Origin of the sequence: Thiomonas sp. 13-64-67, from assembly GCF_002282795.1 — a bacterium.
GTDB classification, from domain to species: Bacteria; Pseudomonadota; Gammaproteobacteria; order Burkholderiales; family Burkholderiaceae_C; genus Thiomonas; species Thiomonas arsenitoxydans.
Map to the genome: position 1 here is coordinate 113,013 of NZ_NCKP01000001.1, position 56,180 is coordinate 169,192.

Sequence of the window (56,180 nt, forward strand, 5' to 3'; positions counted from 1 at the left end):
TGCCAGGCCGGGTGAAACTCGATCTGGTCGCGGCGAAAGCCCCTGGTATCGAAAGCGCGCAGAACCGGCGCGTTCTGGTTGGCCAGTCGCCCCTGCTCGTAGCTGGCGGCGGCGCCAAGCTCCGCGCCCTGGCGCGTGAGTTGCTCCTCCGCCCAGCCGCCGCCAGCACGGGCGAGCGCCTCGCGCAGCGCGGGATCGGCGGTGAACAGGTTGTAATCCTGCAAGGGCGGGGCTTGATTGGTCACATCATGGGTGGGCCAGGTCATGGGTGTCTCCGGTTCAGTTTCGTCTGCTCTGCATTGCAGCACCGACCCTCAGTGGCGTGCAAGGAACAGCCCGTTACCATGCTCGGCTATCCGCCAGGCTCCAGCCTTGCACAGAACACGCTTGCCCCATGTCGCAATCCACACAAGACTTTTCCGATTCAGACACCGGCCCCGGCCGCGGCCTGACCTGGCTGCTGTTTGCCGCCCTCGTCGTTCTTTGGCTGGGCACGCTGGGCTGGCGCGATCTGGTTCCGACGGACGAAGGCCGCTACGCCGAAATTCCGCGGGAAATGGTGGTGACGGGCGACTGGGTCACGCCCCGGCTCGACGGTTTCAAATACTTCGAAAAACCGCCGCTGCAATACTGGGCGACTGCGATGACTTATGAAGTGTTCGGCTTCGGCGAATGGCAGGCGCGTCTGTGGACAGGGCTCACCGGCCTGCTCACGGTGCTGTTCACCGGCTGGGCCGGAACACGGCTGTTCAACCGGCGCACCGGGGTGTTTGCCGCAGGCGTGCTGGCGAGCATGTTTTACTGGAACGCGATGAGCCACATCAACACGCTGGACATGGGCACCGCAGCCACCATGTCCGCGAGTTTGATGGCCTTTCTGCTGGCGCAGCGGCCAGGCGCCAGTCGCGCCCAGACCCGTTGGTGGATGTGGGCCACCTGGGCCTTCATGGCGCTTGCCGTGCTGTCCAAGGGACTGATCGGCATTCTGCTGCCCGGCGCCGCGCTGGTGCTCTACACCCTGATTTACCGCGACTGGAAGCTGTGGACGCGGCTATATATCGTCAGCGGTCTGCTCATTTTTCTGGCTATTGCCGCGCCCTGGTTCGTCTGGGTGCAAGCGCGTAATCCCGAGTTTTTCGACTACTTTTTCATCTATCAGCAGTTCACCCGATTTCTCACCAGCGAACTCAAACGTCCCGGTCCGTGGTGGTACTTCTTTCCCATCCTGATCCTGGGCGTGCTGCCCTGGCTGGGCAGTCTTGTTCCCGCCCTCTGGCGCGGCGCGGCGCGGCCCGCGCAGCGCGGTGCGGCATTTGGCAGCGCACAGGGGCGCACCCTGCATGCACAAGGCATGCTGGTGATTTGGGCGGTGTTCATTTTTGTGTTTTTCAGCATCTCCAAATCGAAGCTGCCGTCTTACATCCTGCCCATCTTCCCGGCCATCGCACTATTGATCGGCGACTATCTCGACCGGGCGCGGCCCAGAGTGCTGCGCTGGCAGTTTGCTCTGCTGGCGCTGCTCGGGCTGGCGGCGGTGATCGGCTTCACGCAGTTGCACCGATTGGGCAACGCCACCACGCCCGGCGCGCTGTATCAGCAGTTCGGCTGGTGGCTCGAAGGCACCGCAGCGGCGGCGCTGATCAGCGGGCTTGTGGCTTGGCGCTGGGAGGCGCAGGGCCGGCGCACTGCGGCCGTGCTGCTGGTCAGCGTGGCGATGACGCTGGGGTTCTCGCTGGGCATTCAGCAGTTCCAGATTCTGGGCCGCACCGCATCGACCAAGGATGTGGTCCACGCCATCCGGCCCTGGATTCTGCCGGGTCAGCCGTTCTACGCCGTCGGCACTTATGACCAGACCTTGCCCTTTTACCTCGACCGCACCGTCACCTTGGTCGAGTATCAGGGCGAGCTGCATTTCGGCATTACGCAGCAGCCCGGTCTGTGGGTGCCGACCTACGCCGATTTCGCCCGGCGCTGGAACGAGGACAAGCAGCCTCTGGCGCTGATGTCGCCGTCCACCCTGCCCGCGCTGCAGGCGCTGCATATGCCGATGACGGTGATCTACCGCACTTCCCGCTTCGTCGTCATCGCCAAACCGGGGCAAGACTACGGCGCGGCCGCCCAAGCGGCAGCGGCGCGGCTGCCCGCAGACTGGAACGCAGGGCCGTCGCTGGTTTCCCCGCAAGCTGAAGCCGGAGCCCAGCAATGAGCACGGTCGCCTTTGGCCTGGTGCTCACCGGCGTGCTGCTCAACGCGGCGGCGCAGTTGCTCATCAAATCTGGGGCCGAAACCGTGGGGCGCTTCAGCTTCACCGCGAGCAATATCTGGCACGCCGGGCTGCACTTCGCCCTGCAATGGCAGATTCTGCTGGGGTTGACGTTCTACGCGGTCTCCGTCGTAGTGTGGATCCTGGCGCTCACCCGGGTGCAGGTCTCCATCGCCTATCCCATGCTGTCGCTCGGCTATGTGGTGACCGCCTTTGCCGCGTGGTGGCTGTTCGGCGAAGCGCTCACCGCGCAGAAACTCGTCGGCATTGCCGTCATCATCGTGGGCGTCATCATCGTCGCCCGAGCCTGAATTCAACTGTATGAATCCGCAAGACATTCTTCCCTTCACCCGCCCGGACATCGACGAAGACACCATTGCCGGTGTCGTCGAAGTGCTGCGTTCGGGGTGGATCACCACCGGCCCCTGGTGCGCTCGCTTCGAGCAGGCACTGTCCGATTACTTCGGCGGACGCCCGGTGCTCGCCTATTCCTCCGGCACCGTCACCATGGAGATCGCGCTCAGGCTGCTGGGCGTCGGCCCGGGCGATGAAGTCATCACCACGCCGCTGTCCTGGGTGGCGACGAGCAATGTGGTCCTGGCGGTGGGCGCCACGCCGGTTTTTGTCGACATCGATCCCGCCACCCGCAATATCGACGCCAACCGCATCGAAGCGGCCATCACGGCGCGCACCCGGGCGATCCTGCCCGTTCACCTCGCCGGCTTGCCCGCCGACCTGGATGCGATCTATGCCATCGCCGCCCGCCACGGTCTACGCGTCATCGAAGACGCAGCGCAGGCCATCGGCAGTCTGTGGAAACACCAGCGCATCGGCAGCTTTGGCGACTTTGCCTCGTTCAGCTTCCATCCGAACAAGAACATCACCTCCATCGAGGGCGGCTGTCTGGTGCTTCCGGCCGACGCCGACGTCGATCTGGCCCGCCGCCTGCGCCTGCAAGGTGTGCAGCGCAGCGGCCTGGACGGCATGGACGTCGATGTAGTGGGCGGCAAGTCCAATCTCACCGATGTGGCCGCGCGCGTGGGCTGGGGGCAGTTACAGCACATCGAACGCTTCAACGCCCGCCGCCGAGATCTGGCGCAGCGCTATTTCGCCGCCTTCGATGCGCTGGGCGTCGAGGCCAGGGGCGTGCAACTGCCGCCGCGTGATTTCATTCAGAGCAACTGGCATATGTTCCAGATCGTGCCGCCGCCGCAAGTGCAACGCGCCGCCCTGATGCAGGCGCTCAAAGACCGCGGCATCACCACCGGCGTGCACTATCCGCCCATCCACCTGTTCAGCCTATACCGCGAGCGCGGCTTCAAACCCGGCGACTTTCCACACGCCGAAACCGTGGGCGCTTCCATTCTCACCTTGCCGCTTTTTCCTGGGATGCAAGACAGCGATGTGACCCGGGTAACTGACGCCCTCGACGCCGTGCTGCGACAATTCGGCCTATGACTCTGCATGCTCACCCCGCCGTTTCGGTGGTCGTTCCCGTCTACAACGAAGAGGCCGGACTCGCCGCGCTGTTCGCCCGCCTCTACCCCGCTCTCGATGCGCTGAACGAGCCCTACGAAATTCTGTTCGTCAACGACGGCAGCCGCGACCGCTCGGCCGCGCTGCTGGCCGCGCAGCAACGTCTGCGCCCGGATGTCACTCGAGTGGTGCTGTTCAACGGCAACTACGGTCAGCACATGGCCATCCTCGCGGGCTTCGAGCACACCCGCGCGCCTATCGTCGTCACCCTCGACGCCGACCTGCAGAACCCGCCCGAAGAGATCGGCAAACTCGTCGCCAAAATGCGCGAGGGCTACGACTATGTCGGCACCATTCGCCGCATGCGCCAGGACAGCCGGTTTCGCCGCTATGCCAGCCGCGCGATGAACTGGACGCGCGAAAAAATCACCAGCGTGCGCATGACCGACCAGGGCTGCATGTTGCGCGCCTATGGCCGCGACGTGGTCGATACCGTCAACCGTTGCACCGAGTCCAACACCTTCGTGCCTGCGCTGGCCTACACCTTCGCGCTCAAACCCACCGAAATCGAAGTGGCGCACGAAGAGCGGCAGGCTGGAGACTCCAAGTATTCGCTGTTCAAGCTCATCCGCCTGAACTTCGATCTGGTCACCGGGTTTTCTCTGGTGCCGCTGCAGCTCATGTCTTACTCGGGCATTTTGCTGGCGCTCGCTTCCGGCGCGCTGTTTCTCTACCTCATGGTGCAGCGCTTCGTTGAAGGTTCGCAGGTACAGGGGGTATTCACCCTGTTCGCCATTACCTTCTTCCTGCTCGGCGTGGTGCTGTTCAGCATCGGCCTGCTGGGGGAATACATCGGCCGCATTTATGAGCAGGTGCGCGGACGTCCGCGTTATCTGGTGCAGGCCGTGTTGCAGGATCTGCCCCCCGAGCCCGGCGTGTTCGTGCCGCATATCGCGCAGGCGGCCAACGCCGCGCAACAAACCCCCGCCCCGCTGCCGTGAACGCCGTCGTCTTCGCCTATCACAACGTCGGCGTGCGCTGCCTCAAAACGCTGCTCGCGCGGGGTGTGCAGGTGCAACTGGTCGTCACCCACCCGGACAGCCCGACCGAAACCCTGTGGTTCGATCGCGTGGCCGACGTGGCGGCAGAAGCCGGCATTCCCGTGGTCTATGTGGACGACGTAGTTGACGCGGCGCTGATCGACCGGGTCGCGGCGCTTTCGCCCGACTATCTGTTTTCCTTCTACTTCCGCCGCATGCTACCCGCGCGGTTGCTGGCCGCAGCAAAAATCGCCGCGCTCAATATGCACGGCTCGCTGCTGCCCAAATACCGCGGCCGGGTTCCGGTGAACTGGGCCGTGCTGCACGGCGAAACCGAGACCGGCGCCACGCTGCATCTGATGGAAGCCAAGCCGGATGCGGGCGACATCGTCGCGCAGCAGGCCGTACCCATCCTGCCTGACGACACCGCCAAGGAGGTGTTCGACAAGCTCACCGTGGCCGCCGAAATCGCGCTGTGGAACGTCCTGCCGCAGTTGATGCGCGGGGAAGTGCCGCGTCGCCGCAACGATCTGTCCGTCGGCAGTTATTTTGGCGGTCGCAAGCCCGAAGACGGTCGCATCGACTGGAACCAGTCAGCGCAATCGGTTTACAACCTCGTCCGCGCCGTGGCCCCGCCCTACCCCGGCGCATTTTTCGATCACCTGGGCCGGCGTTTCATCGTGGCGCGCGCCCGCATCGCATCACCATCACTGCGTGCGCGAATCGCCGACAAAAGTGCGGTCGGCCTGCATATCGCAGAGGGGCAACTCCTGGCCCGAACCGGCGATGGCGGTGCACTCCACATCGTCGAACTATGGGATGCCGACCAACCTGGCTTTCCCCTGAACGATCTACAAATTTCGGAACTCGCAACACAGCAATCATGAAAAAAGTCCTCATCCTCGGCGTCAACGGTTTCATCGGTCATCATCTCTCCATGCGCATCCTCGCCACCACCGACTGGCAGGTGTACGGCATGGACATGAACGCCGACCGCGTGGAAGACCTCACCGCCAACAAGCGCTTCAAGTTTTTCGAAGGCGACATCACCATCAACAAGGAGTGGATCGAATACCACGTGCGCAAATGCGACGTGATCCTGCCCTTGGTGGCCATCGCCACGCCGGCGACTTATGTGAAGGCGCCGCTGCGGGTGTTCGAGCTCGACTTCGAGGCCAATCTGCCCATCGTGCGCGCTGCGGTGAAACACAAGAAGCATCTGGTGTTCCCGTCCACCTCCGAGGTGTACGGCATGAGCGGAGATGCCGAATTCGATCCCGAGAACTCGCCGCTGGTCTACGGCCCGATCAACAAACCGCGCTGGATCTACGCCTGCTCCAAGCAGTTGATGGATCGCGTCATCGCCGGTTACGGCCAGCAGGACGGCCTGAACTACACCCTGTTCCGCCCGTTCAACTGGATTGGCGCCGGACTGGACAATATTTTTTCGGCGAAGGAAGGCAGCTCCCGCGTCGTCACCCAGTTCTTGGGCCACATCGTGCGCGGCGAAACCATCAGCCTGGTCGATGGCGGTCACCAGAAACGCGCCTTTACCGACATTGACGACGGCATCGACGCGCTGATGAAAATCATCGAAAACAAGAACGGTGTGGCCAGCGGTCAGATCTACAACATCGGCAATCCTGCCAACAATCATTCGGTGCGCGAACTCGCCGACATGATGCTGCGCCTGGCTGCCGACATGCCCGAATACGCCGAATCGGCCAAAAACGTGAAGGTGGTGGAAACCAGCTCGGGCGCGTATTACGGCGCGGGTTATCAGGACGTGCAGAACCGCGTGCCCAAAATCACCAACACCATGCGCGACCTCGACTGGGCGCCCGAGGCCGACATGCAGACCGCACTGCGCAAGATTTTCGACGCCTATCGCGGCCAAATCGCCCAGGCGCGGGCGTTGATGGAAGAAACGGGCGATTGACTCAGCGCCCCGCTACACGCGCTGCAGTGATGGCCCTGCGATTACCCCTACAATACCAATTGACGGGCCGCCTCGCATCGCGGCGCGGTGAACTTGGTCAGGTCGGGAACGGAGCAGCCACAGCCGTTTACCGTGAGTGCCGGGGGAACGGCTCGTCACCCCAACACCCTTGCCTGCCCGCTGCGTCTGATGCGCGCTTGTTCATCGGCAACCCAAAGGCTTTTTGTCGCAGCGCTGATTCCGTAACCACCACACGCGTTCAGCGCCACAGCGGCAACTTGTGTCAAAATCCCCATCAAATCTTTCTATCGAGGTGACCATGGCTAGCGAACTGATCAAACACACCAATGACGCTGATTTCGAGCAAGACGTGCTGAAGTCCGGCGTTCCCGTTCTCGTGGACTTCTGGGCCGAGTGGTGCGGGCCTTGCCGCATGATTGCGCCCACGCTCGACGAGATGGCCAGCGAATACCAGGGCAAGCTCGCCATCATGAAGGTCAATGTGGACGAGAACCGCAGCATCCCCGCCAAGTTCGGCATTCGTGGCATTCCCACCCTGCTGCTGTTCAAGAACGGCGAACTGGCTGGCAACAAAGTGGGCGCCGCCTCCAAGTCCCAATTGACGGCTTTCGTCGACGCCCATCTATAATTTTTTATCGCGCGGTGCAGTTCGCAATCCTCAAGCATCGCACCGCGCAACACTCAGGTTGAACCGCCGCGCCAGGCAATTCAATCGCCGTGACACCCCGCCGTGCACCCTTGGCACGGCCCACATTCCCTCACGATTCTTTTAGCTGCTTGCGCGTGCTGCTCTGATGCACGCACCGTCTGACGACGGATATTGCGCAGCCTCCCCTTCCCGAGTTTTTCATCATGCATCTGTCCGAACTCAAAGCGACGCACGTCTCCAAGCTGCTTGAAATGGCGCAGTCGTTCGAGATTGAAAACGCCAGCCGCCTGCGCAAGCAGGAACTGATGTTTGCCATCCTCAAAAAGCACGCCCGCACTGGCGAGCAGGTGTTCGGCGACGGCTGCCTTGAAGTTCTGCCGGACGGCTTCGGCTTTCTGCGGGCGCCCGAGTCGAGCTATATGGCGTCACCCGACGACATCTACATCTCGCCCAGCCAGATCCGCCGCTTCAATCTGCACACTGGCGACTCCATCGAGGGTGAGGTGCGTGTGCCCAAGGATGGCGAGCGTTACTTCGCCTTAGTGAAGGTCGACCGCGTCAACGGCGTGACCCCGGAGGAGAACAAGAACAAGATCATGTTCGAGAACCTCACGCCGCTGTTCCCCACGGAGCACATGCGTCTGGAGCGCGACATCAAGGGGGAAGAGAACATCATCGGCCGTGTGATCGACATCGTGGCCCCGATCGGCAAGGGGCAGCGCGGTCTGCTGGTCGCCCCGCCCAAAAGCGGCAAGACCGTGATGCTGCAGGCGCTTGCGCATGCCATCACCAACAATCATCCTGAAGTGGTGCTCATCGTGCTGTTGATCGACGAGCGCCCGGAAGAAGTGACTGAAATGCAGCGCTCGGTGCGGGGAGAAGTGGTCAGTTCCACTTTCGACGAGCCCGCCGTGCGGCACGTGCAGGTCGCCGAAATGGTGATCGAAAAGGCCAAGCGTCTGGTGGAACTGAAAAAAGATGTGGTCATTCTGCTCGACTCCATCACTCGCTTGGCGCGGGCTTACAACACCGTCATTCCAACCTCCGGCAAGATTTTGACCGGCGGGGTCGATGCCAACGCCCTGCAACGCCCCAAGCGCTTTTTTGGCGCGGCACGCAATATCGAAGAGGGTGGATCGCTGACCATCATCGGCACCGCGCTGGTCGATACCGGCAGCCGCATGGACGAAGTGATCTACGAAGAATTCAAGGGCACCGGCAATATGGAAATCCATCTGGATCGCCGTCTGTCGGAGAAGCGCGTTTATCCCGCCATGCTCATCAACCGCTCGGGCACACGCCGCGAGGAACTGCTGCTCAAGCCCGAAATCCTGCAAAAAGCCTGGATTCTGCGCAAGCTGCTCTATCCCATGGACGAGATTCAGGCGATGGAATTTCTGCTCGACAAGATGAAGCAGACCAAGAACAACGCCGAATTCTTCGATCTGATGCGCCGAGGCGGTTGATCGCCCGAAAAATCTGCGACAATGTTGCGTTTTGCCAAGTACCGACAGTTTGCAACAGCCGTATGCAGCGCTCGTTTGCAACAAGCCCAGGCGTCGGCGGCTAGCGTTTGATCGTCAAGATCGTTACCCAAGGAACCCCCATGAAATCAGGAATCCACCCCCAGTACCGCGAAGTCTGCTTCCTCGACCTGTCCACTGGTTCGCAGATTCTTATCTCGTCCACCGCGCAGACCCGCGAAACCATCAAGCTCGACGACGGCCGTGAGGTTCCCCTGTACAAGGTGGAAACCAGCGCCGAATCCCATCCGTTCTATACCGGCCAACAAAAGAGCATCGATACGCTGGGCGGCCGCGTCGAGAAGTTCCGCCAGAAGTTCGCCAAGGCCGCGGGCAAGGCCTGAGGCGCATCGCGCGCCTTTCGCGCCACGGGGTTGTACACAGCAACCCCTGAGTTTCACCGCACAACGGGCAGCCTGGCTGCCCGTTGTTGTTTCCCACGCATCCGCCCTTCTCATCCGCCACCGCACTCGCCATGAGTTCGCCGTTTTCTCACGGACAGACCCGCAGACCGCCGGTGCGCCCCTCGCTGCAGCCCGGTGCGGTGGGCAAACTGTCGCGGCCGCTGCTTCTGCTTCTGTGTGCGGCCTACCTTCTTCCGGGATTCATCGGTCGCGATCCCTGGCGCACGGATGGCCTGAGTTTTGCGGTGATGTGGCAGATGGCGCAGGGTCTCACGTCCTGGTTTCATCCCACGCTTTACGGGCAGGCGGTCAGTGGCGGCTGGCTGGCCCACTGGCTGGGGGCGGGATCGATACAACTCCTGGGTTCCTGGCTGGGACCGGTGCTCGCGTCGCGGCTGCCGTTCATGCTGGCATTAGCGGCGAGCATGAGCCTGACGTGGTACGCCGCCTTTCACTTCGCCCGCCACGACGACGCCCAACCGGTGCGGCCCGCGTTTGGTCCGCCCATCACTCCCAACGACTATGCCCGCGCCATTGCCGATGGGGTGCTGCTGACCTTGCTGGCCACGCTGGGCCTGTTGGGGCGCGGTCACGAAGCCTCGACCCAGGTCGTGCAACTCGCCGCGGTGAGCGGCGTTTTGCTGGGGATATCACTGCTGCCGCGAAAACCCTGGAAATCGGCCAGTCTGATCGCCACGGGCTTGCTGTGTCTGGCGCTGACGGCGGCGGGATGGTTTGCCCTGCTGCTGAGTTTTACGCTCGGTCTCGTGCTGTGGGGCAGTCTGCGCCGCGCCAACTGGGCACTCATGCTGGCGTTGGCGGTCGGTGTGTTGTCAGCGCTGTGGGCCGAATCGCAGATGGGGTGGATGCTGCGAGGCAAATGGCCTGATCTGGATACTCTGGCCAACTTCTTTCGCATCGGGCTGTGGTTCACCTGGCCGGCCTGGCCGCTGGCCGCATGGGGTTTGTGGCGCTGGCGTGAGTCCCTGATGGCCTGGCATCTGCGGCCCGCCTGGGCTCTTGCAGCCCTGGCCTTGCTGAGCGCACTGGCGCTGGGCAACAACGACAAGGTTTTTCTGTTGGCCCTGCCGCCCCTAGCCATTCTGTCGGGATTCGCGCTGCCGGTGTTGCGCCGCGCGGGCCTGGCAGCGATCGACTGGTTTGCCGTGCTGTTCTACAGCCTGCTGGCCTTGGTGGTCTGGGTCATGTGGCTGGCCATGTTTATCGGCTGGCCGGCCAAGCCGGCCGCCAATATTGCACGGCTGGCGCCGGGCTTTCAATTCAGTCTCGACCCCGTCGCCCTGGCGATCTCGCTGTTCGCCACTCTGGCCTGGGGTGCGGTGGTTGTTTGGCGTACCGGCCGCCACCGTCACCCCTTGTGGAAGGGCATGGTGTTGTCGGCCAGCGGCGTGACCCTCGCCTGGGTGCTGGTGGGCAGCTTGTGGATGCCGGTTCTGAACTATGCGAGCACCTACCGCAACGTGGGGCGCGAGGTCGCGCATGCGGTGCAGAGCGCCAGCGCGCTATCGATGCAGGTCGGCTCGCCCTGCCTGCAGCCTGTGGCCATCGATCTGACCACGCAGGCGCTGATCGGCTACTGGAGCCGACTCGATTTCTCCGCCTCGCGCACGGCGCAATGCACCTATGCGCTAGGCGCCCGCGCGCCGCTGCCTGCGTCGCAGTGGCGTCCGATCTGGCGCGGCGGCCGTCCGGGGGATCGCGGCGGCACGCTCTATCTGTACCAACGTCTCGCGCCTTCACGCCCCTGAGCCGTTTCCCATGCGTCCTCTGCGCAACCTGTTGCGACTGGCGGTGAGTGTGCTCATTGGCCAGCTTGCCGTCATCGGCTTCGGTGTGGCCGATACGGTGATGCTGGGGCACTTCGCCTCCACGGCCAGTCTGGCCACTCTGTCCATCGGGCAGGCAATTTACATCACCTTATTCGTCTCGCTCTCCGGAGTCACCCAATCCCTCTTGCCCACGCTCGGGCGCGGATTCGGAGCGGGTCAGCCCGACGCGGTGGGGGCCAGTTTCCGCCAGGGACTCTGGCTGGCCGGAGGTCTTTGCGCTCTGGGCATCGCGGTGCTGCTCTGGCCGCAGCCACTGCTGGCGTTGACCGGGCAGGCGCGCGATGCGACGGTTGATCGCTATCTGGCGATTCTCGCCCTCGGCCTACCGGCGGCTCTCGCCTTTCGGGTGCACGCCGCGCTCAGCCAAGCCATTTCGCGCCCCTTGCTCACCGCCGCGCTGCAGATCGGGGGCCTGGGCGTCAAGCTGTTGCTCAATGCCGTGTTTCTACTGCCCGGGCAATTTGGCCTGCATGGCATGACGCCGCTGGGCGCGCAGGGCTGCGCCGCCGCCACCGTGCTGACTCAATATGGGCTGCTTGCCGTGGCGCTGCTGCAGCACCGCTACAGCGCCGCGCTGCGCCCCTATGCCGCCCTCTCGCGCTGGGAGTGGCCAAACTGGAAGGCGCAAGCCCATCTGCTGCGTCTGGGCGGGCCGATCGGCTTGAGCCTGCTGGTCGAAGTGTCGGCCTTCACCTTCATGGCGCTGTTCATCGCACGGCTGGGAGACACCGTGCTGGCGGCCCACCAGATCACCGCCAACTTCGCCACCGTGCTCTATATGTTGCCGCTGTCCATTTCCATCGCTACGGGCTCGGTAGTGGCCCAGCATCTGGGCGCCGGCCATACCCGGGCCGCGCGGCACACGGCCTGGAGCGGCGTGGGGGCTGCTGCGTTGCTCTCCGTCATCATCGGTCTGGTCGTCTGGCTGGAACGCGGGCGCATCATCGGCTGGTACACCTCCGACCCGCAGGTGCAGGCCGTGGCTTATCACCTTTTCCTGTTCATCGCGCTCTATCAGGTGTTCGACGCGGTGCAGTCCACCAGCGCCTTCATCCTGCGCTCATATCACATCGCTCTGCTGCCCAGTATGTTGTACGCGCTGTCGCTATGGGGCGTCGGCCTGGGGGGCGGCTATCTGCTGGGATTCAACACGCTAGGTATCACCCCGCCCGCGCTGCAAGGCGCCGCCGGATTCTGGATGGGCAACACCACGGGATTGGCGATCGCGGCAAGCTGCTTTGCCGTGCTGTTGTGGCGCGCTGCTCGCAGGGCTCCAGGGTAGTTTTTCGGCACACAAAAAAACGCCGCGGACTTCGCAGTCGCGCGGCGCCTTGGTCAGACTGAAAGGGCCGGAGCCGGCATCAATCTTTGTTGTGCAGGCCCTTGGTCCAGGCTTCCATGGCTTCGTTGGCAGGAGCCATCGGCGCTTCGAGGAAGGTGACTACAAACTTGTCGCCCATATCGGCAATGCCGATGGAACGGGGACGCACCGCCAGCACCATGGGGTTGGGCAGCGCGATGCCGAAGCAGAAAATCACTTCGGCTGCGGCTTTGATCTCCGGCGCAATGGTGCCGCCGATGTTGGTGGTGTGTTCGAAATGGTCGAACACGGCGATGAATTTCACCTTGGGGTTGGCCGCGATCTTTTCCTTGAAATACGCCACCACTTCATCGACCGTGGTGTAACGCGTTTCGGATTTGGAAACTTCGGCAACGTAAACGGGATATTTTTCCTGCAGCAGGGTTTGTTTCATGGGAACTCCGGGATGGCGCGCAGACAGGTCAGCGCTGAGGTGAATGAACAACCGAGTAATTTACTCGGATAGAAACGTTCGCATATCAGCATGGATCAAATTTCGCGGCGGGCGCGCATGAGAAAACGTAGGGCCGTCCCAAGTTTTCTCCGCCTCGCGGCTTGCAAGCCGCTCTGATTCGGCTCCGTCCAAGCTGCCTCAGGGCAGCTTGGAGCCGCGGGCCTCATCCCCCTCGGGGGGCCTGGCGCGAAAGCGGCAGGTCTGGGGGCTCTCAAACCGATTGCAAAGACTCCAGCTGTTCGCCCAGTTCGAGCCAGCGCTCTTCCAGCGCGCCAATGCACTCGACCAGGGCGTGATGCCGCCGCCCCTGCTCCACCCGTTCGGCGGCTGGCGTATCCGGGTGCGCCAGCGCGGCCTCGATAGCGGTGCGCTCGGCTTCGAGCTGACGCAGCTCTTGTTCGACCCGAGTGAACTCGGCCTTGACCGGCTTGAGCTGTTGCGCGCGCTGCTGCCGCTGCTCGGCCTGCTGGCGGCGCGCTTCTTTGCGGTCGGCGGCGGGCAAGGGTTCGTCTGCGGCGGTGCCGGGCGGCTTCGGCTTGTCTTGCGCCGCGCTTTGCCGCTGCGCGGTGCGCGAGAGCGCCCATTGCTGATAGTCGTCGAGACTGCCGTCGAAATCTCGAACCTGACCGTCGGCCACCAGCCAGAAAGCGTCGCAGGTGGCGCGCAGCAAGGCCCGGTCGTGCGACACCAGCAGCACGGTGCCCGCGAAGTCCTGCAAGGCCATGGCGAGCGCTTCGCGGGTGGGGAGATCGAGGTGGTTGGTCGGCTCGTCGAGCAGCAGCAGATTGGGTTTGCGCCAGATCACCAGGGCCAGCGCCAGCCGCGCTTTTTCGCCGCCGGAAAAGCTGCCGCAGGCGCGGGTCATCATGTCGCCGTCGAACTGATAGCGTCCGAGCCAGTTGCGCCATTCCTGCTCCGTGGTGTTGGGGGCGATGTCGCGCGCCAGATGCTGCATGTGCTGCAGCGGCGACTCATCCAGCCGCAGCACATCCACTTCCTGCTGCGCGAAGTAGCCGATCACCAACCCTTTGCCTTCTCGGCGGTGCCCGGCCCGCAGTGGCAACACCCCGGCCAGCGTTTTCACCAGCGTGGACTTGCCCTGCCCGTTCGCCCCCAGAATGCCGATGCGCAGCCCACCGGTGATGTCGCGCGCCACCGAGCGCAACACCGGCGGATCGCCGTAGCCGCAATCGGCCTCGCTCAAGGTGAGCAACTGCTGCGGCAGGCTCAGCGGCTCCAGCAGTTCAATGCGCAGCGCCCCGCTCAGATAGACCGGCGCCAGCCGCTCCATGCGCTCGAGCGCTTTCATGCGGCTCTGCGCCTGCCGCGCCTTGGTCGCTTTGGCGCGGAAGCGTTCGACAAAGCGCGTCAGCCGCGCGATGTCTTGCTGCTGGCGGGCAAACGCCGCTTGCTGCTGCATGAGTTTTTCGGCGCGCTGCTCTTCGAACAGGGTGTAATTGCCGCCGTAGCGGGTGAGCTTGCCGCCGTCGAGATGCACGGTGACGCGGCACACCGCGTCGAGAAATTCGCGGTCGTGCGAAATGACCAGCAGCAGACCGGGATAGCGCGCCAGCCATTGCTCCAGCCAGACCAGGGCGTCCAGGTCGAGGTGATTGGTCGGCTCGTCGAGCAGCAGGCAGTCGCTGGGCGCGAACAGCGCCTGCGCCAAGGCCAGCCGCATACGCCAACCGCCGGAGAACTGCATCACCGGCTTGCGCAACTCGGCCATGCTGAACCCCAGGCCGAGCAGCAAGGCTTCGGCGCGGGCGCGGGCAGTGTAGCCGTCGGCCAGTTCAAACGCATGCTGCGCTTCGGCCAGGGCATGACCCGAGGCTTCGTCATGTTCGGGCGCGGCCATGGCGGCCTGCAGCGCCTGCTGCGCGGCTTGCAGGGCCACATCGCCTTGCAGCACGAAATCGGTCGCGGTGCCGTCGGAGTCGGGAACGTCTTGCGCCACCGTGGCCAGGCGCCAGTTCGCCGGCTTTTCCAGCTTGCCCGCATCTTCATGCAGGCCGCCGAGCAGCAAGGCGAACAAAGACGTTTTCCCCGCGCCGTTCACCCCCACCAGGCCGACCTTGTCGCCGGGGTGCAGGGTCAGGCTGGCGTGATCGAGCACCACCTGAATGCCGCGGCGCAAGACGATGTCGGTGAGCCGGATCATGCTCCCGCTCCGGGCGCGAAGGCGAGTCGCAAATCGTCCGCCGTCAGCACGCAGACGCCTTCGGCATGCAGTTCGGTCTCCAGCCAGATCGCGGGCAAATGCGGGAATGCAGCTTCGAAGGCGGCACGCTCGTTGCCGACTTCGAGCACCACGATGCCCCGCGCTGAAAGGTGCGCGGGCGCGTCGCGCAGAAAACGCCGGACCAGATCCATGCCGTCCGCACCGCCCGCCAGTGCCATCTCCGGCTCATGGCGATATTCCTCGGGCAGGGCCCGCATGCTGGCGGCCGGCACATACGGCGGGTTGCACAGCACCAAGTCGTAGGGCTGCGACTCGCGGTTGATCTCGGCTACAGCCAGCGCGTCGGCAGAAAGATCGACGGCGTCCACCTGCGCATCGTTCCAGACGAGCGCGGCCAGAATGGCCAGGCAACCAGAGCCGGTGCACATATCGAGCACGCGGTGAGGCGGTTCAGTCAGCCAGGGATCGAGCGCGCCTTCATCGAGCAATTCGGCAATGAAAGATCGCGGCACGATGACGCGCGGATCGACCACGAAACGCAAGCCCACCAGCCACGCCTCGCCCAGCAGATAGGCCAGGGGCTGTCGGGTGGCGATGCGTTGCGCCGTCACCGTCTCGATCTGAAGCGCCTGCTGCGCGGTCAGGGATTGATGGGCGTAAGTAGCAAAATCACCGGCCTCGCTCGCAGGCAAGCCCGCGGCGTGCAGCACCAGCCAGGCGGCCTCGTCTTCTGCGCTGGCGCAGCCATGTCCGTAGTCGAGATCAGCGGCTTGCAGCGCCTGAGCCGCAAGCGCCCAGGCGGCGCCCAAGGTACGAGCGGCTGAAATCGCCCCGGTTCGTTGCTCCGGCGGCGTCATGCCACCAAGGCCTCGAGGGTGCGGCGATAGATATTTTTGAGCGGGTCGATGGCGTCTACTTCGACCCATTCGTCGATCTTGTGAATGCTGGCATTCACCGGCCCGAACTCGACGACTTGCGGGCAGATCTTGGCGATGAAGCGGCCGTCGGAGGTGCCCCCGGTGGTGGACAGCTCGGCCGCGATGCCGGTCTCGGCATGAATGGCCGATTGCAGCGCGGCGGAGAGCGCGCCGGGCGCCGTCAGGAAGGGTTCGCCGCCCAGCGTCCAGTCGAGCGTGTAGTTCAGCGCGTGGCGGTCGAGGGTGGCGTGGACGCGCTGCTTGAGCTGATCGGGCGTGGACTCGGTGGAAAAACGAAAGTTGAAATCCACCACCAGTTCGCCCGGAATGACATTGGTCGCCCCGGTACCCGCATGAATATTGGACATCTGCCAGGAAGTCGGCGGGAAGTAGGCGTTGCCTGCATCCCAGGTGAGAGCCGCCAGCTCGGCCAGGGCGGGCGCGGCGAGATGAATGGGGTTTTTCGCCAGATGCGGATAGGCGATATGCCCCTGCACGCCACGCACCGTGAGCCGACCGGAGAGCGAACCGCGCCGCCCGTTCTTGATCACGTCGCCCAGCTTCGCGGTGGAGGTGGGCTCGCCCACGATACACCAGTCCAGACGCTGGCCGCGCGCCGCCAGCAGCTCGCACACCTTGACCGTGCCATCGCGCGCCGGGCCTTCCTCGTCGCTGGTGAGCAAAAAGGCGATCGCATGGCTCGGTTGGGGATGCGCCGCCAGAAACTCCTCCACCGCCACCACCATGGCGGCCAGCGAGGTTTTCATGTCTGCGGCTCCGCGGCCATACAGCTTGCCATCGCGCACCGTCGGGGTGAACGGCGGACTTTGCCACTGATCCAGCGGCCCGGTGGGCACGACGTCGGTATGACCGGCAAACACGAGCACGGCGGCATCCGCCTTGGAACCCGGGCGCAGCGCCCAAAGATTGGTCACGCGAAAGTCGGGCGGGCCGCTTTCCACCGTTTCGCAGACAAAGCCCAGCGCTTGCAAACGGTCGCGCAGCACCTGCTGACAACCTTCGTCTTGCGGAGTGATGGAATGGCGGGAAATCAGGTCATGGACCAGGGATTGAGTGGGAGACATGCGGCAAATGGGGAGCGCCCGGCCTCGCCTTCAGCGCGGCGAGTCCAGGTCGAGGGTGATTTCAGTGAATGAGGGCGTATCGTCCTCGATTGCCTCGGCGGGCGCCGCCTGCTTGCGCAGCGTCGAGTCGTTTTCCAGACGCCAGAGCAGATTGGTCGGCGAATCGGCGTAGGTCAGCGCTTCTTCGCGGCTGACCACGCCGTCGATCACCATGGCGGCCAGCGCCTGCTCGAAGGTCTGCGAGCCTTCGGCCATGGACTTTTCCAACGCTTCCTTGACACCGGAAAAGTCGCCCTTCTCGATCAACTCGCGAACGAGCTGGGTGTTGAGCATGATTTCCACAGCGGGCGTCAGCCCTCCGGCGGTCGCCCGCAGGAGCCGTTGCGACACAATGCCCCGCAGGCCCGAGGCCATGTCGTTGAACAACGCGGCGCGCTGATCCATGGGATAGAAGCCCACAATGCGATTGAGCGCCTGATAGCTGTTGTTGGCGTGCAGTGTGGCCAGGCAGAGATGGCCCGAGAGCGAGTACTGCAGGGCGGCACTCATCGTGGCCTGATCGCGGATTTCGCCAATCATGATGCAGTCGGGCGCCTGCCGCAGCGCGTTTTTCAGGCCCACCGCCAAAGACTCGGTGTCGATGCCCACTTCGCGCTGATTGACAATCGACTTGCGATTGGAGAACAGATATTCGATGGGCTCTTCAAGGGTGAGAATGTGCCCGGTTTTGTTGGCATTGCGATAGTCGATCATCGCGGCCAGCGTGGTGCTCTTGCCCGCGCCGGTCGAGCCCACCATGAGCAGCAGGCCGTGCTTTTCCATCACCAGATCGGCCAGCACGCCGGGCAGATTCAGCGACTCCAGCGCCGGAATTTCTCCGGGGATGTAGCGCACCACCATCGCCACGCTGCCGCGCTGGCGGAACGCGCTGATGCGAAAGCTCCCCAGCCCCGGCCGCGGCAACCCCAAGTTGAGTTCGCCGGTGCGGGTGACCTCCGCGGCCCGCTCGTGACCCACGGCTTCAGCCAGTAGCCGGAAAGGTTCCTCCGGTGTGAGAACCTGCCGGTTCACTGCCACCGCATGACCATTGATGCGGATGAGGATGGGGGCATGCGGACTGATGTAGATGTCGGAGGCTTTCTTCTCCGCCATCAGCTTGAACAAGCGCTCCATTGCCGACATACACCCCCCTAGTTGTTTGAAACTGCAGATTCGCGCAGGCTGCGCTCAGGTCCGCAGCAGTTCGTTGATGCTGGTCTTGGAGCGCGTCTGCGCATCCACCCGTTTGACGATCACGGCGCAGTACAAGCTGTATTTGCCATCGCTGCTAGGCAGGTTGCCGCTGACCACCACTGAACCCTCGGGAATGCGGCCATAGCTCACTTCGCCAGTGGCGCGGTCGTAAATCTTGGTCGATTTACCGATGTAAACGCCCATCGAAATGACACAGTTGTCTTCGACGATCACACCCTCCACCACCTCCGAGCGCGCGCCGATGAAGCAGTTGTCGCCGATGATGGTCGGGTTGGCCTGAATGGGTTCGAGCACGCCGCCGATGCCCACGCCGCCGGACAGATGCACGTTCTTACCGATCTGCGCACACGAGCCCACGGTGGCCCAGGTATCGACCATCGTACCCTCGTCCACATAAGCGCCGATGTTCACATACGACGGCATGAGCACCACATTGGGCGCGATGTAAGAGCCATGCCGGGCCACGGCCGGCGGCACCACGCGCACCCCGGTGGCGCGCATCTGCGCTTCGTCGAGGTTGTGAAACTTGGTCTGCACCTTGTCGAAAAAGTGCAGATCGCCAGCCTGCATGGCCACGTTGTCGTGCAGACGGAAGCTCAGCAGCACAGCCTTTTTCAGCCACTGGTGCGTCACCCACTCGCCGCCCACGCGCTCGGCCACCCGCAGTTTGCCCACGTTGAGTTGGTCGATCACATGGCTGACCGCCTCGCGCAGTTCCGCCGGGGCATTGGCCGGGCTGTATTCGGTGCGGTTTTCCCAGGCCTGGTCGATAAGGGTCTGCAGTTGTTGCGTCATGGTGAAGGTCTTTGTGAGTGGATCGGTTCAGAACAATAAGCGGCAATACGGCGGGCGGCTTCGACGCATTCTTCCAGCGGGGCCACCAGCGCCATACGAATACGACCGCGCCCCGGATTGACGCCGCCCTGCTCCCGCGCCAGATAGCTGCCCGGCAAAACGGTGACATTGTATTTTTCGAGCAGCCCGCGGGAAAACTGCGCGTCATCGCCCGGCGTAGCCGCCCAGAGGTAGAACCCGGCATCGGGCAATTGCACGTCGAGTACCGGCCGCAAAATCGGCAGCACGGCGGCGAATTTTTCGCGATACAGCGCGCGGTTGTGCTCGACATGCGTTTCATCGTTCCAGGCCGCGGCACTTGCGGCCTGCACAGCCGGCCCCATCGCGCTGCCGTGGTAGGTGCGATAGCGGGTGAAGGCTGCAATCAGCCTGGCATCGCCCGCGACAAAGCCGGAGCGAAGCCCGGGCACGTTCGAGCGCTTGGAAAGCGAGGTGAAGAACAGCAGATTGCGAAAGTCCGTCCGCCCGAGTTGCCATGCGGCTTCCAGTCCGCCTATCGGAGGCTGCGCACCGAACCAGATTTCTGAATAGCACTCGTCGCTGGCAATGACAAAACCGTGCCGGTCGGACAACTCGAACAGCAACTTCCACTCCTCCAGGGGCATGACCGCGCCTGTGGGATTGCCCGGCGAGCAAACGTAGAGCAGCTGGGTGCGCTGCCACACCGCCTCGGGCACTGCCGCCCAATCGACCGCGAAATTGCGCTGCGCATCCACCGCGGCGAAATACGGCTGCGCGCCAGCAAGCAACGCAGCACCTTCATAAATTTGATAGAACGGATTGGGACAAACCACCGTGGCCCCGGCCCGGCTCGCGTCCACCACAGTCTGCGCGATGGCGAACAGCGCCTCCCGCGATCCGTTGATCGGCAGCACCTGCGTCTGCCCGTTCAGCGGCACACCGTAGCGCCGACTCGCCCATAGCGCGCACGCCTCCCGCAGTTCCACCGTGCCGGCCGTACTCGGATAGACCGCCAGGCCATCGAGATGGGCGGCCAGGGCGTCGCGAATAAAGGTCGGGGTGGGATGCTTGGGTTCGCCTATGCCCAGGCTGATAGCAGACCACTGCGCGGGCGCCGTCACCCCCTGGTGGAGCGCGCGCAGTTTTTCAAACGGATAAGGCTGAAGCAGGTCGAGGCGAGGGTTCACGGCAAGCGCTGGGGCGGGATGGCGAAAGGCGCTGCCATTCTACGGAGCGCTGCGCAGGCGCAAACCGGGCGGTGTCACAGAAATTTTCAGTCTGGCGAGCGGATCCGCTGTCATCACGGCACCTGGAACGGCGTTACAGAGGCTAAGACCCCGTTTTCGACCGAAACCCACCCGCCAGAACTGGCCCACTATGCTATGGATCATGCTTACGCCCTCTCCCCAGCGCTCGTGATCGACACCTCGCAACACGATTCGGTCGCGCTCAACCGCTTTTGCGCCGAGGTGCGCGTGCGCGCCACGCGCATGGCGCTGATCGAATTGCGCGACGCCGCCCTGGCTGCCGATGTGGTGCAGGACAGCCTGCTCAAACTGGTGAGCAACTACAAGCTGCGACCGGCGGAGGAATGGGCGCCGCTGTTCTACAGCATTCTGCGCAACCGCATCACCGACATGCACCGTCGGCGCAAGGTGGAGAAGATTTTCGATTTTTTCTTCTCCAGCGACGAAGAAGAGGATCAACCGCCCAGCTGGGAGCAGATTGCCGACACCGCCCTCGGTCCGGAGCAGGAAGTCGCCAACGGCCAGCTTGCCGGACGTATTGCCGATGCCATTTCCGCCCTGAGCCCGCGGCAGCGCGAGGCGTTTCTGCTGCGCGAAATGGAAGGTTTGTCCATCGTGGACACGGCGGCGGCGATGAAAGTCAGTGAAGGCAGCGTCAAAACGCACCACATGCGCGCGCTCACCCGCTTGAGGGAATTGCTTGAATCCGACCATCCCGCTAAAGTTTGAACTGCCTGAATCAGGTGACATCATGACGACCCGCAACCATCTCACTTCCGCTCAGATCGACCACTATCGCAGTGGTCTGGCGTCGGCTGAACAGGCGGCGCATATCGAAGCTCATCTGAAAAATTGTCCGCAGTGCCAGCAAGAGTTGCAGTTCGGCCAACAGCTGAGCCAACTTCTGGCGCCCCTGCCCCAGCTTGCCGCACGCTTGCCGCGCCGATCTTCTCCCACCGTGCGCTGGCCCCGGGTGTTTGCCGCAGGCATGGCCACCGCTTCGCTGGCTTTGGCGGTGTTCATCAGCGTGCCGCACCTCGCAGGCAGCAACGGGGCTTATCCGGGTGGATTTGACTCCCAGTCACTCAGCCCGCAGGTGGCTGACGCGGTTCAGAACATCGAGTTCTATCAGTGGCTTTCCAATCACCCGCAAATGCTGCAACAGGGGCTGCAAAATGGCAATCCGGCTTGAGCGCCATTCGACCCAATCGCGCGCCCAATTTCGCGCCCAACTGCGTAAGGCAAGACTCACCGCGGCGGCCATCGCCATCTCTGCGTTTGGAGTGATGGTGATGGCACCGACGGCCTCTGCAAATCAGCGCGATGGCCAAGGCGCATACCAGCAGTGGGAGCGCATGCCGCCACAGCAGCGCGAGCGCATTCTGCAGGAGCAAGAGCGCTTCAAGCGCCTTCCGCCCAGCGAGCAGGAGCGGCTGCGGCGCGAGTACCAGCAGCGGCGCCAATAAAGCGAGCTTGAATAACCCGCCGTCCTTGAACCACCCTGAGCTATTCGCTGCGGTGAGTCAGACTCAGTGTTGGGCGTGCGGGAAAAACAGAAAGACTTCCTGCCCGTCGCGCAGCACATGCGTGCGAACCCCGTGGGGCAAGGTCAGTTTGGTGCGCACATGACCAAACGGCAACCCAGTCAGAACGGGCACGCCATGCGGTTTGAGCTGCGCACGCAGCCAGTCCACCGCGGCGTTCAAGTCGTAGCCGGCATCGTGGGCACTGAGTTTGTAGGCTGTGAACTGCCCGAGCAACACCGCCTTCTGGCGCTGGGCCACACCGGCATGCAGCAGCTGGCTGAACATGCGCTCGACGCTATAGGGATGTTCGTTCACATCCTCCAGAAACAACACCCCTTTGGCGCGAGGGAGGTACGGCGTGCCGATCAGGCTGGTCACCATGGCCAGATTGCCGCCCCAAAGCACGCCCTCGACGTCAAGACCGCGCGGCGCATCGTCGCAGGCAAAACCCACCGCTTCCAGGATACCGTCGGCCGCATCCAAAAAGCTGTCTACCGTGATGTCATCGGGCTTCTTGTCGCCAAAGTCGTAAGAGGCCATCGGCCCGCTGAACGTGACCGCGCCCGTTTTTGCGAGCAAGGCCAGTTGCAGGGCGGTGAAGTCGCTGTGCCCGACCCACATCTGCTTGCGCCCTTTGATGGCTTCCGCCAGCAGCTCATAGTCGATGGCCTGCAGCAGACGGCTCAGACCATAACCCCCGCGGGTCATCATCACCACATCGGCCTTGCTGCGCGCCGCATCGTGGAGCGCGCGCAGACGCTGCGCATCGGTCCCGGCAAAGCGCTGTACCCGCGCCAGGACTTGCGCACCGGCCTGTACGCGAAAGCCCAACGCTTGCAGATGGGCCTTGGCCACCTCCAGTCGCGGCGGCTCCTGCACGGCGCCCGCGGGTGAGACAAGGCGCAGCAAACCGCGTCGGGGCTTCAGGTCGGGGACGGATTCGATATCTGGCATGAACAAGGCCGCAAAGGGTTGAGGATGAGAAAAGACGAGAAATCAGGAAAGAGGCGGCTCGATATCCAGCTCGGTCACCTCGATGCCCGAGAGGCAGGCGTCGTGCACAACGTCATTCACTCCCCCCTCCGGCCGCTTTTGCTCCTTTCGACGAGCCCGAAAAAAATCCTGGAGCAGTGTGCTGCAAGACTCTTGCTCGATCTCGGGCGTGATGTCGCAATGGTGGTTCAGACGGGGCTCGGCAAACAGATCCACCACACTGCCGGCCGCTCCCGTCTTGAGGTCTCGCGCGCCAAACACCACGCGGGCAAAGCGTGCATGCAATAAAGCCATGGCGCACATCGCACAGGGCTCCAGCGTGACATACAGCGTGCACTCTGGCAAACGGTAGTTGCCCAGCAGATGGGCCGCTTGCCGAAGCGCCACGATTTCTGCGTGAGCCGTGGGGTCGTGGTCGCCGATCGGCCGGTTGTAGCCTGTGGCAATGACCTTGCCGTCCTTCACGATCACGGCGCCCACCGGCACTTCGCCCAGCAGCCAGGCATTCTGCGCCTGGTCGAGCGCCAGACGCATGAACGCGCGGTCAGCCTCAAGATCGGGGGCAAACGTCGGCGTCATAGGCTTTACTCGGGCACGCTGGCTGGCCGCGCTTTCAGCGCCTTGTCGAGCGATTGCTTGAATTGCTTGAGCGCGGCCGACGCCGGCTGCCCTTCGTCACCACGCGCACCCGCAGCAGACGGGGACGTCGCCACCCCGACCTGTCCGGTGAGTTGGGTGCGCACCAGCCAGACGATGATCAGCAGCGTCAGCAGCAAACCGATGAGTCCGAACAGCAGGCGCATCTGGCTTCACTCCCACTCGATGGTCGCTGGCGGCTTGGAACTCACGTCGTAGGTCACGCGGTTGATGCCGCGCACCTCGTTGATGATGCGGCTGGACACTTTTTTGAGCAGCGCATAGGGCAGCTCGGCCCAGTCGGCGGTCATGAAATCGCTGGTCTGCACCGCGCGCAGCGCGACCACATAGTCGTAGGTGCGGCCATCACCCATCACGCCCACGCTCTTGACCGGCAGGAACACGGTGAAAGCCTGGCTGGTCAGCTCGTACCAGCTCTTGCCGGAATCCGGGTCGAGGGTCGAACGCAACTCTTCGATGAAAATGGCGTCGGCCCGGCGCAGCAGGTCGGCGTACTCCTTTTTCACTTCGCCCAGAATGCGCACGCCCAGCCCCGGGCCCGGGAAGGGGTGGCGGTAGACCATGTCGGGCGGCAGGCCCAGCGCCACGCCCAACTCGCGCACTTCATCTTTGAACAGTTCGCGCAGGGGCTCCAGCAGTTTCAGGCCGAGTTGCTCGGGCAGGCCGCCCACGTTGTGATGGCTCTTGATGGTGACGGCCTTTTTGCTTTTGGCGCCGCCCGACTCGATCACGTCGGGGTAGATGGTGCCCTGCGCCAGCCACTTCGCGCCCTTGGCGCCGTCGCCTTTGAGCTTGGCCGCCTCAGCCTTGAACACATCGACGAACAGCCCGCCGATGATCTTTCGTTTTTTCTCGGGATCGGTCACGCCCGCCAACTGGCCCAGGAACAGCTCGCTGGCGTCCACACGAATCACCTTGGCGTGCAGCTTGCCCGCGAACATGTCCATCACTAGGTCGCCCTCGTTCAGGCGCAGCAAGCCGTGATCGACGAACACGCAGGTGAGCTGGTCGCCGATGGCGCGGTGAATCAGCGCCGCCGCCACCGAAGAATCGACTCCGCCCGACAGACCGAGGATGACCTCCTCATCACCGACCTGATCGCGAATGCTCTGCACCGCCTCAACGATGTAATCGCCCATGACCCAGTCGCCACGGCAGCCGCAGATCTCTCGCACAAAACGTGTGAGCATGGCCCTGCCCTGCACGGTGTGGGTGACTTCGGGGTGAAACTGCACGGCGTAGTAACCGCGCGCCTCGTCGGCCATGCCCGCGATGGCGCAACTCGGCGTGGACGCCATGAGCTTGAACCCCGGGGGCATATCGGTCACCTTGTCGCCGTGGCTCATCCACACTTTGAGCATGCCGTGGCCTTCGGCCGTGCTGAAATCTTCAATGCCGTCGAACAGCCGGGTGTGGCCGCGGGCGCGCACTTCGGCATAACCAAACTCGCGGTGGTCGCTCCATTCCACCTTGCCGCCCAGTTGCGCCGCCATGGTCTGCATGCCATAGCAAATCCCCAGCACGGGCACGCCCAAATCCCACACGGCTTGAGGCGCGCGCAGTTCGTGGTCTTCGTAAGTGCTGCCGTGGCTACCCGAGAGAATGATGCCCTTGGGCGCGAACTCGCGCACGAAAGCATCGCTCACATCGCAAGGGTGAATTTCGCAGTACACCTGCGCCTCGCGCACGCGGCGGGCGATGAGTTGCGTGACCTGGGAGCCGAAGTCGAGGATGAGAATTTTGTCGTGCATGAAAGCAAGCGTCGGCGCGAAGCCGACGATGGGGATGGGAGTTCAGTCGACGTGATAGTTGGGCGCTTCCTGCGTGATCTGCACGTCGTGGACATGGCTTTCACGCATGCCCGCCGCGGTGATCTGCACAAACTCGGCCTGCCCGCGCATCGCCTCGATCGTGTCGCAGCCGCAATAGCCCATGGACGAACGCACGCCACCGACCAGTTGGTAGATGATGGCGATCAGCGGCCCTTTGTGCGGCACGCGCCCTTCGATGCCCTCGGGCACGAATTTTTCGTTGCCCGAAGCCGAAGTCGTCTCGGCGCCATCCTGAAAATAACGATCCGCCGAGCCCGCCTTCATCGCCCCGATGGAGCCCATGCCCCGGTAGGCCTTGTACGCGCGACCCTGATAAAGAATGGCCTCGCCCGGCGCCTCTTCGGTGCCTGCGAACATGCTGCCCATCATGACGGTGTACGCGCCCGCGGCGATCGCCTTGGCGATATCACCCGAGTAGCGGATGCCGCCATCTGCAATCAAGGGCACACCGCTGCCCTCGAGCGCCTTGGCGACATCGGAAATGGCGGTGATCTGCGGCACGCCCACTCCGGCGATGATGCGTGTGGTGCAGATCGAGCCCGGCCCGATGCCGACCTTCACCCCATCCGCCCCAGCCTCGACCAAGGCGAGCGCCGCAGCGCCCGTGGCGATATTGCCGCCTATGACCTCGATCTGCGGGAAATTGCGTTTCACCCAGCGCACCCGGTCGAGAACGCCTTGGCTGTGTCCGTGCGCGGTATCGACCACGATCACATCGACCCCAGCGTTGGCCAGCGCCTCCACGCGCTCTTCGGTGCCCTCGCCCACACCCACCGCAGCGCCCACGCGTAGCTTGCCTTGCGGGTCACGGGCAGCATTCGGGCGTTCGGTCGCCTTTTGAATGTCCTTGACGGTCATCAGCCCGCGCAATTCGAATTCGGCGTTGACCACCAATACCCGCTCCAGCCGGTGCTGGTGCATCAGCGCCTTGGCCTGCTCCAGCGGCGCGCCTTCAGGAACGGTCACCAAGCGCTCGCGCGGCGTCATGACATCGCGCACCGGGGTATCGAGACGGGTCTCGAACCGCAGGTCGCGGTTGGTCACGATGCCCACCACCTTGCCGTTTTCGATCACCGGAAACCCGGAAATGCCATGCTGGCGCGACAGCTGCATCACGTCGCGCACTTTGACGATGGGCGAGATGGTGATCGGATCGCGCAGCACGCCCGACTCAAAACGCTTCACCCGCGCCACTTCGGTGGCTTGCGCCTTGGCGGTGAAATTTTTGTGAATGATGCCGATGCCGCCCTCCTGCGCCATGGCAATCGCCAAGCGCGACTCCGTCACCGTGTCCATCGCGGCGGACACCAGAGGAATGTTGAGGGAAATATTGCGAGTCAGGCGAGTCGCAAGGCTGGTGTCTCTGGGTAACACCTGGGAATATGCGGGGACCAACAACACATCGTCGAAAGTCAGCGCTTTTCCTACAAGACGCATACATGCCTCCGTGCAAAAGGAAATTATAGGGGTGCGCGTTACCGCGACGCTCGGGGCCGCAGTGAATCGACCGATAGGCCGCACAACCGCGCTAAGCTAGCAGCCTGTTTTGACCACGGCGACTTTGGGACTCCTTATGCGCACTCTCGCACCTGCTCCGCTATTTCGCGTTTTCAGCAGCGCACTGTTTCTGGCCATGGCCCTGATGGGGATGACGTCTGCCCACGCCGCGCAGTGGAAATGGCGCGATGCCAGCGGCGTGGTGCATTACAGCGACCAGCCGCCCCCGGCCAACATTTCCGCCAGCAACATTCTGCAGCGCCCTGCCGCGAACGCCGCCGTTCCAGCCGCCGCAAGTCACTCGGCATCGCAGCCCCAGGCCAGCAACGAGTTGGAAAAGAAAATCGCGGAACAGAAAAAGGCCGAGCAAGCCGCGCAGGAACAGGCCAAACTACAGCAGCAACAGGCCCAGGCGCTTGTGAACCAGCAGAACTGCCTGCAGGCGCAAAAGCAACTCCAGGTGCTCGATAGCGGTCAACGCATGGTGCAAATCGACGCCCAAGGCCAGCGCGTCATCATGGACGATGCGCAACGTGCCGCAGAACGCGCCAAGATCGCCGCTCTCATTTCGCAGTATTGCCGCTGAGTTGCCCATGGGCTGCTGCCCATGAGCTGGCAGCGACCTCCGACTCAGATTTTCCAGCGCTCGGCCAGACGAGTCGGACGTAGCACGTCGTACTCTTCAAAGGGCTGGTGTATCCAGGGGCTCGTGGGCAGCATGTCCACGTAGTACTCGGGCAGATAGGTCGAAATGCCCTTGACCCAGATGACGGCGCTGCGCAGATCGGTAATTTTTCCGGCGCTGCGCAAATGGTTTTCAACGGCTTTCAAGGTCTCGCCCGAATCGGCCAGATCATCAACGAGTAGCACGCGCCCTTCAAGCTCCCCGCGCGGCAGCGTGATGTAGCGGGCGATGTCTAGGCGGCCCTGCACCGTTCCGGCGCTTTCGCGGTAGGAGCTGGTGGACATGATGGCCAGGGGTTTGTCGAAAATGCGAGAAAGAATGTCTCCAGGGCGCACCCCGCCTCGCGCCAGGCAGAGGATCTGATCAAACTCCCAGCCCGAGGCATGTACCTTGAGGGCGAGTTTTTCAATCAGGGCGTGGTATTCGTCCCAGGAAACATAGAGATGCTTGCCGTCCTCGCTGAGCATGGCCGAACCTTTGTGAACGTGTGGAAAATGAAATCTGCCGGAGCGCACCGAACGCTCAAGCCTGAAACGGATGCCGCAGCACGATGGTGTGATCGCGGTCGGGACCGGTCGACACCATGTCGATCGGCGCGCCGATCAACTCGCCCACCCGCTGCAGATAGCTGCGCGCCGAAGCGGGCAGTTGATCCCAGGTCGTGAGGCCCTTGGTGCTTTGCGTCCAGCCCGGAAAATCTTCGTAGATCGGTTCGCAGCGCTCGATCTCGTCGGCATCGAGCGGGAGCACGTCACGCCGTTCGCCGTCGAGCATATAACCCACACAGGCGCGGATGGTCGGCAGGCCGTCGAGCACATCGAGCTTGGTGATGCACAGCCCCGACACGCCGTTGATGATGACCGCCCGCTTGAGCGCCGCAACATCCAGCCAGCCACAGCGGCGCGCACGCCCCGTCACTGTGCCGAACTCCTGACCCACGCTGGAGAGGTGATGCCCCACGCTGCCCGCCTCCGTGGTGGGCAACTCCGTCGGGAAGGGGCCGCTGCCCACCCGGGTGGTGTACGCCTTGGTGATGCCCAGCACATAGTGCAGCATGCCGGGGCCGACGCCCGATCCTGCCGCGGCGGTACCGGCCACGCAATTGCTCGAAGTCACGAAGGGATAAGTACCGTGGTCGATGTCGAGCAGCGAACCTTGCGCCCCTTCGAACAGCAAGCGATCACCGCGCAGATGGGCCTGATGAATCAGGTACCCCACATCGGCCAACAGGGGCCGCACCTGCTCGGCGGATTTGAGCAATTGATCCATCACCATCCCGGCATCAAGCGGGTCGGTGTGCAAATAATTCTTCAACACAAAATTGTGCAGATCGAGCACTTCAGCAAGCTTGGTCTGCAGGCGCTGCGGATGCTTGAGGTCTTGCAGACGGATGGCGCGGCGGGCCACCTTGTCTTCATAAGCCGGCCCGATGCCCTTGCCGGTGGTGCCGATCTTGCCGCTGCCGTCGTTTTCGCGGCGCACCTCGCGCGCTTTGTCGAGCGCCACATGCGTAGGGAGTACGACTGGGCAGGACTCGCTGATGTGCAGCCGTGAGCGCACATCCACTCCAGCCGCTTCGAGGCGACCAATTTCAAGCAGCAGGTGTTGCGGATCGACCACCACGCCATTGCCGACATGACAGGCCACGCCCGCGCGCATCACGCCTGAAGGAATGAGCTGCAGCGCGGTTTTCTGCCCGTTGATCACCAGCGTGTGCCCCGCGTTGTGACCGCCCTGAAAGCGCACCACGCCCTGAGCATGATCGGTCAGCCAATCGACGACCTTGCCTTTGCCCTCATCCCCCCATTGGGTGCCCACTACGACCACATGACGACCAGTATTCACGCGTGTGTTCTCTCAAGTAAATCAGTCTATCCAACGATAGCGTTAGGGAAGATCAGCCGCGATCTTCAACCAGCCAGGCACCGCCTCGCTGCACAAGTTGGCGGCTAAAGGCGCTTGCTTCGTGCGCCTGGCCAGGGGGTAATTGCACCACGGTTTCACCCCGGCGTCGCAAATCGGCGACCGCCTCCGGCAAACCAGAGGCTGTTGACCACTCTGCCGCAATGGCGGCGCTGGCCTGCGGCGCGGCGGCGAAGCCCGCCACTTCGCGCAAGTCCATGGAGAATCCGGTGGCAGCGCGCGGTCGACCAAAGCTGGCGCCGACTTCGTCGTAACGCCCACCACGCGCCACGGCATTGGCATAGCCTTGTGCGTACACGCTGAAGATCACCCCGCTGTGATAGCGATAGCCGCGCATATCGGCCAGATCGATCTGCACCTGCGCGCCCTGCTGCTGGTGGTGGCGGGCCAGCGCCGACAGATCGTCGAGCGCCTGGGAAATGAGTGCATGCTGCGGCAACACGCGCCGCGCCTCAAGCAGCACGTCCGCATCGCCGTACAGCTCGGGCAGGGCGAGAATGGTTGCGCGTTGGGTTGGCGTGCAGTCGCGAGTCAGCAACCGCAGTTCTCCAGCATCCTTGCTGGCCAGTGCATCGAGAATCGCTTCCATGTCTTGCGACCCGAGCAGCAAGCCTGACAACACGCCACGCACGATGCGATTGTCGGCCAGATCGAGCGCAGCCCGCTCCACCCCGGCCAGTCGCAGGCAGTCCAGCGCCAGCTGCTGCACTTCGAGATCGGCTTCCAGTCCGGCATGCCCGTACAGTTCGGCGCCGAATTGCAGAATTTCCCGGCTGGCGTGCACGCCCTCGGGATGCGTGCGCACCGCGCTGCCGCAATAGCAAACGCGCGTCACGCCGTCCTGATTCAGCAAGTGAGCGTCGATACGGGCGGCCTGCGGCGTCATGTCGGCACGCAAGCCCAGCGCACGCCCGGAGATCTGGTCAATCAGCTTGAAAGTTTGCAGATCGAGGTCTTGCCCGGTGCCCGACAGCAGCGAATCGACGAACTCCAGCAACGGCGGCATGACCAGGGCATAGCCATAGCCCCGCGCCGTATCGAGACAGGCGCGGCGCAGGTGCTCGATCACCGCCGCCTCACGCGGCAACACATCGGAAAAATATTCGGGAAGACGCCAGTTGCTCATAAGACGCGCAGAAAAATGGGGCACGGTCATCCGTGCAACATCCAAGCTTACTTGAGGAGGAACACCAGGAGAAGGCCGATCGCAACGGCGATCAGACCGACGAAGCGTAGTTGACCGTCGGTCAGTGCCATGATCTGCCGGAACATGTCTCGCCACTGCCGGGGGAAAAACAGCGGCATCAGGCCTTCGATGACCAGAACCATGCCAATGGCAAGGAGCAAGACGTTCTGCATCGCAGATACCGCATTTTGACCGCTAGAGACCACCGGTTAAGACGGTCTCTATTGCGGATTTACTTGCCCGGCTTCAAGGCCGCTCCACCCGGCCCGCGGAAGAACTGGAAGAACTGGCTGTTCGGGTCGAGCACCAGGACATCGGACTTGCTGTTGAAGCTGGCGCGATAGGCCTCGAGGCTGCGATAGAACTCGGCGAATTGCGGGTTCTGCCCGAACGACTTGGCATAGATCGACGAGGCTTCGGCATCGCCCTGGCCCTTGATGGTCTGCGCCTTGCTGTACGCCTGTGAAATCACGATTTCACGCTGCTTGTCGGCCTCGGCGCGAATCTTTTCCGCCTCGGCGTAGCCGGTCGAACGCAATTCGTTGGCGACGCGCTGGCGCTCGGCCTCCATGCGGCGATAGACCGACTGGGTGATGGAGGAAACGAAGTCCACGCGGGTCAGTCGCATGTCGACGATCTGGATGCCCGTGCCCTTGATGTCTTTCGCAATGCCGGTCTGCACGTCCTTCATGACCTGGTCGCGCTGCGAAGACAGCACCTCGCGCACGGTGCGACGCGTGATCTGCTCGTTCAGCGCCGCTTTGACGATCTGCGAAAGCCGGTCGCCCGCGCGTCGCTGATCGCCGCCGTAACTGCGAATGAACTCGGTCGGATTGGTGATGCGCCATTTCAGATACCAGTCCACCACCACGTTTTTCTTCTCGGCCGTGATGAAACGATCGGTATCAGGGCTTTGCAGGGTCAGGATGCGTTTGTCGAGAAACACCACATTCTCGAAAGGCGCCGGAATCTTGAAATACAGGCCAGGGGTGCTGATGACCCGTTTGATCTGCCCCAAGCCGAACACAGCGGCGAACTGCCGTTGATCGACCACGAATAGGCTGGAAGACAGCAACAGAATGGCCACGACCAGCGCCACGAGAGCCAGAATGATCTTGTTCACTGCTCAGCCCTCACTGGAAGTTGCGCTCACGCAGGGTATCGCGCGAGGTTCTTGAACTGGAAGGAGCGGTTCCGTCCGGCGCGGACGCTGAACTGTCGGCCGTCGCAGGGGCGGTGCCCACGGAGGCCGCCGGTAAGGTCGGCACGGTGGTGGGAGCAGCCGGCGCGGCCGTGGCACTCGTGGGGGCCTTGCCTGCGGATTGCTGCAGCAATTTATCCAGTGGCATGTAGAGGAGGTTATTGTTGTTGCGCGAATCCACCATGACCTTGGAAACGCTGGAAAGAATGTCTTGCATGGTTTGGAGATACATACGCTCGCGGGTGACTTGCGGCGCCTTTTCGTATTGCTGCAGGATCTGATCGAAGCGAGAGGTATCGCCCTGCGCCTGCGCCACAACCTGCGCCTTGTAAGCCTCGGCGTCCTGGATCAAGCGCGACGCGGTGCCCTGCGCACGGGGAATGACGTTGTTGGCGTAGGCCTGGGCTTCGTTCTTCAGCCGTTCACGGTCTTGTCCCGCCTTGATGGCGTCATCGAAAGCGGCCTGCACCTGTTCCGGGGGCTGCACGTTCTGCAGCGTGACAGTGGTGATGATGATGCCGGTCTTGTAGCGGTCGAGAATTTTTTGCGTCAAAACCTGCACATCGCTGGCCACTTGCTCGCGGCCCTCGTAGAGCACATAGTCGAGCGTCTTGTTGCCTACGACCTCGCGCACCGCAGTTTCAGCCGCCTGCGATACCGCGTCGTCCGGACTGCGGTTGTTGTAGAGGTAGTCCACCACGTTGTCGATGCGGTACTGCACGGCGAAGCGAACGTCGACGATGTTCTCGTCTTCCGTCAGCATGGCCGACTCGGGCAAGCCCGTTGCCTTCACCTCGCCGCCGCGCCCGACCTCGACCGACCGAACCTGCGAGACGTTGACAATTTCATCGGCCTCGAACGGATAGGGCAGGCGCCAGTGAAAACCGGCGTCGGTGATGTAGGCCAATTTGCCAAAACGCGTTACCGCAGCCTGCTGACCTTCCTGCACGATGAAAAAGCCGGAAGACAGCCAGCCCAGCACCCCGATGACCACCAGAATGATGACCCCCACGCCCATGCCCTTGGCTGAGGGATAGAGGTCGGGACGTTGCGGCGGCGTGCTGCCACCGTTGCCCGAGCCGCGCTTCTTGCCGAACAGGCCGTTGAGTTTGCGGTTGAAATCACGCCAGAGTTCATCGAGATCGGGCGGGCCGCCGCTGCCAGGACGCCGGTTCGGATCTTGGTTGTTATTGCTTTGCTGACCGTTCGTGCCGTCGTCTTTGCCCCAACGCGGGTCATTGAGGTTGAACATGCGCGAAAAAGGCCACACACGAGGCCAAAAACGTAAGGGAGTCATGCGGAAATTTGAGTAGTGTCCGACAAAGCTGAAGCAGAGGATTGAAAGCGGGGATCAGCCAATACCGCTTCCAGCAGCGCACTTTTGAGGGAGGCAACACCGGCGCCGGTCAAGGCGCTTACGACAAGCCGAGGCATGCTAGCACGCGCTTCGATACCCTCAGATTGAGTGTGACCATTTGTAACCTGAAGGTTCACTGGCAACAGATCAGATTTGTTGAAGATCAAGAATTGCGGAATATCGTCCGCGCCGATCTCGCGCAGAACGGCGTGAACTTCATCCATCTGCTCGCGCAACATGGGCGAACTGGCATCCACGACGTGCAGCAGCAAATCGGCCTGAAGTGTGTCTTCGAGCGTAGCCTTGAAGGCCTCGATCAAGGTGTGGGGCAGATCGCGGATGAAACCCACCGTGTCGGACAGGGTGACGTTGACCTGCGGGCCCAGATAGAACTTGCGCGTAGTGGTGTCGAGGGTCGCGAAAAGCTGGTCGGCCGCGTAAATTTTCGACTTGGTGAGCGCGTTGAATAGCGTGCTTTTGCCCGCATTGGTGTAGCCCACCAAGGCCACGCGAAACGCGCCGGTGCGCCTGCGCGCACGGCGTTGCGTCATGCGCTGGCGCCCCAGTTTGCCCAGACGTGTTCGAAGCATCTTGATCTTGTCGTCGAGCATCCGGCGGTCAAGCTCGATCTGCTTTTCGCCCGGGCCGCCACGCACGCCGATACCGCCGGTCTGGCGCTCCAGGTGAGTCCAGCCGCGCACCAGGCGGGTGGCCAGGTGTTCGAGACGAGCGAGCTCGACCTGCATCTTGCCTTCGGCGCTCTGCGCACGACGGGCGAAGATTTCGAGAATGAGGCCTGTACGGTCGATGACGGGTTTGCCCAGCGCCTTCTCCAGATTGCGCTGCTGGATGGGGCTCAGTGCATTGTCGAAAATGATGGTGTCCGCCGAAGTGGTGCTGACCAGTTCGCTCAATTCATCGAGCTTGCCCGAGCCGATGTAGGTCGCCGCGTCGGGCCGTGCTCGCACACAGGACAGCTCGCCCGCCAGGGCATAACCGGCGGACGTGCTGAGTTGCTCCAACTCAGCCAGCGCGTCGTCGGATGAGGGACGTCGTTGCTGGACGCTGACCAATGCAGCGCGCTCAGGCCCCTGAGGCTGCCCTTCAGGCTGCGGGTGCTTCTTGCTCACCGATTTGGAAGGAGACGGGACGTGCCGGAACGACCGTGGAAATGGCGTGCTTGTAAACCATCTGGGTGACGGTATTGCGCAGCAACACCACGTATTGATCGAAAGATTCGATGTGACCTTGCAACTTGATGCCATTGACCAGATAAATCGACACCTGGACGTGCTCTTTGCGCAGCAGGTTCAGAAAGGGGTCTTGTAGCAACTGCCCTTTGTTACTCATCTTATTCTCCATTGGGGTGAGGAAAGCTTAAATGGCATTCATGGTCTGGAATGCAAGAGGTTGGAAAATACCATAATGCCCGCGCAGGTCGCCGCGCCGGGGCCATCAGTCGTCGCGCGCGTAGGGGTTGGTGCTGCTGCGGTATTCCACCCGCAAAGGGGTACCCGTCAAGTCGAATTTTTCACGCAATTGACCTTCCAGATAGCGCGTGTAGGTGGCGGGCACCCGGTCGAGCGCGCTGCCATGAATGATGATGATCGGCGGGTTGGTGCCGCCCTGGTGCGCGTATCGCAACTTGGGTCGCACCGGGCCGGAACGCGGCGGCTGTTGCTGCGCCACCGCTTCGATAATGGCGCGCGTGAGTTTGGGGGTGGGCAATTTGCGATAGGCCGCGGCGTGAGCGGCGATGACCGACTTCATCAGCCCGTTCAGACCTGAGCCTGTGCGGGCGGAAATGCTGTGAAATTTCGCAAAGCTGACAAAAGGCAGACGCTGACGGATGGCGACCATCAGGCGTTCGCGCCCGTAGGTGTCCACCGCATCCCACTTGTTGGCCGCCAGCACGAGCGCCCTGCCCGCCTCAACGGCAAAACTGGCGATATGCGCATCCTGGTCTGAAACGCCTTCGGTCGCGTCGAGCAGCAGCACGACGACGTTGGCCTGCTCGATGGCTTGCAGCGTCTTGATGACCGAAAATTTTTCCACCGCCTCGAACACCTTGCCTTTGCGCCGCAGTCCGGCGGTGTCGATCAGGATGAACTTGCGACCGTCGCGCTCGAACGGCACTTCGATCGCGTCGCGGGTCGTGCCGGGCATGTCGAAGGCAATCACCCGTTCTTCACCGACCAGCGCATTGACCAGTGTGGACTTGCCCACATTGGGCCGCCCGGCAATGGCCAGACGCAGGCTGTGCTCGCGCGGCTTCGTGGTCTCGGCGCCGGGGCCGTGCGCGGTCTCGGCGGCGACATCGCTTGCCGCCTCGGTCTCGGGTATCCCTTCGGAAGGCTCGGAAGGCAGCGCTTGCAGAATGCGATCCAGCAAATCGGGCACCGAGTCACCGTGGGCGGCGCTGATGGAAAAGGGCTCGCCCAAGCCGAGTTCGTGGAATTCGGCAAGCGCCGGATGGCCATGCCGACCTTCGGCCTTGTTCACGGCCAGAAGAATGGACTTGCCGGTCTTGCGCAATTCGGCGGCGATATGCAGGTCTTGCGGACTGAGCCCAGTGCGCAAATCGACCAGAAACACCACCAGATCGGACTCAGCAATGGCCTGGCGCGTCTGCCGCGCCATCTGGTGCACGATGCCGGTATCGACCACGGGCTCGAAGCCGCCGGTATCGACCACGATGACCGGCCGATCCGCCATGCGCAGCATGCCGTAATGACGATCGCGGGTAAGGCCCGGCATGTCGGCCACGATGGCATCGCGTGAACGTGTCATGCGATTGAACAGGGTGGACTTGCCAACGTTCGGTCGGCCAACCAGCGAAACGATAGGGGTCATGTCAGAGAGTGTGAATGGATTCGGCGTGGCCGAGCAGCGCGTCCAAACGCCCCGGATCAAGGCGCAAAGCACAGCCGTGCCCCTCGGCACGGCGCGCGATTACGACACCTAACGCAACGCCGAGCGGGGGTGTTTGGCCGCGATGAGCGGACATGGCGGATTTGTTCACACCCTCTCAGTCCGGCACGAAGGCGTAGACCGCGCCCTTGGCCGTGACCGCCACCAGGGTCTTGCCCACGACCACGGGCGCCGACTGGATGGCGCTGCCGTCGGTCGCCACGCGGCCGACGATGCTGCCGTCCTTGGCGGAAAGAAAGCTGATATAGCCCTGATAGTCACCCACCGCCACCGTGCGACCGACCAAAAGCGGCGCGCTCAGCTTGCGCCATTTCATCTGGGCATTGGTCCAGCTCGGTACGCCATCGGTGGCCGAATACGCCTGCACGTCACCGTTCGCCTGCGTTCCGACGACTTCCTGATCGTTCATGCTCAGCGCGGTGTAGCCGTTGGCGGTGCGCGTCCAGAGCATGCGGCCGGTATCGGCGTCCACGCAGCCCACGGCGGATTGGTAGGCACGCGCGCACAGTACCGAGCCCAGCAGTGCCGGTTGGCCGGTAATGCCGACCACGCGCTCGACCTCGGTCACGCCACGGGGGCGTGCGAGAGTGGCCTGCCAGCGCGGCAAACCGTTGTCCAGGTCGTAAGCATCGATGCGCCCGAGGCCGGTGCCGATCATCACCACGCCGTTGCGCTCCACGATACCGCCGGCCTGTTGCACCAGCAGGGAGGCGGCGCGACTGTCGGCTTGCCACAAACGCTTGCCGGTCGCCGCGTCAAAGGCAAACACGCGCTGATCGGCTGCCTGGACGATGATGCGACCGTCGAACACGGAAGGCGGTGTGAGCACCGTGGCCGGTAACTGATAGCGCCACAGCAGCTGGCCCTTAGGGCCGATCGACACGAGGCCGTTGTTCTTGTCGACCACGGCGGTAAAGGTGCCGTCGCTCCCCGTCCCCGCGCTGATGCCCGCAGTCACCTTGGCCGACCAGACCACCTGCCCGGTGGCGCTGTTCAGGCGCATGACCTGCCCGTCTGCCGAGGCCACGACGACGGCGTCCGGCAGTGTTGCGGTCTGGAACCACGCGGGCACCGCGCCAATATTCTGCGTCCAGGCTTGCTTGACAGTCAGAATGTTGACCACCGGGGTCAGCGGCATCGGCTCAGGCGGTTTGGAGCCCGAAGCGCAAGCGCCCAAGCCCGCGACCAGCAAGAGAGGCAGAGCCAGACGCGCCAGACGCACGAAGCGTGGCGCCACAAAGCGGGAACTCTGACGGGTCGCGCTCATGCCGCACCTCCGCCGACCGACTGCAGTTTTTGCTCCACCGCAGCGCGCTGTGATGAATCGGCAGGCAGCAGCGCCTTGAGTGCGGCTTCGTAAGCGGTACGGGCCGCGTCGCGCTGGCCTTGCAGCATGGCCAGATCGCCACGGCGGATGTCAAACAGGGCGGCGAAAGTCGGCTCGGGCACGTCAGCCAGGGTTTTGATCGCCTCGGCATATTGTTTGGCATCGATCTGCAAGGCCGAGAGATTCAGCCGGGCCACTGAGCGCGCGCTCGGTCCGGCCGCGTGCTCGGAGGCCCACTTGAGCGCGGTGATGGCCTGCTCGTTTTTACCCGCGTCGTGCAAGGACTTGGCGACGGCCAGCGCAGCCATGCCGGCATAGGCACTGCCTGGAACCTTGCTCTGCATCACAGCCCAGGCCTGCTCGATCTTGTCAGGACTATTGCTCTGGAGGGCGGCCTGCACCTGCTCGAACACCACTGCCGCCTTCGCCCCTTGGTTGCGTTGCCACCATTGCCAGCCGTAATAGCCGGCGAAACCCACAGCGACGGCCAGCACACCCGCGGAAATCTGGGTGCCCCAACGTTCCCAGAAATGGCGCATCTGGGCGATCTGCTCTTGTTCTTCGAAGTTGTAGCTCATGGGTCGATGGGGGACGAAAAGCGGCTATTTTAGGTTGGCCATTCAGAGCAGAGCGCAAACCAGCGTCTGCAAGGGTTCCAGCGGCAGCATGCGCTGCTGCTGCGCATCCTGCGCGCCGCGCAGATCCTTGATGCCGGCCTGCCCGGACTGCAATTCCTGCTCACCGAACACCAGCGCCCAGCGCGCGCCGGAGGCGTCGGCCTTTTTCATTTGCGACTTCATGCTGCCGCCGCCCATGTGCAGTTGTACCCGCACTCCGGCTGCACGCAAAGACTCGCACAGGGGCATGACACGCGACATCAACTCAGGGCTGGTCATCACGGCGTAGGCATGAGGGGCGCTCACGGGCGCATTCTGACCCGCTTCGATCAGCAGTTCGAGCACCCGCTCCATGCCCAGCGCCCAACCGCAGGCGGGCGTGGGCTTGCCGCCGATCTGCTCGATCAGCCCGTCGTAGCGTCCGCCCGCGCAGACCGTGGCCTGCGCGCCCAGCCGATCGGTCACCCACTCAAACACCGTGAGGTTGTAATAGTCCAGCCCGCGTACCAGTCGCGGGTTGAGGGTGAAAGACTGCCCCGCCGCGCGCAACAGCGTCTGCACCCCCTCGAAATGCGCCAAAGACGCTTCGCCGAGGTAGTCGATGAGCTTGGGCGCCCCCTCCACCAGCGCCTGCATGGCCGGATTCTTGGTATCGAGCACGCGCAGCGGATTGCTGTGCAGGCGGCGGCGCGCATCTTCATCGAGTTGATCGATGTGTTGTTCGAGATAGGCGATGAGCGCCACTCGATGCCGCGCCCGCTCGTCGGCCTGACCGAGACAGTTGATTTCGAGCGTGACCAGTTCACTCAGGCCCAGACGCGCCCAGAGCTGACGGGCCATCAGAATGAGTTCCACGTCCACATCCGGCCCGGCAAAACCCAGCGCCTCGGCGCCGACCTGATGGAACTGGCGATAGCGCCCGCGTTGCGGCCGCTCGTGACGGAACATCGGCCCGGTGTACCAGAGCCGCTTGCCGCCGTCATACAGCAGCGAATGTTCGATGCACGCGCGCACCACGGCCGCCGTGCCTTCGGGGCGCAGCGTGAGCGGCTCGCCGTTGAGCGCGTCGGTGAAGCTGTACATCTCTTTCTCAACAATGTCGGTCACTTCGCCGATGCCGCGCACGAACAGCGGGGTGTATTCGAGTATGGGCGTGCGTAGATTCTGGTAGCCGTAGCTGCCCATGAGCGCGCGCACCTGCTCTTCAAACCACTCCCACGCCGCCGATTTGGGCGGCACGATGTCATTCATGCCTTTGACGGCACTGAGTTTGTCTGCCATGAAATTCAAGCCGCCTGTTCAGGATGGCGATGGGGCGCGCCGTAGCGCTGTTGAACGTATTGCTCGACGATGGCCTGGAACTCGGCGGCAATGTTGTCGCCACGCAGGGTCATGCGCTTTTCGCCGTCGATGAACACCGGCGCCGCCGGTGCCTCGCCGGTACCGGGCAGACTGATACCGATGTCGGCGTGCTTGCTTTCACCCGGGCCATTGACGATACAGCCCATGACGGCCACGCGCAGTTGCTCCACACCGGGGTAGCGGTTACGCCAGACGGGCATCTGCGCGCGCAGAAACTGGTCGATGCTCTGGGTCAGTTCCTGAAAAAAGGTGCTGGTGGTGCGGCCGCAGCCGGGGCAGGCGGTGACGCTGGGTGTGAAAGCGCGCAGGCCCAGAGCCTGCAGGATTTCCAGCGCCACCACCACTTCCTGGCTGCGCGGCGCATTCGGCTCGGGGGTGAGCGACACGCGGATGGTGTCGCCGATACCCTCTTGCAACAGCACAGCCAGCGCCGCAGTCGAGGCCACCGCGCCTTTGGTGCCCATGCCGGCCTCGGTCAAGCCGAGATGCAGGGGATAGTCGCAACGCGCCGCCAGGGCGCGGTACACCGTGATGAGATCCTGCACATTGGAAACCTTGCACGACAGCAGGATCTGCGCCGGATCCATCCCCAATTCACGAGCACGCTGAGCCGATTCCAGCGCCGAGAGCACCAGCGCCTGCGCCATGATCTGGCGCGCCTCATAAGGCTGGGCGCGGCGGGCATTGGCGTCCATCAGGCTGGCGAGCAGTTCCTGATCGAGACTGCCCCAGTTCACCCCGATGCGCACGGGTTTGTCGTAACGCTGGGCGATGTCGATCATCTGACCGAACTGCTTGTCTTTCTTGTCGCCCTTGCCCACATTGCCCGGGTTGATGCGGTACTTGGACAGCGCACGGGCGCAATCGGGAAAGTCGCTCAACAGCCGATGGCCGTTGTAATGAAAGTCGCCGATGAGCGGCACCGAAACGCCCATGCGGTCGAGCTGTTCGCGAATGGCAGGCACAGCCGCTGCGGCCTCGGGCGTATTCACCGTGATGCGCACCAGTTCCGAGCCCGCCACCGCAAGCTCCTTGACCTGAATGGCTGTACCGATCGCGTCGGCCGTATCGGTATTGGTCATGGACTGCACGCGCACCGGCGCGTCACCGCCCACGGTCACCACATGATCGCCCCAGACCACGCGAGCCTGACGCGTGCGGTGGCGGGCGGGCACGGCTTCGGAAATGGGGGGGTCGAGCAATTCCATGAATCAGCGATTTATTTCAGGGTGAAGCGCGCGACATTCGCTCGCGTATCCGGGGTGAGATCGACGGGCTTGCCTGCGTAGCTCACCGTGGTGTGCGGCGCGTTGCCCACTACGATGGCCAGCGGCGTGCTTCCCGCAGGCACCTGAATGCTTTGCGGCGCACCGGGTTGCATGAGCTGAGAAAAAATCACCTTGCCGTTGCTGGCGGTGACTTGCACCCAGCTCAGCGCGCTCGCCGCCAGTTGCAGCACATTGCCCGAAGCAGCGCTGGTTGCAGCAGAGGCTACCGGCGCAACTGGCACCGGCGCCGAGCCTGCGGTGGCGGGCGTACTCTGCAAGGGCAGCGGCGACGAACCGGCATTTGCGGGATGAGATGCGGGGTGCGACGCGGCATGCGAGGTCGGGTGCGAAGCGGCGGGCAGCACGTTTTCCACCGAGCCCGGCGCGGGTTGTTGGGGCTTCGCCGCGCTTGGCATCAGCCCCTCGGTCAAACCCCGCAAGGCGGGCCAGAAAAACACCACGGCGGCCAGCGCAACGATCAGCACCGCCAGCCAAAGCAGACCGTACGATTTACGAGTAGCACTCGCCGAGCGCGGCAAAGGACGCTCTGGCACGCGTGCGGCCAACTCCGCGCCCTCCTCGTCCGGCACCGGGCTGTGCAGCACTGGGGCGCCCGGAAGCAGGTCGAGCAGGGGTTTCGCATCGATTTTCAGCGCCTTGCAGCAACTCCGCAGCAGCGCACGACCGAAAGTGTCGTCGGGCAGCGCCGACCAATCACCTGCCTCCAGCGCAGCGATTTTTGCAGGGGCCACCTTGAGCTGTGCGGCAAGCTCTTCGACATTGCGCCCGGCTCCCATGCGCGCCTCGCGCAGGGCAGCCCCCGCCTTGGCACGGCTGGCAATCAGTTCCGGAGTGGGTTCAGTCATACGGAATCAGTAGTTCAGCAGGGCGGAATCATCAAACTTCCCCTGCTGCGCGGCGATGGCTTCACGCGAGTCTGGAAAGCGCTGTACGAGTTGATTGGTCCACAGCGCAGCGTCCATCGCATTACCCGCCTTGCGGGCAATCAGAATGCCGACCCAAAGCGACTGGGCGCTGGCGTACTGACCACTGTTGACGCGGGCAATGTAGAACAGCGCTTCCTTGGGCTTGCCCATGCGGTCGAGCACGACAGCCAGATTGGTGGACAACGCAGGATTGCCCGGGTCGAGCGCGAAGCCCTTTTTGAGCGTGCCTTCCGATGCAGCCAGATCTCCTGCCCGGTATTGGCACACCCCCAGCGCCAGATAAGTGCGCACCGGATAACGGTAATTCTGGATGGCCAGGGCCTTGTTGAACTGAACGAACGAGTCCGGGTAGCGACGCTGCTGACACAGGAACCAGCCATAGTTGTGCAGCGCATCGGGATTGTCCGGCGAGAGCCGCAGCGCCTCGCGGTAATTGGCCTCGGCCTTGGCGGTGTCGTTCAACGCGGTATAGATGAGCGCGCGCATGGTGTAGGCGGGCACGAAATCAGATTTCTCTGCCAGCGCCTTGTTCACCTCTTCGAGCGCCACGGTGAACTGCCCGCGCTGGTAGTAGCCCTCGGCGAGTTCCAGACGCAACTGAACACGCTTGAGAACATCGGTCTGCTGGGTGCTCAAAGTCGCGCCCGAGCCCATCTCTGCCGCACGCTGCGTCTGCGTGGCGCAGCCGCCGAGCAACGCGGCGCCTGCCATCAGCAAACCGAGTACGGCTACCCGCCAAGCCGAAACGTGGGACCGCGCACAAAGATTCAGGAACATGGGCAAAGTCTCCCTCAATGACCCAGGCGGGCCGCATTCGGCACGGCAGCAGCCTGCTGCATGCGAATGACGCGGCGGGTGCGATCCTGCACCTCGCCCGCCAGTTGACCACAAGCGGCGTCGATATCGTCGCCGCGGGTTTTGCGCACCGTGGTGACCAGGCCCGCATCGAGCAGCACCTGGGCAAACGCCGCGACCCGCGCCGCGGAAGATCGCTTGAGCCCGGACTGGGGAAACGGGTTGAACGGAATCAGATTGAACTTGCAGTTGACCTGCGCAGCTCGCACCAGCCGCACCAAATCTTGAGCCAGCGCCGGGGTGTCGTTCACACCGTCGAGCATGCAATATTCGAAGGTGATGAAGTCGCGCGGGGCAAAGTCGAGATAGCGCTTGCACGCCGCCAGCAGTTCGTGCAGCGGGTACTTGCGATTGAGCGGCACCAGTTCGTCGCGTAGCGCATCAACGGGCGCATGCAGCGAAACCGCCAGCGCCACCGGACAATCCTGCGACAGCCGGTCGATCATGGGCACCACACCCGAGGTGGACACCGTGACACGGCGACGCGACAGACCGTAACCATCGTCGTCGAGCATGGTGCGCAGCGCGGGAACCAACGCGCTGTAGTTTTGCAGCGGCTCGCCCATGCCCATCATCACCACGTTCGAAATCGCGCGCTCGCCGCCCGGCAGATCCAACTCGCGCCGCATGGTGAACTCGGCGTGCCAGAGCTGGGCAAGAATTTCCCAGGTTTGCAGATTGCGACTGAAACCCTGATGCCCGGTGGAGCAGAACTTGCAATTCACCGCACAGCCGGCCTGAGACGATACGCACAGGGTGTTGCGCTGCGCCTCTGGAATGAACACCGCCTCGACGGCGTTGCCCTGCCCGACATCGAACAGCCATTTCACCGTGCCATCGGCCGAGCGCTGTTCGCTGAGCACAGGCAGCGCGGCGATGTGCGCATGCTCCCGCAAGAATTGGCGCAAGGGCTTGGCCAGATCGCTCATGGCCTCGAAATCGGCCACGCCTTTCTGGTGCATCCAGCGAAAGACCTGCCGAGCGCGAAACGCCGCATGGCCGTGACGCCCGAACCATTCCACCAATCCGTCGCGATCGAACTGGAGAAGATTGGTGGAGGTCAGTTCGCCAGACATGGGCGCGGCATCAACGGGGAGTCGGCGGGGGGATCAGCAGACTAATCAGCAAACGATCAGCAAACGATCAGCAAACGATCAGCAAACGATCAGCGGGAATAGATCGCCATCGCCGGGAAGAAGAAAGCGATCTCCTGCGCCGCGGTTTCCACCGCGTCGGAGCCATGCACGGCATTGGCATCGATGCTGTCGGCGAAGTCGGCGCGGATGGTGCCGGGGGCGGCTTTTTTCGGGTCGGTTGCGCCCATCAGGTCGCGGTTCTTGAGAATGGCGCCCTCGCCTTCAAGCACCTGGATCATCACCGGGCCCGAGATCATGAAATCCACCAGATCCTTGAAAAACGGACGGGCCTTGTGCACCGCATAAAACGCTTCTGCCTCGGCGCGCGACAAATGCGCCATGCGCGCAGCGACAATTTTCAGACCGGCCGACTCGAAACGGGCGTAGATCTGGCCGATCACGTTTTTGGCAACGGCGTCGGGTTTGATGATGGAGAGCGTGCGCTCAATGGTCATACTTTGCTCCTGAAATCAAAGGGTTAATTCATCATTGTAGACAGCACCGAACTTGTGCTGCGGGTCACACACTGTGCTCAGCGCCCGCCGCGATTGCCACCGCCACCGCCGCCACTACCTCCACCACCGCTGCGTCGGCGCCCCCCCGAAGGGCCGCCGCCACCGCCCGCGCGATGCGGCCCGGCATCTTTGTGGATGTAACCGAAACTGGTTTTCATCGGATCGGGCTGCGAACTGCCCTGCTTGCCGCCCGATTTGCGGCGCGATTGTCCGCCGGGCTTGTTTCCGGTCGAGAAATTGCCTGCGCCGCCCCAGGAACCGCCGCCGCTGCGCACCACCGGGCTCTTGCCGAACAGCGCCTCGACCGTGGTGCGGGCGTAGCTGTCCGGCCCGGGCTGCTGCTGGTCGCCGCCCTGCCCCTTGCCGCGTCCGCCGCGGCCACTGCCACGGCTGTCGTTGCGCCGTCCGCCCTGGTTCTGCCCGTTCGGGCGGCGCGCGGGGCGGTCTCCTGCACCGGAAGGCGCCTCGCCGCTGCGACCTTGCAGCGCCTGCACCTGCGATTTGTCGAGCTCGACAAAATCGCCGCGGCGCAGCCCCGCAGGCAGCACCACACTGGCATAGCGCACCCGGATGAGACGGCTCACCGTCAGCCCAACCGCCTCGAACATGCGACGCACTTCGCGGTTGCGGCCCTCGGAGATGACCACGCGCCACCAGCGATTGGCGCCCTCGCCGCCCGCCTCTTCGAGACTCAGAAAACGCGCCGGGCCATCGCCCAACTGCACGCCCTCTAGCAATTCGTCGCGGGCCGCCGCGTCAAGCTCGCCCAGCACCCGCACGGCGTATTCACGCTCGGCGCCGTAGCTCGGGTGCATCAGCCGGTTGGCCAGGTCGCCTGAGGTGGTAAACAGCAACAGGCCTTCGGTGTTGATATCCAGCCGCCCGACTGCGGTCCACTTGGCCCCTTGCAGCTTGGGCAGATGCTGAAACACCGTGGGACGTCCTTCCGGGTCTTTGAACGACACCACTTCACCCGTCGGCTTGTGATAGGCCAGCACGCGGGCCTGGGCCGGCCGCAGGCGGCGCTTGATGATCTTGCCGTTGACGCGAATCTGGTCGGTCGGCAGGATGCGCTGTCCCAGATGCGCCGGTTCGCCGTTGACCGAAACCCGCCCGGCCAGGATGAGGTCTTCCATCTCGCGACGTGAACCCACGCCGCTTTGCGCCAGCACCTTATGCAGCTTGGGCGCATCTTCGGCCGGGGCCAGCACACGGCGCACGATCTCGGCGGTTTCCGCCGCCTGGTCGTAAGTGCCAGAAATCACATCCTGAATCTGCACGCCCACCAGCGGCGCGGGCGCCGCGGCGGCAGGTGTCGTCGCCTCAAGCTGCGGCGCCTGCGGCTCGGTCTGGTGACGCGGGCTTTTCGGTGAACGTGGCGGACGCGCCGTGCGCTTGGGCTCAAGCAACGGCAGCGGCTCAGCCTGCGGGCTCGCCTCGGCGGCCTCTGCCACGCCGGCGTCTGCACTCACAGTGCTATGCGCCTCGGGCTCAACTGGCAAAGCCGCCACTCCTTCGACAATGGGCGGCGCAACAGCTTCGCCAGACTCCGGCGCTGCGCCCTCTTCGGTGCTTGCAGCCGCGGTCTTGCGCGGCGTGCGGCGAGGGGCGGCACGGGTCTTGCGCGCTGGCGGCGTATCGGCCACGGCCTCTACAGCCTCGGGCGCAGGGTTGAGTTCGGGGGAGTCAGGCGAGTCGGTAGAGCTCATGGTGCTGTCCGTTCAAGGTCAGTCGTTCGGCAGCGCACCTTCGGGCGCACTGCGGGGCATAGAGGCCGGCTGCACGACTTCGGTCGTTTCAGACGGAGGATGGTGTTCACCGGGTTCAGCGTCGACCGCGGCAGGGTCTGGCGCTTCTTGCCGTGGGGTTGCTTGCGGGGCTTCCAGACTCTCGATTTCAGGCAGGCGCTGCTGCAGGCCGTCGAAATTCGGCAGCATGTCGCCGCGCTCGCCCAACGGGGGCAGGGCGTCGAGGGTTTTCAGTCCGAGATCGTCGAGAAATTGCGCCGTGGTGGCCAGAAGGGCCGGTCGGCCCGGCGCTTCGCGGTGGCCGATCACCTCGACCCAGCCCCGGTCTTCAAGCTGACGGATGATCTGGGCATTGACCACCACCCCGCGAATCTCTTCGATGTCGCCCCGGGTCACGGGCTGACGGTAGGCGATGATGGCCAGGGTTTCCAGCACGGCGCGCGAATACTTTTGCGGCTTCTCGGGATAGAGCCGGTCGAGAAAAGGCTGCATCTCCGCCCGGCTTTGAAAGCGCCAGCCCTGCGCCAGCCGCACGAGCTCGACGCCGCGCTCCTGCCAATCGCTGCGCAGTTCATCGAGCAGCGCGCGCACGGTGTCGGCGGCGATCGTGTCGTCGAACAAGCGCCGCAGTTCAGCGACGGAAAGGGATTGGGAAGCACAGATCAGCGCGGTCTCGAGGACCCGCTTGGCCTCTTGCGTGTTCATAGATACCCGGTAAAGGGCGGTATCAGCCGGAACTCGTCCGCTGTGCCGCAGGTGCCCGAATGCGGGCGCAATGTGTCGATGCGTGGCGCTCAAGTCAGCGCCCCCCCCCAGAGTCAGGCCGCACCCGACTCGCCCCCTTGGGGGTCAAGAAAACTGGGGACGGCCCCGCGTTTGCCTGAGAGTTATTAGCCGATTTTAATACGTCTGCGTAGCGCGCTTGCCGCTCACGCTTCAGGCGGCAGGGGCAAGCTCTGCTGTTACGGGCGGGTAAAACGCGTCGGCGTGCAGATCGTTCTCCGGCAGACCCCGTTCCAGCAGTGACGCGCTGATGGCCTCGACCATGCCCGGTGGCCCGGCCAGATAGACCTTGGAACCGGCAAAGTCGGCCACCTGCTCCAGCAGATGCGCGGCCAGCGGGCGATGCACGGCCTGCGGCGGATCTCCCGGCTGCGCCTCGTCCAGCGCAAGGTGGTAGCTGAAGTTGCGATAGCTGCGGCGCATCTGCTCCATCTGCTCCAGACCGTACACATCGGCCTGATTGCGAAATCCGGCAAACAGCACCACGGGTTCGAGCTTGCCGTTGTCGAGCGCGGTCTGCGCCACACTGAGCATGGGCGCCAGGCCCGTGCCGCCGCCCACGGCATAGAGCGGCCCTTGGTGACGCGGGCGAAAGTAACTCGTTCCCATGGGCCCGCGCACCAGCAGCTGCGCGCCAGGACGAATCACGCTCCCCAGCAGGCTGCTCAACGCCCCGGTTGGGGTGCGACGGATGTGAAACTCCAGCAGATCGTCATATTCCGCATCCACCGGGGTGCTGGCCATGGAGAAATCGCGCGCGATTTCCTGCCCGTCCACCTCGACCACGATCTGGGCATACTGGCCGGCCGAAAAAGTGAAGGGAATGCCCTCCATGTCGGCGAACTCGATGTGCAGCCGCAGCGCGAAAATATCCTGCGTCAACGGCTCCAGCGCCACCACGCGGCACAGCAGTTTGCGCTCGGGGTGCGCGATCAGATCGTCGCTATCGGTCAGCCGGATGGTGATGTCTTCGCTCAGAATGGCACGGCAGGCCAGAATGATGCCGCTGTCCCGCTGCGCATCCGGCAGTGCTTTGGGGTCGTATTTTTTCAGCTTGACCTGACCCGACTCGAGCACGCACTTGCACGAACCGCATTCCCCCGACTTGCAGGAATAACGAATCGGCACCTGATGCCGCCTGAGCAGCTTCAGCAGATTCTCGTCGGGGTCGGCAAGAAGATCGGTTTCTGCCGGGAGGATGTGAACGCGGGGCATGGAGTGAGTGCTTTCAAGAAACTCGCCAGGCCGCCCCAAGAGTTTCTTGTCCCTTGAGGGGAAAACTGGGCGAAGCGAAGGTTTCGGGGTGGGCTTAAACCGCGACTTCGCCCGTCTCGCCGGTGCGAATGCGCACCACCTGCTCGACGCTGGTGACAAAAATCTTGCCGTCGCCAATCTTGCCGGTACGCGCCGCCTTGACGATGGACTCGATCGCCCGCTCGACCTGGTCTTCCTTGATGACGGCTTCGACCTTGACCTTGGGCAGGAAATCCACCACATATTCGGCGCCGCGATACAACTCGGTATGCCCCTTCTGACGGCCAAAACCCTTGACTTCGGTCACTGTCAGACCGGTGACGCCAATCTCCGCCAAGGCCTCGCGTACCTCGTCGAGTTTGAACGGCTTGATGATGGCGGTGATAAGTTTCATGTCAGGGCTCCTCGGTGTGATTGAAGACGGAATTTAACTGGGGATGCGTGAATCGGCAGAAATCAGAACGATTCCCGGAATTTTGAGGTGATCGGATAGCGCCAATCGCGGCCGAATGCGCGGTGGGTGACGCGAATGCCCGGAGGGGCCTGCCGCCGCTTGTACTCCGACAGTTTGAGCAGGTGCACCACGCGCTCGACATCGGCCCGGGCGTAGCCTGCGGCCAGCACGGTTTCCACCCGTTCGTCCTGCTCCATATAGCGCTGCAGAATGCCATCGAGCACGTCGTACGGAGGCAGACTGTCCTGATCGGTCTGATCGGCGCGCAGCTCGGCGCTGGGCGCTCGGGTGATGATGCGCTGCGGAATGACCTCGGCCTCGCCCATTGAGGCCGCGTGCGCGTTGCGCCAGCGCGCCAGCTCCCAGACCAAGGTCTTGGTCACGTCCTTGATGACGGCGAAACCCCCGGCCATGTCGCCATAGAGCGTGGCGTAACCCATGGCCATCTCGCTCTTGTTGCCGGTGGTCAGTACGATGCGCCCGCTGTTGTTCGACAGGCCCATGAGCAAGGTGCCGCGAATGCGCGCCTGAATGTTCTCCAGCGTGGTGTCGCCGGGGTGCTCGTGCAACAGCGGGGCCAGCGTGGTGCGAAAGGTTTCGAACAGCGGCGTGATGGGCAGCACGTCGTACTGCACGCCTAGGCGCTGCGCCATTTCTGCGGCGTCGTCGAGCGACATCTGCGCGGTGTATTGCGACGGCATCATCACCGCGCGCACCTTTTCGGCGCCGAGCGCATCGACGGCGATGGCCAGCACCAGCGCCGAATCCGCCCCGCCCGACAGCCCGATGAGCGCCCCTGGAAATCCGTTCTTGCCCAGATAGTCGCGCACCCCGAGCACCAGCGCCGCATACACCTCGGCATGGTCGGACTTCAACGGCGCCACATGCGCCGGAGTCTGCTTGAGCACCTCGCCGCCGGTCACATCGACGCGCAGGATGTCTTCGACGAATTGCGGCGAGCGTGCCACGAGCTCGCCTGCGCGGTCGAGCACAAAAGACGCGCCGTCGAACACGATCTCATCCTGCCCGCCCACCATTTGCGAGGCGACCAGCGCCATGCCGTTTTCCAGGCAGCGCTCGCGCATCACCCGCTCGCGCTCCGCCGTCTTGCCACGGTGATAGGGCGAGGCATTGAGCACCAGCAACACCTGAGCGCCGGCCGCGCGGGCCATGCGTGGCGCATGCGGCAGCCAGGCGTCTTCGCAAATATTGATGCCGAAATGCATCCCCCCGGCCTCGAACACCACCGGCTGATCGCCCGGAGCGAAATAACGGCGTTCATCAAACACCTGATAGTTGGGCAACTCATGCTTGCAATAGGTCGCTTCGACCACGCCGCCCCGCAGCAGCGACGCCGCGTTGCAGGCCACCGCCTGCTGGGTCGAGGCGATCCGCGGCGCTTCGGCGGCGGCCAGCCCCAGCGGATGCCCGACGACCAGCGCCAATTCCGGCAGGTCCGACAGGTCATGCGCAAGCTGCTTCAATGCGGCAGCACTGGCTTGCAGGAAGGCCGGGCGCAGCAACAAGTCTTCCGGGGGATAGCCGGTCAGCGCCAGCTCCGGGGTGACGACCACGCGCGCGCCCTGCGCATAGGCCTGCCGCGTCAGGCGGGCGATCTGCGCCGCATTGCCCGCAAGATCGCCCACGGTCGGGTTGCATTGAATAACAGCGAGTTGGAGAGTCATGGCTGAGGATTTTCGCACCGAGTTGTCGGACGCGGTGAGCGCACTACCCGCCGCCGACTGGGAGAGCCTGGTCGCGGCAACCCCCGGCGCCACGCCGTTTCAGCGCCATGTCTGGCTGAGCGCGCTGGAGCAAAGCGGCTGCGTGGGCGCAGAGACCGGCTGGCAGCCCGTGGTCGTGTCGCTGCGCGATGCCAGCGGCGCGCTGGCCGCCGCCTGCGCGCTGTATGTGAAATCGCACTCCTACGGCGAATACGTTTTCGACTGGGCCTGGGCCCGCGCCTATGCGGAGCATGGCCTGCCCTACTACCCCAAACTCCTGCTCGCCGTGCCCTTCACTCCCGTGGGCGGCGCCAAGTTGCTGGGGCGCGACGCCACCGCGCGCAAAGCGCTGCTCGGCGAAATTCTGGTCATTGCCCGACGCAGCGGGTTCAGTTCGCTGCACGCCCTTTTTCTCGACCCGCAGGAGGCCCAGTGGTGCAGTGCGCTCGGTCTGTTGGAGCGCACCACCCTGCAGTTTCACTGGCGTAACCCTCCCGCAGCAGGTGGGGCGGTCTGGCCCGACTTCGAGGCTTTTATCGGTAGTTTGCGGCACGATAAACGCAAAAAGATCAAACAAGAGCAACGCCAGGTGCGCGATGCCGGGGTTTGTTTCCACGCGCTTGTCGGGGCAGAAATCTCCGAATCGCACTGGGACTTTTTCACCCGCTGCTATCAAACGACCTACGCCCTGCACGGCTCCGATCCTTACCTGAATCGCGCTTTTTTTCAGACCATCGGCGCCCAAATGCCCGAGCACTGCCTGCTGTTTATCGCCGAACGAGACCGCCAGCCCGTGGCCAGTTCGCTCGTCCTGCTCGACCCGCAAAGCCGCATCGCCTACGGTCGCTACTGGGGCGCCGTCGCCCACATTCCGGCCCTGCACTTCGACGCGTGCTATTACCAGCCCATCGCCTGGTGTCTGGCCCATGGCTACACCACCTTCGAAGGCGGCGCACAGGGCGAGCACAAAATGGCGCGCGGACTGCAACCCGTCGCCACCCGCTCGGCGCATTGGCTGGCGCATCCGCAGTTTTCGCGGGCGGTGGAAGACTATTTGGAGCGTGAATCAGCCGCCCTCGCCGAGCATCAGAACAGCCTGCAAGAGCGCCTGCCGTTCAAGGAAGTGCAGTGAACCCGCGGCGCTTCAGGCCCGCTGCGCCAGCTGCTTTTCGATGAAGGCGAGCAGCCCCGCGCTGGCCTGCTCCACCAGATCGAGTACCCGCTCGAAATCACGTTCAGTGCCGTAATACGGATCGGGCACGGCGGCCACCGGCGCCTGCGGCGCAAAACTCAAAAACAGTCGGCAGCGTGAGGCAAACTGAGGCGGGCATCGCTGTTCCAGCAAGGCGAGGTTGTCCCAGTCCATCGCCAAGAGCAGGTCGAAACGCGAAAAATCTGCGTCTTCCACCGCGCGGGCGCGCAGGCCAGAAAGGTCGTAGCCCCGCTCCAGCGCATGACGCTGGCTGCGGCGATCGGGCGCCGAGCCCACGTGGAAGGCGTGGGTGCCGGCCGAATCGATGCGAACCCGCTTTTCCAACCCGGCTTCACGCACTCTGGCGCGAAACACGCCCTCGGCGGTTGGCGAGCGGCAGATATTGCCCATACAGACAAAGAGCACGGAAAACTCAGACATGGTTGAACTCACAGGAATGCAGAAATTCGGTAGACGCAATAGACATTATCCGGGCTGCTAGCCATCGAAATCGCAAGTTTTGCAAAGTTGTGTCAACCCAAAGACCGGGACACGCATTAAGCCTCTGATCCAGCTTGGATCGTTTCCATCCCAAACATTGAAAGTGCATCCCATCATGAAAAAAATTGCTGCCACGCTGTTTGCTTCCCTGTTCGCCACCGTTGCCATGGCGCAAACTCCGGCCCCGGCTGCCCCTGAAGCCGCCAAGCCTGAAGCCCACAAGGAAATGAAAAAAGAGCACAAAAAGGTCGAACACAAGAAGGTTGAGCACAAAAAGGCCGTGCACAAGGAAATGAAAAAAGAAGAAAAGAAGGCTCAGTAAGGCCTTCGAGACGTTCGCCTACACGCTAGGCGCTCCGGCATGACGGCAGCACCTGCCGTACTTGCCCGTCGAAATCCCCCGCAGCAGCACCCGCGGGGGATTTTTTCATTCCGCATCGGAAAAACTGGCCTTCCTGACGGGCCGACAGGCTCTTGAAATTCGGCAAGACACCCCCACGCTGGAATGGTCATTTTTTTATAACCGCGCGCTCACGCCGCGCTCGCGACCATGCAGACTGATCCCCAGACCCCTCCTTCCGACGATCCGCAAACCGCTGACGGTGCGCATCAGGAGTTGATTCCCGAGCCCGTTCTGAGCGACGAGCTGGCGCAGGCACAGGAAGAAATCACCAAGCTCAACGACCAATTGCTGCGCGCCCGCGCCGAGGTGGAAAACATCCGTCGCCGCGCGGAAGATGAAGCCGCCAAGGCCCGCAAGTTTGCGGTGGAAGGCTTTGCCGAATCACTGCTCCCGGTCAAGGACAGCCTGGAGGCGGCGCTGGCCGACACCAGCGGCAAGCCCGATGTGCTCAAACAAGGCGTTGAACTCACCCTGAGCCAGCTCAAATCGGCCTTCGAGCGCAACCGCCTGCAGGAAATCGCACCTGCAGCAGGCGAGAAATTCGACCCGACGTTGCACCAGGCCATTTCGGTGCAACCGGCCGAGCAGCCGTCCGGCACGGTGGTTTCGGTGCTGCAAAAAGGCTATCGGATCGCTGAACGCACCCTGCGTCCGGCACTGGTCACGGTGGCGCAATAAGTCCCTGTATGGGTATGGCCAGATTCGGTACGGCCAGATTCACAAGACTTGAATTCACAACAAGCTTCCTCATTTAACTAGCAGTTAAAAATCAGCGCCCCGCGGCGCGGCACATTCGGAGAATTTCCATGGCAAAAATCATCGGTATCGACCTGGGCACCACCAATTCCTGCGTGGCGGTCATGGAGGGCAATACGCCCAAGGTCATTGAGAACAGCGAAGGCGCACGCACCACGCCATCCATCGTCGCCTATATGGAAGACGGCGAAATTCTGGTGGGGGCTTCAGCCAAGCGCCAATCGGTCACCAACCCCAAGAACACGCTGTTCGCCGTCAAGCGACTGATCGGGCGTAAGTTCACCGAAAAAGAGGTGCAGAAAGACATCGATCTGATGCCCTACAGCATCGTCAAAGCGGACAACGGCGACGCCTGGGTGGAAGTGCGCGGCAAAAAGCTCGCGCCGCCGCAGATCAGCGCCGAAGTGCTGCGCAAGATGAAAAAGACGGCGGAGGACTATCTCGGCGAGCCGGTCACCGAGGCGGTGATCACCGTGCCGGCCTACTTCAACGACAGCCAGCGCCAGGCCACCAAGGATGCCGGCCGCATCGCCGGTCTGGAAGTCAAGCGCATCATCAACGAGCCCACGGCCGCAGCCTTGGCCTTCGGTCTGGACAAGCACGGCAAGGGCGACCGCAAGATCGCGGTTTACGACCTGGGCGGCGGCACTTTTGACGTGTCCATCATCGAGATTGCCGACGTCGAGGGCGAAAAGCAGTTCGAGGTGCTCTCCACCAACGGCGATACTTTCCTGGGCGGTGAAGACTTCGACCAACGCATCATCGACTACATCATCGCCGAGTTCAAGAAGGAACAAGGCGTCGATCTGAGCAGGGACGTGCTCGCGCTGCAGCGCCTGAAAGACGCAGCCGAGAAGGCCAAGATCGAACTCTCCAGTTCCACCCAGACCGAGATCAACCTGCCCTACGTCACGGCCGATGCCTCCGGTCCGAAGCACCTGAACCTCAAACTCACCCGCGCCAAGCTGGAGTCGCTGGTTGAAGAGCTGATCGAGCGCACCATCGCGCCCTGCCGCACGGCCATCACCGATGCCGGTGTGAAGGTGGGCGACATCGACGACGTCATCCTGGTCGGCGGCATGACCCGTATGCCCAAGGTGCAGGACAAGGTGAAAGAGTTCTTCGGCAAGGAGCCCCGCAAGGACGTGAACCCCGACGAGGCCGTGGCCGTAGGCGCGGCCATTCAGGGTTCAGTACTGGCAGGCGACCGCAAGGACGTGCTGCTGCTCGACGTCACCCCGCTGTCTCTGGGCATCGAGACCATGGGCGGCGTGATGACCAAGATGATCACCAAAAACACCACGGTGCCGACCAAGCATGCGCAGGTCTATTCCACCGCGGATGACAACCAGCCTGCGGTGACCATCAAGGTGTTCCAAGGCGAGCGCGAAATGGCAGCGGGCAACAAACTGCTGGGCGAATTCAACCTCGAAGGCATTCCGCCCGCTCCCCGCGGCGTGCCGCAGATCGAGGTGACCTTCGACATCGACGCCAACGGCATTCTGCACGTCAGCGCCAAGGATAAGGGCACCGGCAAGGAGAACAAGATCACCATCAAAGCCAATTCCGGCTTGAGCGAAGAGGAAGTGCAGCGCATGGTGCGCGATGCCGAAATGAATGCGGAAGAAGACCACAAGAAGCGCGAACTGGTCGATGCCCGTAACCAGGCAGACGCCGCCGTGCATTCTGTGCGCAAATCGCTGAGTGAGTATGGCGACAAGATCGATGCGGGCGAGAAATCCGCCATCGAAGACGCGCTGAAAGCTGCCGAAGAGGCGATCAAGTCGGAAGACAAGGCCGAGATCGAGGCCAAGACCAGCGCCCTGCTCGCCGCCAGCCAGAAACTGGGCGAAAAGATGTACGCCAGCCAAGCCGCTGAACCCGGCGCGGCCGGTGGCGCCTCATCCGGTAGCGGTGGAGGCCAGGCTGCGGGCGACGACACCGTGGTCGATGCCGAGTTCAAGGAAGTAAAGGACGGCAAGGCCTGATCGTCTTCAGACTTGAAGTCTCCCGACGGGAGGGCCGCTAATCGTGCGGCCCTCCCGTTTGTCCATTGTTATTGAACCGATTCGCAAGGCAGAACCCGTGGCAAAACGTGACTACTACGAAGTCTTGGGCGTGAGCAAAAACGCCTCGGAAGACGAGATCAAGAAGGCCTACCGCAAGCTGGCCATGAAGCACCACCCCGACCGTAATCAGGGCAACAAAGACTCTGAAGAGCAGTTCAAAATCGTCAAGGAAGCCTACGAGTGCCTGTGCGACACCCAGAAGCGCGCCGCCTATGACCAATATGGCCATGCCGGGGTTGATCCCTCGGCGGGCGGCTTCGGCGGATTCGGAGGCGGGGCGGGGGGATTTGGCGACTTCGGCAACATTTTCGACGAGATTTTCGGCGGCGGGCGGCGCGGTGGTGGCGGGCCGCAGGTTTACCGCGGCAACGATCTGAGCTATTCACTGGAAATAAGCCTGGAAGATGCCGCAAACGGCGTGAACAAAAGCCTGCGCATCCCCGGCTGGGAAGAATGCAGCACTTGCCACGGCAGCGGCGCCAAGCCCGGCACCAAACCCATCACCTGCACGACCTGCCATGGCAGCGGTCAGGTGGCGCAGCGCATGGGGCCGTTCGCCATGCAGCAGACCTGTCCGACCTGCCACGGCACGGGCAAGCTCATTCCCGAGCCCTGCCCGGCCTGTCATGGCCGTGGCCGCATCCAGAAGCAGAAGACCCTGGAAGTGCAGATTCCCGCGGGCATCGACTCGGGCATGCGCATCCGCTCCACGGGCAACGGCGAACCCGGCGTCAACGGCGGGCCGCCCGGAGACCTGTATGTGGAAATCCACATCAAGCAACACCCGGTGTTCGAGCGCGATGGCGACGACCTGCACTGTCACGTTCCGGTGAGCATGGCGAAGGCGGCTCTGGGCGGCGGCATCGATGTGCCCACGCTGGGCGGCAAAGCGGAAATCGACCTCCCCGAAGGCACGCAGGCCGGCAAGACCTTCCGCCTGCGCGGCAAAGGCATCAAAGGCCTGCGCTCGAGCTATCCCGGTGACCTGTATTGCCACATCA

At 63.3% G+C, this 56,180-nt stretch carries 56 protein-coding genes and 1 other RNA gene (2 of these 57 cut by a window edge); 21 read left to right on the forward strand and 36 right to left on the reverse strand.

The annotated features are described in order from the left end of the window. A protein-coding gene (locus B7X30_RS00530; protein ID WP_286728537.1) for an isovaleryl-CoA dehydrogenase crosses the window boundary here: on the reverse strand, nt 1-266 show its beginning. 1,366 nt of this gene lie to the left of the window's left edge; only the first 266 of its 1,632 coding nucleotides appear in the window; its start codon is at nt 264-266; its stop codon lies beyond the left edge, outside the window. 128 nt (nt 267-394) lie between these two features. On the opposite strand from B7X30_RS00530, the gene B7X30_RS00535 reads away from it, so the two are divergent. From B7X30_RS00535 to B7X30_RS00590, 12 genes are all read left to right on the forward strand, one after another. After that, a complete protein-coding gene (locus B7X30_RS00535; RefSeq protein ID WP_286728539.1) occupies nt 395-2,206 on the forward strand; it encodes a glycosyltransferase family 39 protein in 1,812 nt (603 codons plus the stop codon). Next, entirely contained in the window at nt 2,203-2,574 is a 372-nt protein-coding gene (locus B7X30_RS00540; RefSeq protein ID WP_286728540.1) for an SMR family transporter, read from the forward strand. Before B7X30_RS00535 ends, B7X30_RS00540 begins: the two co-directional genes overlap by 4 nt. A 10-nt stretch (nt 2,575-2,584) precedes the next feature. After that, entirely contained in the window at nt 2,585-3,721 is a 1,137-nt protein-coding gene (locus tag B7X30_RS00545; RefSeq protein ID WP_286728542.1) for a DegT/DnrJ/EryC1/StrS family aminotransferase, read from the forward strand. Beyond that, nucleotides 3,718-4,740, forward strand: coding sequence for a glycosyltransferase (locus tag B7X30_RS00550; protein WP_286728543.1), 1,023 nt, complete (start codon nt 3,718-3,720; stop codon nt 4,738-4,740). Before B7X30_RS00545 ends, B7X30_RS00550 begins: the two co-directional genes overlap by 4 nt. Then, entirely contained in the window at nt 4,737-5,666 is a 930-nt protein-coding gene (locus tag B7X30_RS00555; protein WP_286728544.1) for a formyltransferase, read from the forward strand. The genes B7X30_RS00550 and B7X30_RS00555 overlap by 4 nt, the downstream gene beginning before the upstream one ends. After that, a complete protein-coding gene (locus tag B7X30_RS00560; RefSeq protein WP_286728545.1) occupies nt 5,663-6,718 on the forward strand; it encodes a bifunctional UDP-4-keto-pentose/UDP-xylose synthase in 1,056 nt (351 codons plus the stop codon). Before B7X30_RS00555 ends, B7X30_RS00560 begins: the two co-directional genes overlap by 4 nt. Before the next feature lie 61 nt (nt 6,719-6,779). After that, nucleotides 6,780-6,878, forward strand: an RNA gene (gene ffs, locus B7X30_RS00565) — signal recognition particle sRNA small type. A gap of 159 nt (nt 6,879-7,037) precedes the next feature. Further along, nucleotides 7,038-7,367, forward strand: coding sequence for a thioredoxin TrxA (gene trxA / locus B7X30_RS00570; RefSeq protein WP_013106122.1), 330 nt, complete (start codon nt 7,038-7,040; stop codon nt 7,365-7,367). A 224-nt stretch (nt 7,368-7,591) separates the two neighbouring features. After that, a complete protein-coding gene (gene rho / locus B7X30_RS00575; RefSeq protein ID WP_013106123.1) occupies nt 7,592-8,854 on the forward strand; it encodes a transcription termination factor Rho in 1,263 nt (420 codons plus the stop codon). A gap of 140 nt (nt 8,855-8,994) precedes the next feature. Next, nucleotides 8,995-9,255 (forward strand): type B 50S ribosomal protein L31, encoded by a 261-nt coding sequence (locus tag B7X30_RS00580; RefSeq protein WP_013106124.1) that lies wholly within the window; start codon nt 8,995-8,997, stop codon nt 9,253-9,255. Between the two features lie 131 nt (nt 9,256-9,386). Next, entirely contained in the window at nt 9,387-11,084 is a 1,698-nt protein-coding gene (locus tag B7X30_RS00585) for a hypothetical protein (protein WP_286728546.1), read from the forward strand. A 10-nt stretch (nt 11,085-11,094) separates the two neighbouring features. Then, a complete protein-coding gene (locus B7X30_RS00590; RefSeq protein ID WP_286728547.1) occupies nt 11,095-12,447 on the forward strand; it encodes an MATE family efflux transporter in 1,353 nt (450 codons plus the stop codon). A gap of 79 nt (nt 12,448-12,526) precedes the next feature. On the opposite strand, the gene B7X30_RS00595 is transcribed toward B7X30_RS00590, so the two are convergent. From B7X30_RS00595 to dapC, 7 genes are all read right to left on the reverse strand, one after another. After that, nucleotides 12,527-12,919, reverse strand: coding sequence for a DUF6858 family protein (locus tag B7X30_RS00595; RefSeq protein WP_013106127.1), 393 nt, complete (start codon nt 12,917-12,919; stop codon nt 12,527-12,529). 271 nt (nt 12,920-13,190) lie between these two features. Next, nucleotides 13,191-15,140 (reverse strand): ABC-F family ATP-binding cassette domain-containing protein, encoded by a 1,950-nt coding sequence (locus tag B7X30_RS00600; protein ID WP_286728548.1) that lies wholly within the window; start codon nt 15,138-15,140, stop codon nt 13,191-13,193. Beyond that, a complete protein-coding gene (locus tag B7X30_RS00605; RefSeq protein WP_286728549.1) occupies nt 15,137-16,018 on the reverse strand; it encodes a methyltransferase in 882 nt (293 codons plus the stop codon). Before B7X30_RS00605 ends, B7X30_RS00600 begins: the two co-directional genes overlap by 4 nt. Continuing rightward, entirely contained in the window at nt 16,015-17,163 is a 1,149-nt protein-coding gene (gene dapE / locus B7X30_RS00610; protein ID WP_156055060.1) for a succinyl-diaminopimelate desuccinylase, read from the reverse strand. Before dapE ends, B7X30_RS00605 begins: the two co-directional genes overlap by 4 nt. 30 nt (nt 17,164-17,193) lie before the next feature. After that, on the reverse strand, nt 17,194-18,345 hold the full coding sequence (locus tag B7X30_RS00615; protein WP_286728550.1) for a PilT/PilU family type 4a pilus ATPase: 1,152 nt from the start codon (nt 18,343-18,345) through the stop codon (nt 17,194-17,196). Nucleotides 18,346-18,390: 45 nt separating this feature from the next. Next, nucleotides 18,391-19,212 carry a 2,3,4,5-tetrahydropyridine-2,6-dicarboxylate N-succinyltransferase gene (dapD, locus tag B7X30_RS00620; protein WP_013106133.1) on the reverse strand — a complete coding sequence of 274 codons (822 nt, stop codon included), beginning with the start codon at nt 19,210-19,212 and terminating at the stop codon, nt 18,391-18,393. Beyond that, on the reverse strand, nt 19,209-20,420 hold the full coding sequence (dapC, locus tag B7X30_RS00625) for a succinyldiaminopimelate transaminase (RefSeq protein WP_286728551.1): 1,212 nt from the start codon (nt 20,418-20,420) through the stop codon (nt 19,209-19,211). The genes dapD and dapC overlap by 4 nt, the downstream gene beginning before the upstream one ends. Before the next feature lie 195 nt (nt 20,421-20,615). On the opposite strand from dapC, the gene B7X30_RS00630 reads away from it, so the two are divergent. The 3 genes from B7X30_RS00630 to B7X30_RS00640 are packed head-to-tail and all read left to right on the forward strand — an operon-like array spanning nt 20,616 to nt 21,946. Beyond that, nucleotides 20,616-21,209 (forward strand): RNA polymerase sigma factor, encoded by a 594-nt coding sequence (locus B7X30_RS00630; RefSeq protein ID WP_013106135.1) that lies wholly within the window; start codon nt 20,616-20,618, stop codon nt 21,207-21,209. A 22-nt stretch (nt 21,210-21,231) separates the two neighbouring features. Continuing rightward, a complete protein-coding gene (locus B7X30_RS00635; protein WP_286728552.1) occupies nt 21,232-21,672 on the forward strand; it encodes an anti-sigma factor family protein in 441 nt (146 codons plus the stop codon). Further along, nucleotides 21,656-21,946 (forward strand): DUF3106 domain-containing protein, encoded by a 291-nt coding sequence (locus tag B7X30_RS00640; RefSeq protein WP_013123366.1) that lies wholly within the window; start codon nt 21,656-21,658, stop codon nt 21,944-21,946. Before B7X30_RS00635 ends, B7X30_RS00640 begins: the two co-directional genes overlap by 17 nt. Before the next feature lie 63 nt (nt 21,947-22,009). On the opposite strand, the gene B7X30_RS00645 is transcribed toward B7X30_RS00640, so the two are convergent. From B7X30_RS00645 to guaB, 5 genes are read right to left on the reverse strand one after another with little or no spacing between them, the layout of a single operon-like run. Continuing rightward, nucleotides 22,010-22,960, reverse strand: a complete 951-nt coding sequence (locus B7X30_RS00645; protein WP_013123367.1) for an LD-carboxypeptidase — start codon at nt 22,958-22,960, stop codon at nt 22,010-22,012. A 42-nt stretch (nt 22,961-23,002) separates the two neighbouring features. Then, nucleotides 23,003-23,578 (reverse strand): tRNA adenosine(34) deaminase TadA, encoded by a 576-nt coding sequence (gene tadA, locus B7X30_RS00650; RefSeq protein WP_286728553.1) that lies wholly within the window; start codon nt 23,576-23,578, stop codon nt 23,003-23,005. A gap of 5 nt (nt 23,579-23,583) precedes the next feature. Beyond that, complete coding sequence (locus tag B7X30_RS00655) at nt 23,584-23,802, reverse strand: hypothetical protein (protein WP_013123369.1); 219 nt, start codon at nt 23,800-23,802, stop codon at nt 23,584-23,586. Nucleotides 23,803-23,808: 6 nt separating this feature from the next. Further along, nucleotides 23,809-25,407 carry a glutamine-hydrolyzing GMP synthase gene (guaA, locus tag B7X30_RS00660; protein WP_286728554.1) on the reverse strand — a complete coding sequence of 533 codons (1,599 nt, stop codon included), beginning with the start codon at nt 25,405-25,407 and terminating at the stop codon, nt 23,809-23,811. Between the two features lie 42 nt (nt 25,408-25,449). Then, nucleotides 25,450-26,925, reverse strand: a complete 1,476-nt coding sequence (guaB, locus tag B7X30_RS00665; RefSeq protein WP_286728555.1) for an IMP dehydrogenase — start codon at nt 26,923-26,925, stop codon at nt 25,450-25,452. 136 nt (nt 26,926-27,061) lie between these two features. Here guaB and B7X30_RS00670 point away from each other — a divergent pair, with 136 nt between their 5' ends. Then, entirely contained in the window at nt 27,062-27,571 is a 510-nt protein-coding gene (locus B7X30_RS00670) for a DUF4124 domain-containing protein (protein WP_286728556.1), read from the forward strand. Nucleotides 27,572-27,615: 44 nt separating this feature from the next. Here B7X30_RS00670 and B7X30_RS00675 read toward each other — a convergent pair whose 3' ends face one another. The 22 genes from B7X30_RS00675 to B7X30_RS00780 all read right to left on the reverse strand — a co-directional run bounded on the left by B7X30_RS00675 (nt 27,616) and on the right by B7X30_RS00780 (nt 50,219). Continuing rightward, nucleotides 27,616-28,137 carry a phosphoribosyltransferase gene (locus tag B7X30_RS00675; RefSeq protein WP_013123372.1) on the reverse strand — a complete coding sequence of 174 codons (522 nt, stop codon included), beginning with the start codon at nt 28,135-28,137 and terminating at the stop codon, nt 27,616-27,618. A 55-nt stretch (nt 28,138-28,192) separates the two neighbouring features. Continuing rightward, nucleotides 28,193-29,515 (reverse strand): adenylosuccinate synthase, encoded by a 1,323-nt coding sequence (locus B7X30_RS00680; protein ID WP_286728557.1) that lies wholly within the window; start codon nt 29,513-29,515, stop codon nt 28,193-28,195. Nucleotides 29,516-29,567: 52 nt separating this feature from the next. Further along, nucleotides 29,568-30,719, reverse strand: a complete 1,152-nt coding sequence (locus B7X30_RS00685; protein WP_286728558.1) for an ATP phosphoribosyltransferase regulatory subunit — start codon at nt 30,717-30,719, stop codon at nt 29,568-29,570. 47 nt (nt 30,720-30,766) lie between these two features. After that, entirely contained in the window at nt 30,767-30,940 is a 174-nt protein-coding gene (locus B7X30_RS00690) for a DUF2065 domain-containing protein (protein WP_423837725.1), read from the reverse strand. Nucleotides 30,941-31,011: 71 nt separating this feature from the next. Then, on the reverse strand, nt 31,012-31,902 hold the full coding sequence (gene hflC, locus B7X30_RS00695) for a protease modulator HflC (protein WP_013106147.1): 891 nt from the start codon (nt 31,900-31,902) through the stop codon (nt 31,012-31,014). Between the two features lie 10 nt (nt 31,903-31,912). Beyond that, nucleotides 31,913-33,232, reverse strand: a complete 1,320-nt coding sequence (hflK, locus tag B7X30_RS00700) for an FtsH protease activity modulator HflK (protein ID WP_286728559.1) — start codon at nt 33,230-33,232, stop codon at nt 31,913-31,915. 41 nt (nt 33,233-33,273) lie between these two features. Next, entirely contained in the window at nt 33,274-34,467 is a 1,194-nt protein-coding gene (gene hflX / locus B7X30_RS00705) for a GTPase HflX (protein WP_276709158.1), read from the reverse strand. Then, nucleotides 34,442-34,687 carry an RNA chaperone Hfq gene (hfq, locus tag B7X30_RS00710; RefSeq protein ID WP_013123378.1) on the reverse strand — a complete coding sequence of 82 codons (246 nt, stop codon included), beginning with the start codon at nt 34,685-34,687 and terminating at the stop codon, nt 34,442-34,444. Before hfq ends, hflX begins: the two co-directional genes overlap by 26 nt. A 105-nt stretch (nt 34,688-34,792) precedes the next feature. Continuing rightward, entirely contained in the window at nt 34,793-36,190 is a 1,398-nt protein-coding gene (der, locus tag B7X30_RS00715) for a ribosome biogenesis GTPase Der (protein WP_286728560.1), read from the reverse strand. A gap of 175 nt (nt 36,191-36,365) precedes the next feature. Continuing rightward, nucleotides 36,366-37,535: an outer membrane protein assembly factor BamB gene (gene bamB / locus B7X30_RS00720; RefSeq protein WP_286728561.1), complete on the reverse strand. Its 1,170-nt coding sequence runs from the start codon at nt 37,533-37,535 to the stop codon at nt 36,366-36,368. Then, nucleotides 37,532-38,173, reverse strand: a complete 642-nt coding sequence (locus B7X30_RS00725; protein ID WP_286728562.1) for a YfgM family protein — start codon at nt 38,171-38,173, stop codon at nt 37,532-37,534. Before B7X30_RS00725 ends, bamB begins: the two co-directional genes overlap by 4 nt. 42 nt (nt 38,174-38,215) lie before the next feature. Next, nucleotides 38,216-39,493: a histidine--tRNA ligase gene (gene hisS, locus B7X30_RS00730; protein ID WP_286728563.1), complete on the reverse strand. Its 1,278-nt coding sequence runs from the start codon at nt 39,491-39,493 to the stop codon at nt 38,216-38,218. Nucleotides 39,494-39,498: 5 nt separating this feature from the next. Further along, nucleotides 39,499-40,782, reverse strand: a complete 1,284-nt coding sequence (gene ispG, locus B7X30_RS00735) for a flavodoxin-dependent (E)-4-hydroxy-3-methylbut-2-enyl-diphosphate synthase (protein ID WP_286728564.1) — start codon at nt 40,780-40,782, stop codon at nt 39,499-39,501. 11 nt (nt 40,783-40,793) lie between these two features. Next, nucleotides 40,794-41,708 carry a RodZ domain-containing protein gene (locus B7X30_RS00740; RefSeq protein WP_286728566.1) on the reverse strand — a complete coding sequence of 305 codons (915 nt, stop codon included), beginning with the start codon at nt 41,706-41,708 and terminating at the stop codon, nt 40,794-40,796. Between the two features lie 6 nt (nt 41,709-41,714). Continuing rightward, complete coding sequence (pilW, locus tag B7X30_RS00745; protein ID WP_013106157.1) at nt 41,715-42,566, reverse strand: type IV pilus biogenesis/stability protein PilW; 852 nt, start codon at nt 42,564-42,566, stop codon at nt 41,715-41,717. Nucleotides 42,567-42,580: 14 nt separating this feature from the next. Further along, nucleotides 42,581-43,720, reverse strand: a complete 1,140-nt coding sequence (rlmN, locus tag B7X30_RS00750; RefSeq protein WP_286728567.1) for a dual-specificity RNA methyltransferase RlmN — start codon at nt 43,718-43,720, stop codon at nt 42,581-42,583. 89 nt (nt 43,721-43,809) lie between these two features. Next, nucleotides 43,810-44,235, reverse strand: a complete 426-nt coding sequence (ndk, locus tag B7X30_RS00755) for a nucleoside-diphosphate kinase (RefSeq protein WP_156055022.1) — start codon at nt 44,233-44,235, stop codon at nt 43,810-43,812. A 77-nt stretch (nt 44,236-44,312) separates the two neighbouring features. After that, a complete protein-coding gene (gene rluB, locus B7X30_RS00760) occupies nt 44,313-46,004 on the reverse strand; it encodes a 23S rRNA pseudouridine(2605) synthase RluB (protein WP_286728568.1) in 1,692 nt (563 codons plus the stop codon). 18 nt (nt 46,005-46,022) lie between these two features. Continuing rightward, nucleotides 46,023-46,748, reverse strand: a complete 726-nt coding sequence (gene scpB / locus B7X30_RS00765) for an SMC-Scp complex subunit ScpB (protein WP_286728569.1) — start codon at nt 46,746-46,748, stop codon at nt 46,023-46,025. 231 nt (nt 46,749-46,979) lie between these two features. Further along, nucleotides 46,980-48,041: a 2Fe-2S iron-sulfur cluster-binding protein gene (locus B7X30_RS00770; RefSeq protein WP_286728570.1), complete on the reverse strand. Its 1,062-nt coding sequence runs from the start codon at nt 48,039-48,041 to the stop codon at nt 46,980-46,982. A gap of 94 nt (nt 48,042-48,135) precedes the next feature. Further along, nucleotides 48,136-48,474: a P-II family nitrogen regulator gene (locus tag B7X30_RS00775; RefSeq protein WP_013106163.1), complete on the reverse strand. Its 339-nt coding sequence runs from the start codon at nt 48,472-48,474 to the stop codon at nt 48,136-48,138. Between the two features lie 62 nt (nt 48,475-48,536). Beyond that, entirely contained in the window at nt 48,537-50,219 is a 1,683-nt protein-coding gene (locus tag B7X30_RS00780; RefSeq protein ID WP_286728571.1) for an NAD+ synthase, read from the reverse strand. Between B7X30_RS00780 and B7X30_RS00785 the strand changes: the two genes are divergently transcribed. Then, nucleotides 50,218-51,390 (forward strand): GNAT family N-acetyltransferase, encoded by a 1,173-nt coding sequence (locus B7X30_RS00785; protein ID WP_286728572.1) that lies wholly within the window; start codon nt 50,218-50,220, stop codon nt 51,388-51,390. The two genes, B7X30_RS00780 and B7X30_RS00785, sit on opposite strands and share 2 nt — an antisense overlap. 12 nt (nt 51,391-51,402) lie before the next feature. Here B7X30_RS00785 and B7X30_RS00790 read toward each other — a convergent pair whose 3' ends face one another. Then, a complete protein-coding gene (locus B7X30_RS00790; protein WP_276731159.1) occupies nt 51,403-51,891 on the reverse strand; it encodes a low molecular weight protein-tyrosine-phosphatase in 489 nt (162 codons plus the stop codon). A gap of 175 nt (nt 51,892-52,066) precedes the next feature. On the opposite strand from B7X30_RS00790, the gene B7X30_RS00795 reads away from it, so the two are divergent. The 4 genes from B7X30_RS00795 to dnaJ form a co-directional block, all read left to right on the forward strand. Then, nucleotides 52,067-52,273 carry a hypothetical protein gene (locus B7X30_RS00795; RefSeq protein WP_013106167.1) on the forward strand — a complete coding sequence of 69 codons (207 nt, stop codon included), beginning with the start codon at nt 52,067-52,069 and terminating at the stop codon, nt 52,271-52,273. A 228-nt stretch (nt 52,274-52,501) separates the two neighbouring features. Continuing rightward, entirely contained in the window at nt 52,502-53,032 is a 531-nt protein-coding gene (grpE, locus tag B7X30_RS00800; protein ID WP_286728573.1) for a nucleotide exchange factor GrpE, read from the forward strand. A gap of 113 nt (nt 53,033-53,145) precedes the next feature. Further along, nucleotides 53,146-55,098, forward strand: coding sequence for a molecular chaperone DnaK (gene dnaK / locus B7X30_RS00805; protein WP_286728579.1), 1,953 nt, complete (start codon nt 53,146-53,148; stop codon nt 55,096-55,098). 97 nt (nt 55,099-55,195) lie between these two features. After that, on the forward strand, nt 55,196-56,180 hold the 5' portion of the coding sequence (gene dnaJ, locus B7X30_RS00810; protein WP_013106170.1) for a molecular chaperone DnaJ. The gene runs 146 nt beyond the window's last position; 985 of the gene's 1,131 nt are visible here — the first part of the coding sequence; it begins with the start codon at nt 55,196-55,198; its stop codon lies off the right edge, out of view.

What these genes read in the sequence shown, in the direction of transcription:
- B7X30_RS00600 (WP_286728548.1), bottom strand. Translation starts at nt 15,140, where the DNA reads ATGATCCGGCTCACCGACATCGTCTTGCGCCGCGGCATTCAGGTGGTG.
- B7X30_RS00740 (WP_286728566.1), bottom strand. Translation starts at nt 41,708, where the DNA reads ATGACTGAACCCACTCCGGAACTGATTGCCAGCCGTGCCAAGGCGGGG.
- guaB (WP_286728555.1), bottom strand. Translation starts at nt 26,925, where the DNA reads ATGCGTCTTGTAGGAAAAGCGCTGACTTTCGACGATGTGTTGTTGGTC.
- B7X30_RS00635 (WP_286728552.1), top strand. Translation starts at nt 21,232, where the DNA reads ATGACGACCCGCAACCATCTCACTTCCGCTCAGATCGACCACTATCGC.
- B7X30_RS00780 (WP_286728571.1), bottom strand. Translation starts at nt 50,219, where the DNA reads ATGACTCTCCAACTCGCTGTTATTCAATGCAACCCGACCGTGGGCGAT.
- guaA (WP_286728554.1), bottom strand. Translation starts at nt 25,407, where the DNA reads ATGCACGACAAAATTCTCATCCTCGACTTCGGCTCCCAGGTCACGCAA.
- B7X30_RS00535 (WP_286728539.1), top strand. Translation starts at nt 395, where the DNA reads ATGTCGCAATCCACACAAGACTTTTCCGATTCAGACACCGGCCCCGGC.
- B7X30_RS00585 (WP_286728546.1), top strand. Translation starts at nt 9,387, where the DNA reads ATGAGTTCGCCGTTTTCTCACGGACAGACCCGCAGACCGCCGGTGCGC.
- dapE (WP_156055060.1), bottom strand. Translation starts at nt 17,163, where the DNA reads ATGTCTCCCACTCAATCCCTGGTCCATGACCTGATTTCCCGCCATTCC.
- ndk (WP_156055022.1), bottom strand. Translation starts at nt 44,235, where the DNA reads ATGACCATTGAGCGCACGCTCTCCATCATCAAACCCGACGCCGTTGCC.
- B7X30_RS00640 (WP_013123366.1), top strand. Translation starts at nt 21,656, where the DNA reads ATGGCAATCCGGCTTGAGCGCCATTCGACCCAATCGCGCGCCCAATTT.
- bamB (WP_286728561.1), bottom strand. Translation starts at nt 37,535, where the DNA reads ATGAGCGCGACCCGTCAGAGTTCCCGCTTTGTGGCGCCACGCTTCGTG.
- tadA (WP_286728553.1), bottom strand. Translation starts at nt 23,578, where the DNA reads ATGACGCCGACGTTTGCCCCCGATCTTGAGGCTGACCGCGCGTTCATG.
- hflK (WP_286728559.1), bottom strand. Translation starts at nt 33,232, where the DNA reads ATGTTCAACCTCAATGACCCGCGTTGGGGCAAAGACGACGGCACGAAC.
- rluB (WP_286728568.1), bottom strand. Translation starts at nt 46,004, where the DNA reads ATGAGCTCTACCGACTCGCCTGACTCCCCCGAACTCAACCCTGCGCCC.
- ispG (WP_286728564.1), bottom strand. Translation starts at nt 40,782, where the DNA reads ATGGAATTGCTCGACCCCCCCATTTCCGAAGCCGTGCCCGCCCGCCAC.
- B7X30_RS00670 (WP_286728556.1), top strand. Translation starts at nt 27,062, where the DNA reads ATGCGCACTCTCGCACCTGCTCCGCTATTTCGCGTTTTCAGCAGCGCA.
- B7X30_RS00770 (WP_286728570.1), bottom strand. Translation starts at nt 48,041, where the DNA reads ATGCCCCGCGTTCACATCCTCCCGGCAGAAACCGATCTTCTTGCCGAC.
- B7X30_RS00580 (WP_013106124.1), top strand. Translation starts at nt 8,995, where the DNA reads ATGAAATCAGGAATCCACCCCCAGTACCGCGAAGTCTGCTTCCTCGAC.
- rlmN (WP_286728567.1), bottom strand. Translation starts at nt 43,720, where the DNA reads ATGTCTGGCGAACTGACCTCCACCAATCTTCTCCAGTTCGATCGCGAC.
- pilW (WP_013106157.1), bottom strand. Translation starts at nt 42,566, where the DNA reads ATGTTCCTGAATCTTTGTGCGCGGTCCCACGTTTCGGCTTGGCGGGTA.
- B7X30_RS00595 (WP_013106127.1), bottom strand. Translation starts at nt 12,919, where the DNA reads ATGAAACAAACCCTGCTGCAGGAAAAATATCCCGTTTACGTTGCCGAA.
- dapD (WP_013106133.1), bottom strand. Translation starts at nt 19,212, where the DNA reads ATGACGCAACAACTGCAGACCCTTATCGACCAGGCCTGGGAAAACCGC.
- trxA (WP_013106122.1), top strand. Translation starts at nt 7,038, where the DNA reads ATGGCTAGCGAACTGATCAAACACACCAATGACGCTGATTTCGAGCAA.
- B7X30_RS00545 (WP_286728542.1), top strand. Translation starts at nt 2,585, where the DNA reads ATGAATCCGCAAGACATTCTTCCCTTCACCCGCCCGGACATCGACGAA.
- B7X30_RS00645 (WP_013123367.1), bottom strand. Translation starts at nt 22,960, where the DNA reads ATGCCAGATATCGAATCCGTCCCCGACCTGAAGCCCCGACGCGGTTTG.
- B7X30_RS00655 (WP_013123369.1), bottom strand. Translation starts at nt 23,802, where the DNA reads ATGCGCCTGCTGTTCGGACTCATCGGTTTGCTGCTGACGCTGCTGATC.
- B7X30_RS00615 (WP_286728550.1), bottom strand. Translation starts at nt 18,345, where the DNA reads ATGTCGGCAATGGAGCGCTTGTTCAAGCTGATGGCGGAGAAGAAAGCC.
- B7X30_RS00605 (WP_286728549.1), bottom strand. Translation starts at nt 16,018, where the DNA reads ATGACGCCGCCGGAGCAACGAACCGGGGCGATTTCAGCCGCTCGTACC.
- B7X30_RS00785 (WP_286728572.1), top strand. Translation starts at nt 50,218, where the DNA reads ATGGCTGAGGATTTTCGCACCGAGTTGTCGGACGCGGTGAGCGCACTA.
- rho (WP_013106123.1), top strand. Translation starts at nt 7,592, where the DNA reads ATGCATCTGTCCGAACTCAAAGCGACGCACGTCTCCAAGCTGCTTGAA.
- B7X30_RS00540 (WP_286728540.1), top strand. Translation starts at nt 2,203, where the DNA reads ATGAGCACGGTCGCCTTTGGCCTGGTGCTCACCGGCGTGCTGCTCAAC.
- hisS (WP_286728563.1), bottom strand. Translation starts at nt 39,493, where the DNA reads ATGGCAGACAAACTCAGTGCCGTCAAAGGCATGAATGACATCGTGCCG.
- B7X30_RS00560 (WP_286728545.1), top strand. Translation starts at nt 5,663, where the DNA reads ATGAAAAAAGTCCTCATCCTCGGCGTCAACGGTTTCATCGGTCATCAT.
- B7X30_RS00775 (WP_013106163.1), bottom strand. Translation starts at nt 48,474, where the DNA reads ATGAAACTTATCACCGCCATCATCAAGCCGTTCAAACTCGACGAGGTA.
- B7X30_RS00590 (WP_286728547.1), top strand. Translation starts at nt 11,095, where the DNA reads ATGCGTCCTCTGCGCAACCTGTTGCGACTGGCGGTGAGTGTGCTCATT.
- B7X30_RS00550 (WP_286728543.1), top strand. Translation starts at nt 3,718, where the DNA reads ATGACTCTGCATGCTCACCCCGCCGTTTCGGTGGTCGTTCCCGTCTAC.
- B7X30_RS00790 (WP_276731159.1), bottom strand. Translation starts at nt 51,891, where the DNA reads ATGTCTGAGTTTTCCGTGCTCTTTGTCTGTATGGGCAATATCTGCCGC.
- B7X30_RS00675 (WP_013123372.1), bottom strand. Translation starts at nt 28,137, where the DNA reads ATGCTCAGCGAGGACGGCAAGCATCTCTATGTTTCCTGGGACGAATAC.
- B7X30_RS00725 (WP_286728562.1), bottom strand. Translation starts at nt 38,173, where the DNA reads ATGAGCTACAACTTCGAAGAACAAGAGCAGATCGCCCAGATGCGCCAT.
- der (WP_286728560.1), bottom strand. Translation starts at nt 36,190, where the DNA reads ATGACCCCTATCGTTTCGCTGGTTGGCCGACCGAACGTTGGCAAGTCC.
- grpE (WP_286728573.1), top strand. Translation starts at nt 52,502, where the DNA reads ATGCAGACTGATCCCCAGACCCCTCCTTCCGACGATCCGCAAACCGCT.
- B7X30_RS00630 (WP_013106135.1), top strand. Translation starts at nt 20,616, where the DNA reads ATGGATCATGCTTACGCCCTCTCCCCAGCGCTCGTGATCGACACCTCG.
- B7X30_RS00685 (WP_286728558.1), bottom strand. Translation starts at nt 30,719, where the DNA reads ATGAGCAACTGGCGTCTTCCCGAATATTTTTCCGATGTGTTGCCGCGT.
- B7X30_RS00795 (WP_013106167.1), top strand. Translation starts at nt 52,067, where the DNA reads ATGAAAAAAATTGCTGCCACGCTGTTTGCTTCCCTGTTCGCCACCGTT.
- scpB (WP_286728569.1), bottom strand. Translation starts at nt 46,748, where the DNA reads ATGAACACGCAAGAGGCCAAGCGGGTCCTCGAGACCGCGCTGATCTGT.
- hfq (WP_013123378.1), bottom strand. Translation starts at nt 34,687, where the DNA reads ATGAGTAACAAAGGGCAGTTGCTACAAGACCCCTTTCTGAACCTGCTG.